A 57,671-nucleotide genomic window follows, 5' to 3' on the forward strand; every position below is an offset into this window, starting at 1 on the left:
GAGCGCGGGCGGGACCTGTTCATCGCGGCGGTGGCGGCGTTCTACACCATCTTCATGATCTACGCGGGCGGGCTCAAGTTCATCCTGCTGGCCGCGATCCTGTATGCCCCCGGCACCGTCCTGTACATCTGGGCGCGGCGCGAGCGGGGCAAGCAGGTTTTCTCGTCGATCGACTGGGTCATCCTCATCGCCGTCATCATCGGCGCGGTCGTCGGCATCTACAGCCTGGCAACGGGCGCCATCACCATCTGACAGGAGACACGAACCCGGCATGAGCGCACCCAAGAACCAGCAACTGTCGCTCGGCGCCCTCATCGCGCTGGTTGTCGGTTCGATGATCGGCTCCGGCATCTTCGCGGTGCCGTCCGCGTTCGCGCGCTCGACGGGTGCGGCGGGCGCGTTCATCGCGTGGGCGATCGCGGGTTTCGGGATGCTGATGCTGGCCTTCGTGTTCCAGACGCTGTCGCGCCGGCGGCCCGATCTCGACACCGGCATCTACGCTTACGCGCGCGCGGGCTTCGGGAGCTACCTCGGCTTCGCGTCGGCGGTGGGCTACTGGATCGGCTGCTGCCTCGCGGATGTCGCCTGCCTGGTGCTGATCAAGGCCACGCTGGGCCAGTTCTTCCCGGTCTTCGGCGACGGCACCACGGTGGTCGCGATCGTGTCCGCATCCATCCTGCTGTGGGGCGTGCACCTGCTCGTGCTGCGCGGCGTGAAGGAGGCGGCAGCGCTCAACACCATCGCCACCATTGCGAAGATCGTGCCGATCTTCGTCTTCATCGTGGTCGCGGTCGTGGGCTTCAAGGCGGATATCTTCGCGCTCAATTTCTGGGGCGGCGAGGAGGCCAGCTTTTCGAGCGTCGCAAGCCAGGTCCGCAGCACGATGCTGGTCACGGTGTTCGTGTTCGTCGGCATCGAAGGCGCGAGCGTCTATTCGCGCTATGCCAAGCGGCGCGAGGACGTCGGCATTGCCACCGTGCTCGGCTTCCTCGGCGTGCTGTGCCTGCTGGTGCTCGTCACCATCCTGTCGTATGGCGTGCTGCTGCGGCCGGAGCTCGCCGCGCTGCCGACACCGGCGATGGCCGGCGTGATGGCGGCGCTGGTCGGCCCGTGGGGGGTGGTCTTCATCAGCATCGGCCTGCTGATCTCCATCCTGGGCAACTATCTCTCGTGGTCGCTGCTCGCGGCGGAGGTGCTGCATTCGGCCGCCAAGAACCAGACCATGCCCGCCTTCCTCGCGCGCGAGAACGCCAACGGCGCGCCGGCCGCCGCGCTCTGGCTGACCAACATCGTCATCCAGGTGTTCCTGCTGGTGACCTGGTTCGCGGAGTACGCATTCACGCTCGCGCTGAAGATGACGAGCGCGATGACGCTCGTGCCCTACCTGCTGGTGGCGGCCTACGGCTTCAAGCTCGCGTGGACCGGCCGGACCTACGAAGCCGATCCGCGAGTTGCGCGGAACCTCGACCTGGTGCGCGGCGCCATCGCGACGGTGTATGCCGTGGGCATGCTTTATGCGGGCGGCGTGAAGTTCCTGCTGTTGTCGGCGGTGCTCTACGCGCCCGGCACCGTGCTTTACTTTCTCGTGCGGCGGGAGCAAAAGGCGCGGATATTCACGCCTGCGGAAATGGCCGTCTTCGCGGCGCTGGTGATGGCCGCGATCGCGGCCCTCTTCGCACTCGCCTCGGGTGCCATCACCGTGTAAGGCGGGCGCGCTGGACTGGCAGACCTTTTTGATTTCTCATGGAGCACCCGTATGACGCGCTATCTCTACATCGCCCTGATCGTGATCCTTGCAGGCATCGTCCTGACGTTCAAGGTCCAGAACATGGCGTCGGTGACTGTGTCGCTCTTCTCGATGAGCGTGACGCTGCCGACCTCGGTGCTGGTGCTGCTGGTGTACGTGCTGGGCATGTTCACCGGCGGCTTCGTGCTCGGGCTGCTGCGCACGTGGACGAACAAGGCCACCGCGCGCTGAACCGCTTTCCAACTTCACCACTACGAAAAAAGGAAATCCAATGAGCAACTTCTGGGACCTGATTCAACTGCTGCTGTCGACCTTCGTCCTCATCGTCTACCTGCTCATCCTGTTCCAGATCATCGGCGACCTCTTTCGCGATTCGGAACTGGGCGGCGGCTACAAGGTGCTGTGGATCATCGGCCTCATCATCCTGCCGGGCCTGACGGCGATCATCTACATCATCGCGCGCGGCCGCGGCATGGCGGAGCGCCAACGTGCGAGCCTCGCGCGCGCCAAGTCCGACACCGATGCGTACATCCGCCAGGTTGCCGGCAAGTCGCCGGGCGAGCAGATCGCCGATGCCAAGGCACTTCTCGATGCGGGCACCATCACGCAGGAAGAGTTCCAGCGGCTCAAGGCCAAGGCGCTGTCCTGATCAGAGGTAGTCCTCGGGCACCAGCGGCTGCAGCAACAGCCGCTGCAACGTATTGAGCGGCGAGATGCCCGGCTCGCCGCCTTGCACCGGGTCGTCGTCGTCTGCATCGGGCGACACCCACGCGAGCGTGCCGGCAGCTCCGTCGGGTGCGGGGCGGACGCGGTAGGCCTCCGACTTCATGGCCTCGACGATGCGCAGCGCCTGCTCCGCAAGCGCGGGGCTTTCGACGGCCACGCCCACTTCGGTGTTCTTGCGTGCCGAACGGGGATCGAGATTGAGCGACCCCAGGAGCACCACCTCCTTGTCGATGACCACCAGCTTCGCGTGCAGCCGGCCCTTGGATGATCCGCCGAAGATCGTCTTGTTCTCGCGCGGCGCGACCGCACTCAATTCATAGAGATCCACGCCGGCCTTCAGGATCGCCGGCCGGTAGCGCGCGTAGCCAAAGTAGACGAGCGTCGAATCGCTGGCCGGCAGCGAGTTGGTGACGAGCGTCACCTGCACGCCCTTCTGCTGCAGGCTGCGCAGGACCGCGATGCCGCGCTTGCCCGGCACGAGATACGGCGAAGCGACCACCAGCTCGTTGCGCGCGCCGAGCATCTGGGAGACGGCGCCGGTCATGAGACTGCTGTTCTCGATCTCCTCGCGGTCTTCGAGCCGCTTGGAGGGCTGGTCCGCCACGGCATAGGCGAGGCCGGGCACGAGCGTGAGGCGCCCGTTGTCGAGCTCCTTGCCCACCGGCACCTGGTCGAGGATGTCCTTCTCGGGAAGGTCGATGGCGATCTGCGTGGCATCGGCCGGCAGAAGCTGCCGCAGCGTCGCTTCGCGCGAAGCGGGCGAGACGGGCGGCGAGAAATAGCTGGCGGGAAACGACTCCTCGCTGTTCCAGTAGCGATCGAAGATGACGCCCAGCTGCGGCACCACCCGCCCGGCCGCGACCGCGTCGAGATCGACGAAGTTGGCGATCGCACTTCGCGTGAAGTAGTCGTCCGCGATGTTGCGTCCCCCGACGATCGCCAGCGCGCCATCGGCGATCAGCAGCTTGTTGTGCATGCGATGGTCGAGTCGCGGCAGGTCGCCGAGCGAGGTCACGACCCGGCCCGCGAGGCTCGAGCGTGCGCAGCAGAAAGGATTGAACAGGCGGATCTCCAGATTGGGAACGCCCGAGAGCGCCTCGATCAAGGGCTCCGCGCCGGTGCTGTTGATGTCGTCGAGCAGAAGGCGCACGCGCACGCCCCGGCCGGCCGCTTCCTCCAGCGCCCTGAAGACCGCGCGCCCGGAGGCGTCGTTCTCCATGATGTAGTACTGCACGTCGAGCGTGCGTGTTGCCTTGCGGATCAGGGTCAGCCGCGCTTCGAGTGCGTACCCGCCCAGCGGCAGCAGCCGGAAGCCGGATTGGGCGCCGGGTGGAAGCTGTGCTGCGGCAGTCCTCGCGAGCGGACTGTCGTCGGGCGATGCCTGAAGACTGCGGGACGGCGGCCGCTGCACGCCGGTGGGAAGCGAGCCGCATGCGCTCAAGGCCAGGACGAGAAGAACCATCCACCAACTGGAAAATCGCAGTGCCATCTTTTTCCGAAGCTCATTGTTGTGGGCCGAATATCCCTTCGCGACAGAAGCCGGCCGATCCGGGTGAAGATAACGGAATGGTCCCGTTCTCGATTCTCGATCTTTCCCCCATCGTTGAAGGCGGCGATGCCGCGCAGTCGTTCCGCAACTCGCTGAGTCTCGCGCAGCATGGCGAGAAGCTCGGCTTCCGCCGCTACTGGCTGGCCGAGCATCATGGGATGCCCGGCATCGCGAGCGCTGCGACCGCGGTGTTGCTGGCATTCGTCGGCGCAGGCACCTCGACCATCCGCATCGGTGCTGGCGGCGTGATGCTGCCCAACCACTCGCCGCTGGTGATCGCGGAGCAGTTCGGCACGCTGGAATCGCTCTATCCGGGCCGCATCGACCTCGGCCTTGGCCGTGCGCCGGGCTCCGACCAGCGCACCGCGCAGGCCTTGCGGCGCGATCTCCAAACCGACTCGGACCGCTTTCCGCAGGATGTGATCGAGCTGATGGACTTCATGTCCAAGGAGCCGCGCCAGCCGGTGCGTGCCGTGCCCGGCATGGGGCTGGAGGTCCCGGTATGGATCCTCGGCTCGAGCACCTTCGGCGCGCAGCTGGCGGCGCACCTCGGGTTGCCGTACGCGTTCGCTTCTCACTTCGCGCCGCAGCAGCTCATGCAGGCGATCCGCATCTACCGTGAGACCTTCAAGCCCTCGGCGCAACTCGCCAAGCCATACGTGATGCTGGGCTTCAACGTGTTTGCCGCCGACACCGACGAGGAGGCCCAGTTTCGCGCGACCTCGTGGCAGCAGGCGTTCGTCAACCTGCGCAGCGGACGCCCCGGCCGCCTGCCTCCGCCGGTGGCCGGCTATCGCGAGCGCGTCGGCCCGGCCGAGAACGCGCTGCTCGATTCGGTGCTGTCATGCTCCGCGGTGGGTTCGCGCGACACGGTGCGCGCCCGCCTCCAGGCCTTCATCGACCAGACCGGCGCCGACGAGCTGATGATCACCTCGCAGGTTTTCGACCACGAGGCGCGGCTCAAGTCCTACGAGATCGTCGCGGGCGTGCGCAGCGAGATCACGGCCAGGCTCTGAGCGATTTCCCCGACGCGGGCACCGGCTTGGCCGGGCTGAGACAATCCCAGCCCTATGAAAAAGCAGCGCATCGTGGTGGGCCTGAGCGGCGGAGTGGATTCCGCGGTCACGGCGCACCTGCTGAAAGAGCAGGGCCACGAGGTGGTCGGCATCTTCATGAAGAACTGGGAAGACGATGACGACAGCGAATACTGCTCGTCGAACATCGACTTCGTCGACGCCGCCAGCGTGGCCGACGTGCTGGGCATCGAGATCGAGCACGTCAACTTCGCGTCCGACTACAAGGACCGCGTCTTCGCCGAGTTCCTGCGCGAGTACCAGGCCGGGCGCACGCCGAATCCCGACGTGCTGTGCAACGCCGAGATCAAGTTCAAGGCCTTCCTCGACCACGCGATTCGTCTGGGCGCCGAGAAGATCGCGACCGGACACTACGCGCGCGTGCGCTTCAATGAGGCGAGCGGCCGGCATGAGTTGCTCAAGGGGCTCGACCCGGCCAAGGACCAGAGCTACTTCCTCCATCGGCTGAACCAGCAGCAGCTGTCGAAGACGATGTTCCCGGTCGGCGAGCTGCGCAAGACCGAGGTGCGACGCATCGCGGACGAGATCGGCCTGCCCAACGCGAAGAAGAAGGATTCGACCGGCATCTGCTTCATTGGCGAGCGGCCGTTCCGCGAGTTCCTCAACCGCTACATCTCGAAGGAGCCGGGCCCGATCCGCGACGAGCGCGGCCGCAAGATCGGCGAGCACCAGGGCCTGAGCTTCTACACGCTGGGGCAGCGCCAGGGCCTGGGCATCGGCGGCATCAAGGAAAAGGGCGCGCAGCGCGGCGGCGGCGAGCATGCGCCGTGGTTCGTGGCGCGCAAGGACGCCCGGAACAACACGCTGTGGGTGGTGCAAGGGCACGACCATCCGTGGCTGCTGTCGAATGCGCTGGAGGCCGATGACGCGAGCTGGGTCGCGGGCGAGGCACCTGCGCAGGGCGCGTATGCGGCCAAGTCGCGCTACCGGCAGGCGGATTCGGGCTGCGATCTGGCCGAAGGCGCGAACGGCGTGTTCCGGCTGGATTTCGCGGAACCGCAGTGGGCTGTCACGCCAGGGCAGTCGGCGGTGCTGTACGACGGCGAGGTCTGCCTTGGCGGCGGCGTCATTGCCCGCGCGGCCTGAAGGAGCTCGCTAGCCCGCGCCCGGATCGTTGACCGATCCGTCGAGGTGAATGATGTCCAGCGGGTGGCGCTTGCCCGCGAGGAAGTCTTCCACGCACTGCAGCAGCAGCGGGCTGCGATGTCGCACGGTGCTGGCGCGAATCTCCTCGGCAGTCATCCACAGCGTTCGCACGATGCCTTTGTCGAGCGGGCGATTCGCCTCGAAGGCGCCCAGCGTGCCGGTGAAGGCGAAGCGCATGTAAGTGATGTCTTCCGCGCGCCGCGTGCGGGCCATGTAGACGCCCAGCAGCGCGGTCGGCGTGAAGTGATGCGCGGTCTCTTCGAGCGTCTCGCGGATGCACCCCTCGGCGGGCGATTCACCGGGGTCGAGATGGCCGGCGGGTGTGTTGAGCATGAGGCCGTCGGTCGTCTCCTCCTCGACGAGCAGGAAGCGGCCGTCTCTCTCGATCACCGCCGCCACCGTGACGTTGGGCTTCCATCGCTTTGCCATGTGCTTGCTACTCCTGGAGTGATGCCAGTGCTTCGAGCTCGGCAGCGGTGGGCTTCGGCAGCACCAGCGTGACGGTGCAGCCTTCTCCCTCGGCGCTGTCGATCTCGACCGTTCCGCCGTGCCGCTGCACCACGGTGCGCACCAGCAGCAGTCCGAGGCCGACGCCGTGGACTTCGGGATGCGCCTTGTGATGCAGGCGGTGGAAGGGCTGGAAAAGCTGGGACTGTAGCTCGACCGGGATGCCGGGCCCGTGGTCTCGGAACGCGATGCGCCAGTGCCGGTCTTCCCCGCGCACGCTGCATTCGAGATCGGCGCCCTGCGGCGAGTACTTGAGCGCGTTGCCGAGCACGTTGGTCAGCGCGCGCATCAGCAACGTGCGGTCGGCGATGCCGAGCGCCTCGCCGGGTGCGGTCGCCAGCATGACGCGCACTTGCGCTTTTTGCGCCTGGGCCCATCCATCGTCGATCGCCTGCTGCACCAGCGTCACGAGGTCGAGCACTTCGGGACGGAAGCGTTCGGCCTCCGCGCGGGCGAGGTTCACGAAGCCATCGGCCAGCTCGAGGCCGGTTTGCGCCTTGCGTTCGATTGCGGTGAGCAGGGCATCGAGGCTCATCGAACCGGGCCGCTGGCGCGCGAGTTCGAGCATGGTGAGGATCGATGCGCTGGGCTCCCGCGCGTCGTGCGAGATGAATCGCAGCGCCTCGTCGCGTTGGCACTGCGCGCGGCGCATCTCGGTGATGTCGACCAGCGCGATCATCCAGCCGGCGTGCGCGTTGTCAGCGTCGAAGAAGGGCACGCAGCGCAGCAGCAGCGCGCGTCCCTGCGCATCGGTGCCTTCCCCGGTGATCGGATGGAGATCGGCGAGCAGCGCGCCGGGCGGCATCATCGGCGCGCCGGTGGTACGGCGGCGAAGGTCGGCCAGGAGCGCGTGCGCATCGGCGCCGATCATGGCCGGGACATCGCGCGCCCAGTAGGCGAGCGCCGCAGCGTTGGCGAGCACGATGCGGCCGCGGGTGTCCAGGGTGATCGTTGCGTCCGGGAGGTGGTCGATCCCGTCGCGGACAAAGCGGTGCAGGTCGCGCATGCTGTCGACGGCGGCGCGCGTGGCGTCCATTTGCCGGTCGAGGAAGTCGCCGGCGAACCGCTTCGGCGGCGGCGCCGGGCGGCGGCCCGCGTCGCGGAGGATCTCCGCGGTGCCTCGGCGCAGATACCGTACTGCGGCCGAGAGACGCATCAGGCTCCAGATCGGGTAGAGCAGCAGCAGTCCGGTGACGCCCGCCGCCGGCGCGAAGAGCACGCCGATCGACGGGCGCCCAAGGTGGATGCCGAGCTGCAGCGCGAGCATGGTGCCGATCAGCGCGATCACGCCCAGCGGTCGCAGCCAGAGCACCCCGAGAAGCGCAACCGCCAGGGGCGCGAGATTGAACACCAGGTCCTGCCACGGCTTCGCGACGACGACGGGCCGCTCGTCAATCAATGCCTGCAGCACGTTCGCGAAGATCTCGACGCCGGACATCAGGCCCGGCACGTCGGGCGAGGTGTTGGCATGCACGTCCCCGAGGCTCGGCGCCGTGGCGCCCACCAGCACGTAGCGATTGCGGAAGGCGTCGGCCGGTACCTTGCCTTGCAGCACATCGATGTACGACAGCGTGCTGAAGCGCCCCGGGCCGCGCGTGAACAGCAACACCTGCTGGTCGCTTCGTAGCCAGGGCCCGGGCATCGCGGCGGGTCGTTGCTGCTGCCGCGGTGTCTCCGCGTGGCCCAGCGCCGCGTCGCGCAGCGCGAGCGCGAAATGCGGGCGCATGCGCCCCTCGAAGCCTTCGTGCAGGTAGACACTGCGCGCGACGCCGTCCTCGTCGAGCGCGAGATTCGTATAGCCGATGCCGGCCGCGGCTTGAGCGAATACGGGATCGGGAACCCGCTCCAGCAGGCGGCGAGGCTGCAGCGCGCTGACTGACGCCGGCAGTACGACGCAGCCGCCATCGCGCATCGCCTGTGCCAGTGCGGCGTCGTCGTCGGGATGTTCGGTGTCCGGCTGGATCAGCCTCAGGTTCAATCCGATGCATCTGGGCGATTGCGCAGCGATGCGGCGCAGCAGCTCGGCGTGGGTGGCGCGCCGCCAGGGCCAGCGGCCGATGGCAGCGAGGCTTCTTTCGTCGATCGCGACGATCACGATGTCGTCGGAAGGCGGCGGCGCCAGTGCCGCGCGGGCGCTGTCCTGGAGCAGCCGGTCGACGCGGGGAAGCGGCTGGGTCAGGCTGAGGAAAGTGACGAGCGCGAGCAGGCCGATCGCCAGCAGCATCCACGGTCCTCGGCGCCGGAGCCAGGGACTTTGCCGGGGATCGGTGCCGCCCTGCCGGTGGGCGGCGCCATTCACTTCGACGTGCCGCCCGCCGAGGGGCCCTGCGCCGGGTTGAATGGGTCGGTCGGATCGCCGCTGGTGCACTCCAGCCGATAGCCGAGGCCGTAGACCGCCGACAGCAGGAAACCATTGGAAGGCACCAGCTCGAGCTTGCCGCGAAGTCGCGAGATGTGGGTGTCGAGCGTGCGGGAGGCCCGCTCGTTGATCTCGCCCCAGACGGCCTCGCGCAGGTGTTCGCGCGAGAGCAGCCGACCGATGTTCTGGAACAGCAGGAACGCGAGGTCGTATTCGCGATGGCTGAGCTCCACGGCCTGACCCTTGATACGCAGCGTGTGCGTCGCGGCGCTGAACTGGTAGTCGCCGAAATTCAGGTCGGTGCCATGCAGGGCCGAGTAGGAGCGGCGCAGCAGCGCACGGACGCGCGCCTCCAGCTCCCGGACGCGGATCGGCTTGACCATGAAGTCGTCGGCTCCTGCGGCGAGGCCCTCCACCATGTCCTGCTCTTCGCGGCGGTTCGTCACGAACAGGATGGGGATGCGGCTGTTGAGATCCTCGCGGATCCATCGGACCACGCGCGGGCCCTGCACGTCGGGCAGGCTCCAGTCGAGGATTAGCAAGTCGTAGCTTTGATGCCGGAGGTCTCGCAACAGGACCTTGCCTTCGGTGAAGCCATGGCATTCATGGCCAATGTCTTCCATCGTGTGCCGGATGAGTTCGAGCTGGCACGGCTCGTCGTCGAGCGCTGCAATTCGCATTCCATTCCCTGTATCTCGTTTTTTTTGAGCGCTGCCACGGCACGTCGTCCGTCGCGCGCGGGAGTCAGTGTACCCATTGATGAGGTGAACTCAATGAAACCGGTTCACGATCTGGCGACCTGCTGCGCATGCTGAAAATGCTATCAATCTAGTAGCATCAATGCCAATGTGGGTGCGGGTTGTGGCGTTTGTCTGTGCGGGGACAGATGGTGCGACTTCGGGGCATCGTCTTCATGTAAGCTCGGCGCCAATTCCAACGCTTCCCGAGGAGATCTCCCATGCTCATAGGCGTGCCGGCCGAAACTGCGCCAGGCGAAACCAGAGTGGCCGTCACGGCGGAAACAGCGAAGAAACTGGTCGCGCAGGGCCATACCGTGCGAGTGCAATCGGGAGCGGGCACGATCGCCAGCGTCACCGACGAGGCCTATCAGGCAGCGGGTGCGGAGATCACCGATGCCGCAGGCGCCTTCGGTTGCGAGATCGTGCTGAAGGTGCGCTCGCCCGACGAGCGCGAAATTTCCCTCATGAAGCCCGCGACCGCTCTGGTCGGCATGCTCAACCCCTTCGATGCCGCAGGCCTGCAGCGCCTGGCGAGCGCCGGCCTCACGTCCTTTGCGCTGGAAGCGGCCCCCCGCACCACGCGCGCGCAGAGCATGGACGTGCTCTCCTCGCAGGCCAACATCGCCGGCTACAAGGCCGTGATGATGGCCGCCGACAAGTACCAGCGCTTCTTCCCGATGCTGATGACCGCCGCGGGCACCGTGAAGGCGGCTCGTGTCGTGATCCTCGGCGTCGGCGTGGCCGGCCTGCAGGCGATCGCCACCGCCAAGCGCCTGGGCGCGGTCATCGAAGCCTCGGACGTGCGCCCCTCGGTCAAGGAACAGGTCGAGTCGCTCGGCGCCAAGTTCATCGACGTGCCCTACGAAACCGCTGAGGAGAAGGAAGCGGCCGAAGGCGTCGGCGGCTACGCGCGTCCGATGCCGCAGAGCTGGCTCGATCGCCAGAAGGTGGAGGTGGCCAAGCGCGTGGCGTTGGCCGACGTGGTCATCAGCACCGCCCTGATCCCGGGCCGTGCCGCCCCGACCCTCATCACCGAGGACATGGTCAAGGCCATGAAACCCGGTTCGGTCATCGTCGACATCGCCGCCGGCAAGGGCCCTGACGGCATCGGCGGCAACTGCCCGCTGTCGGAAGCCGACAAGACGGTCATCAAGCACGGCGTGACCCTCATCGGGGAGACCAACCTGCCCGCGCTGGTGGCTGCCGACGCGTCCTCGCTCTACGCGCGCAACGTGCTCGACTTCCTCAAGCTCGTGCTGCCCAAGGAAGGCGGCATCAAGATCGACCTCGAGGACGACATCGTCGCCGCCTGCCGCATGACGCAGGACGGCCAGGTCACGAAGAAGTAAACGACGAACGACGAGAACCCCCGAGGAGAAGAACCCATGGATCCCGTATCCCATACCGTCATCAACCTCATCATCTTCGTGCTGGCCATCTACGTGGGCTACCACGTGGTGTGGACCGTCACGCCGGCGTTGCACACGCCGCTGATGGCCGTGACCAACGCCATTTCCGCGATCGTCATCGTCGGCGCGATGCTGGCGGCGGCGCTCACCGAATCGGCCCTGGGCAAGACCATGGGCGTGCTCGCGGTCGCACTTGCGGCAGTGAACGTCTTCGGCGGCTTCCTGGTCACCCGGCGCATGCTGGAGATGTTCAAGAAGAAGGACAAGAAGGCGCCCGCGGCCGCTGCCAAGGCGGAGGGCCACTGACATGTCGATGAACGTCGTCACGCTGCTGTACCTCATCGCCAGTGTCTGCTTCATCCAGGCCCTGAAGGGCCTGTCCCATCCCACCACTTCCATCCGCGGCAACATCTTCGGCATGGTCGGCATGGCGATCGCCATCCTGACCACCGCGGCGCTGATCGTGCAGCTCTCGGGCGGCAAGGCCATCGGCATGGCCTGGGTGCTGCTGGGCCTCGTCGTCGGCGGCGGCTACGGTGCCTACCGCGCCAAGACCGTCGAGATGACGCAGATGCCCGAGCTGGTGGCCTTCTTCCACAGCATGATCGGTCTGGCGGCCGTCTTCATCGCGGTGGCGGCCGTGGTCGAGCCCTGGGCCTTCGGCATCACGCCGCTGCCGGTGGCGGCGACCGGCACGGTCAACACGCCCGAAGGCGCGATGATCGTGGACGGGTTCCTCCGCTATGCGATCCCTGCGGGTAACCGGCTGGAGCTGTTCCTGGGCGCGGCCATCGGCGCGATCACCTTCAGCGGCTCGGTGATCGCCTTCGGCAAGCTCTCGGGCAAGTACAAGTTCCGCCTGTTCCAGGGCGCACCGGTGCAGTTCAAGGGCCAGCACATGCTGAACCTCGTGCTGGGCCTGGTGACCATCGGCCTGGGCCTGGTGTACATGGCCACCGAGAGCTGGCTCGCCTTCCTCCTGATGGTGGTCCTGGCCTTCGTGATGGGCGTCTTGATCATCATCCCGATCGGCGGGGCGGACATGCCGGTGGTGGTGTCGATGCTCAACAGCTACTCGGGCTGGGCAGCGGCGGGCATCGGCTTCAGTCTGAACAACGCGATGCTGATCGTGGCTGGCTCGCTGGTGGGTTCCTCCGGTGCGATCCTCTCCTACATCATGTGCAAGGCGATGAACCGCTCGTTCTTCAGCGTGATCCTGGGCGGCTTCGGCGGCGAGGCGACCAGTGCCGCCACCGGCGCCAAGGAGCAGCGCCCGGTCAAGAGCGGCAGCGCCGACGACGCGGCCTTCATGCTGTCCAACGCGGACACCGTGATCATCGTCCCGGGCTACGGCCTGGCGGTGGCCCGTGCGCAGCATGCGGTCAACGAACTGGCCGAGAAGCTCACGCACAAGGGCGTGACGGTGAAGTACGCGATCCATCCGGTGGCTGGCCGCATGCCGGGCCACATGAACGTGCTGCTCGCGGAAGCCGAAGTGCCCTACGACCAGGTCTTCGAGATGGAAGACATCAACAGCGAGTTCGGCCAGGCCGACGTGGCGATCATCCTGGGCGCCAACGACGTGGTGAACCCGGCCGCGCTGCAGAAGGGCACGCCGATCTACGGCATGCCGATCCTGGAGGCCTACAAGGCCAAGACGGTGATCGTGAACAAGCGGAGCATGGCCGCGGGCTATGCGGGGCTGGACAACGAGCTGTTCTACATGGACAAGACCATGATGGTGTTCGGCGACGCCAAGAAGGTGGTCGAGGACATGGCGAAGGCCATTGAGTAGGGCTCACCCCCAGCCTCGCCCACTTCGTGTGGCTCTGACACCCCCTTCCAGGGGGCAATCCCGGCGGCCCGGCCAAGCCGGTTCCGCGGGATTCCTGGGCTTGGTCGCGCGGGTTTGTTGACACGGGTCGCACGCATGGCGCGGCCCGTGCCGCTTGGGTACGCCAAGTTACGATAGCGGCAATTTTCGTATCGAGATTCTGGAGACTTCAACGTGACCGATCGCCCCTGGCTTTCAAGCTATCCGCAAGGCGTGCCTGCCGACATCGATGCTTCGCACTATTCGTCGCTCGTCGGGCTGATGGAGGAAAGCTTCACCAAGTACGCCGACCGTACGGCCTACAGCTTCATGGGCAAGGACGTGAGCTACGCCGATGTCGACCGCCAGAGCCGCGCCTTTGCGGCGTATCTGCAGGGCATCGGCCTCGCCAAGGGCGACCGCGTCGCGGTGATGATGCCCAACTGCCCGCAGTACCCGATCTCGGTCGCGGGCCTGCTGCGTGCGGGGCTCATCCTGGTCAACGTCAATCCGCTCTACACGCCGCGCGAACTGGAGCACCAGCTCAGGGACTCGGGCGCCAAGGCCATCGTGCTGATGGAGAACTTCGGCACCACGCTGCAGCAGTGCCTCGCGCATACGCCGGTCAAGCACATCGTGCTGGCCTCGATGGGTGATCGGCTCGGCCTGCTCAAGGGCGCGATCGTCAACTACGTTGTGCGCAACGTGAAGAAGATGGTGCCCGCCTACAGCCTGCCGGGCGCGGTGCGCTTCAACGATGCCCTCGAGAAGGGCGCGACGCGCAAGCTCCAGGCGCCGGCGATCGGCCCCGACGACGTCGCGGTGCTGCAGTACACCGGCGGGACCACGGGCGTCTCGAAGGGCGCGGTGCTGCTGCATCGCAACGTGATTGCGAACGTGCTGCAGTCCGAGGCGTGGAACGATCCGGTCATGCAGAAGGTGCCGGCGGGCGAGCAGCCGACCAGCGTCTGCGCGCTGCCGCTCTATCACATCTTCGCGTTCACGGTCGGCATGATGCTGAGCATGCGCACCGGCGGGAAGCTGATCCTCATTCCCAACCCGCGCGACATCGCGGCGACGCTCAAGGAGCTGTCGAAGCACACCTTCCACAGCTTCCCGGCAGTCAACACGCTGTTCAATGGCCTGGCGAACCATCCCGACTTCAACACCGTCAACTGGAAGAACCTGAAGGTCTCCGTGGGCGGCGGCATGGCGGTGCAGGGCGCGGTGGCCAAGCTCTGGCTCGAGAAGACCGGCTGCCCGATCTGCGAAGGCTATGGACTTTCCGAAACATCGCCGTCGGTGACCTGCAATCCGACCACCAGCATCGCCTACACCGGCACGATCGGCGTTCCGCTGCCGAGCACCTACGTGAAGCTGGTCGACGACGATGGCCATGAAGTCGCGCCCGGCCAGTCCGGCGAGCTGGCCGTGATGGGTCCGCAGGTGATGGCGGGCTACTGGCAGCGGCCCGACGAGACCGCCAAGGTCATGACCGCCGACGGCTACTTCAAGACCGGCGATATCGCGGTCGTCGACGAGCGGGGCTACTTCAAGATCGTCGATCGCAAGAAAGACATGATCCTGGTGTCGGGCTTCAATGTGTATCCGAACGAGATCGAGGACGTGGTCGCGCAGATTCCGGGCGTGCTCGAATGCGCGGCGGTTGGCATCCTGGACGAGAAGACCGGCGAGGCGGTGAAGCTCGTGATCGTCAAGAAGAACCCCGACCTCACCGAAGCCGAGGTGCGCGCGTTCTGCCATGACAACCTCACCGGCTACAAGCGGCCGCGCGTCATCGAGTTCCGCACCGACCTGCCCAAGACGCCCGTCGGAAAGATCCTCCGCCGCGAACTGCGCGACGTCAAGAAATAAGGGTTCAGCCGGGGACGAGACCCGGCATCGCTCTTGCATATTGGTGATGAATGTTCCGCTTCATCGTCACGCGTGCGAGCCTGCTCGTGCCGACCTTCATCGGCATGACCCTGCTCGCCTTTTTCCTGATCCGGCTGGTCCCCGGCGACCCCATTGAAACGCTCGCGGGCGAGCGCGGCATCGACCCCGCGCGCCACGCCGTCCTGCTGAAGGAATACGGGCTCGACAAGCCGCTCTTCACGCAATACGGCATCTACATCGAGCGCGTGCTGCACGGCGACCTGGGCAAGTCGGTGATCACGCAGGAGCCGGTGATGAGCGAGTTCCTCGCGCTGTTTCCGGCGACGGTCGAACTCGCGATCTGCGCAGTGCTCTTCGCGCTGCTGCTGGGCATCCCGGCGGGCATCATCGCGGCGGTCAAGCGCAACTCACTGTTCGACCACGGCGTGATGGCGACGTCGCTCACCGGTTACTCGATGCCGATCTTCTGGTGGGGCCTGCTGCTGATCCTGTTCTTCTCGGTGCACCTCGGCTGGACGCCGGTGTCGGGGCGCATCGCGGTGCAGTACTACATCGAGCCGGTCACCGGCTTCCTGCTGATCGACTCGCTGCTGTCGGACGACAAGGGCGCCTTTTTCTCGGCGGTGCAGCACCTGATCCTGCCGGCCATCGTGCTGGGCACCAACACGCTCGCGGTGATCGCGCGCATGACGCGATCGGCCATGCTCGAAGTGCTTGGCGAGGACTACATCCGCACTGCGCGCGCCAAGGGCCTCGGGCCGTTGCGCGTGGTCGGCGTGCATGCGCTGCGCAACGCGTTGATCCCGGTGGTGACGGTGATCGGGTTGCAGGTCGGTGTGCTCTTCACCGGCGCGATCCTCACCGAGACCATCTTTTCGTGGCCGGGCGTGGGCAAATGGCTCATCGAGGCCATCGCCCGCCGCGACTACCCGGTGCTGCAGGGCGGCATGCTGCTGCTCGGCGTGATCGTGATGCTGGTCAACGTGATCGTCGACCTGGCGTACGGTCTCATCAATCCGCGAATCAGGCAGGCAAGATGAGCGCAGTGGTTGTCCCTTCGAGAAAGAGCGCGCCGCCCGGACCGTGGCGCGAATTCTGGAGCTCGTTCTCCGCCAATCTCGGCGCGGTGATCGGGCTCGCGGTCATCGTGCTCCTGCTGCTAGTGGCGCTCCTCGCGCCGTGGATCGCACCACATGCGCCCAACCAGACCGACAGCAGCGCCTTCCTGCTGCCGCCGGCCTGGCAGGCGGGCGGCTCCGTGACGCATCTGCTCGGCACCGACGCGATCGGGCGCGACATCCTCTCGCGGCTGATGTACGGCGCGCGGCTGTCGTTGTCGATCGGTGTGGCAGTGGTCGCGATCTCGGTCGCTGTCGGCATTGCGCTCGGCATGGTCGCGGGCTTCTTCCGCGGCGTGCTGGAGATCGCGATCATGCGGCTGATGGACGTGGTCCTCACGCTGCCAAGCCTGCTGCTCGCGATCGTGATCGTCGCCATCCTCGGGCCGGGGCTCATCAACGCGATGCTCGCGGTCGCGATCGTGGTGTTGCCGCACTACGTGCGCATCACGCGCGCGGCCGTCATCTCCGAAGTCTCGCGCGACTACGTGACCGCGGCGCGCGTGAGCGGCGCGGGCACGCTGCGCCTGATGTTCCGCGAAGTGCTGCCCAATTGCGCCGCGCCGCTGATCGTGCAGGCATCGCTCGGCGTCTCGACCGCGATCCTCGATGCGGCCGCGCTGGGTTTTCTCGGCCTCGGTGCCCAACCGCCGTCACCCGAGTGGGGAACCATGCTCGCCGATGCGCGCGAGTTCGTGCTCCGCGCATGGTGGGTCGTCACCTTCCCGGGGCTCGCGATCCTTGCGGCCGTGCTCGCGTTCAACCTGCTGGGCGACGGCTTGCGCGACGCGCTCGACCCCAAACTCAAGCGATGAAGCTCACCCCCAGCCTCGCCCACTTCGTGTGGCTCGGACACCCCCTCTCCGGGGGCAACTCCGGCGGCCCGGCAAAGCCGGTTCCGCGGGGTTCCTGGCCTCGTCTGTGTCAGTTTCATGTGTCGCGGACGACGGTCTGCGTCCTGGGGGACTGAGATGCCATTGCTTGATATCCGCGAACTCCATGTGGAGTTTCCATCGCAAGGCGGCACGCTGCATGCGGTCGACGGCGTCAGCCTGCGGCTCGAAGAAGGCGAGGTGCTCGGCATCGTTGGCGAATCCGGTTCCGGCAAGAGCGTCACGATGATGGCGCTGATGGGCCTCATCGGGTGGCCCGGCCAGGTGCGCGCGGAGCATCTGCAATTCGCGGGGCATGACCTGCTTGGAATTTCGGACAAGGCGCGGCGCGGACTCGTCGGGAAGGACATCGCGATGATCTTCCAGGAGCCGACGACCAGCCTCAACCCCTGCTTCACCATCGGCTGGCAGCTCATGGAAACACTCCGGCTGCACCTGCGCCTGGACAAGCGCGAAGCGAAGAAGCGCGCGACCGAGCTGCTCGAACAGGTGGGCATCCCGGCGGCGTCGTCGCGGTTGAACAGCTACCCGCATCAACTCTCGGGGGGCATGAACCAGCGCGTGATGATCGCGATGGCGATCGCCTGCAACCCGCGCCTCCTGATCGCCGACGAGCCGACCACCGCGCTCGACGTCACGATCCAGGCGCAGATCCTCGACCTGCTGCGCAACTTGCAGAAGGAACGCGGCATGGGCCTCGTGCTGATCACGCACAACATGGGCGTGGTCAGCGAGATGGCGCAGCGCGTGGCCGTGATGTATGCCGGCCAGTTGATGGAGGAGCGCAGCGTGGACGAACTCTTCGCGATGCCGCAGCACCCCTACACCGCCGCGCTGCTCGCCGCGCTGCCCGAGCGCGCGACCGGCGAACAGCGCCTGGCGACCATCGCCGGCGTGGTGCCGGGTGTGCATGACCGGCCCGCCGGCTGCCTTTTCGCGCCGCGCTGTGCCTATGCCACGCCGCATTCGCATGCCGTGCGGCCCGAATTGCGCGAATGGCTCGGCGGGCAGGTGCGCTGCCACTATCCGCTCGGAGACCGCGAGCGCGATGCACATCGCCTGCGCGATGGCGGCCAGGTCGTGGAGTTCGTCCGATGAGCGCCGCCCGGCCGCCCGAAGGCGCTTGCGCCGCAGCGCGAAGCGCGGAGGCTTCCTTATGAGCGAAGTGGTTGTTGAGGCGAAGGACCTGCAGCGGGTTTACACCGTGCGGCGCGGGCTGTTTCGCGCGCCGGCGCATCTGCAGGCCGTCGGCAGCATCTCCTTCAAGCTGGAGAAGGGCCGCACGCTCGCGGTGGTCGGTGAATCGGGTTGCGGCAAGTCGACGCTCGCGCGCATGGTCTCGCTGATCGAGAAGCCCACGGCCGGTTCGCTGACATTGGTGGGCACCGATGCGGTCCATCCGCCCGCGGACCGCAGGCGCGAGCTTCGGCGTGCGGTGCAGCTCGTGTTCCAGAATCCCTACGGATCCCTCAATCCGCGCAAGAGGATCGCGACGGTGCTCGAGGATCCGCTCGCGATCAACACCACGCTCGGCAAGGCGGAGCGTGCCGCGAAGGCGCGCGAGATGCTCGCCCGCGTCGGCCTGCGGCCCGAATACGCGAACCGCTACCCGCACATGTTCTCGGGCGGCCAGCGGCAGCGCATCGCGATCGCGCGTGCGCTCATGCTCGGGCCGCGGCTGCTGGTGGCCGACGAGCCGGTGTCGGCGCTCGACGTCTCGATCCAGGCGCAGGTGCTGAACCTGCTCGCTGACCTGCAGGCGGAGCTCGGACTGTCGTATCTCTTCATCTCGCACGACCTCGGCGTGGTGCGGCACATCGCGCACGACGTGCTGGTGATGTACCTCGGCCATGCGGTCGAGCAGGGCCCCAAGGCGCGCATCTTTGCGCGGCCGCTCCATCCCTACACGCAGGCCCTGCTGGCCTCCACGCCGGGACTGGCCACGCAGCGCATCGTGCTCAAGGGCGAGCTGCCCTCGCCGCTTGCGCCGCCGCCGGGCTGCGTGTTCAACACACGCTGCGCGCATGCCACCGAGCGTTGCCGCGCCGAGCGCCCGCTGCCGCGCCTGCTGGACGAGCGCATGGTGGCCTGCCATCACGCCGAAAAGTTTCTGGATGGCGCGGACGAGCATCGCGTCGACCATTCCCCGCCCGCCGTCGCGCGGACTCAACCCTGAAGGAGCCGAGTTTCATGTCCCACACCTCCAAACTCTCGCGCTGTCTGCGCGCCGCCTCGCTGCTGGCGCCGACCGCGCTGGCGCTGGCCTGCGGCGCCGCGTCGGCGAAGACGCTGGTTTTTTGCTCCGAGGGCAGTCCCGAGAACTTCTACGCGGCGGTGAACACGACGGGCACCTCGTTCGACGTCACGACGCAGGTCTACAACAACCTCGTCGAGTTCGAGCGCGGCGGCACCAAGGTCGTCCCGGGCCTGGCCGAAAGCTGGACCATCTCGCCCGACGGCACCGAATACACCTTCAAGCTGCGCAAGGGCGTGAAGTGGCACAACACCTCCAAGAACTTCAAGCCGACGCGCGACTTCAACGCCGACGACGTGATGTTCATGATGGAGCGGCAGTGGAAGGAGAGCGACCCCTACTACAAGGTCACGAGCCCGAACCACTCCTACTTCAACGACATGGGCATGCCCAAGCTGCTGAAGTCGGTCGACCGCATCGACGACTACACGGTAAAGATCGTGCTGAACAAGCCCGAGGCGCCTTTCCTCGCGAACCTCGCGATGCCCTATGCGGGCATCCAGTCGAAGGAATACGCGATCGCGATGCTCAAGGCCGGCACGCCCGAGAAGATCGACCAGGACCCGATCGGCACCGGCCCGTTCTACCTGGTGCAGTACCAGAAGGATGCGATCGTGCGTTTCAAGGCCTTCCCGCAGTACTGGGGTGGCAAGGCGAAGATCGATGACCTCGTCTTCGCGATCACGCCCGATGCTTCGGTGCGCTGGGCCAAGCTGCAGAAGGGCGAGTGCCATGTGATGCCGTATCCGAACCCGGCGGACCTCGATGCGATCCGCAAGGATCCGAACGTGCAGGTGCTCGAGCAGCCCGGCCTGAACGTGGGCTACCTCGCCTACAACACGACGAAGAAGCCGTTCGACGACGTGCGCGTGCGCAAGGCAGTCAACATGGCGATCAACAAGAAGGCGATCATCGACGGCGTCTACTTGAGCACGGGCGTCGCGGCGAAGAACCCGATCCCGCCGACGATGTGGTCGTACAACGACGCGGTCAAGGACGATGCATACGACCCCGAAGCCGCGAAGAAGCTGCTGGCGCAGGCCGGCTACCCGGACGGCTTCACCACCGACCTGTGGGCGATGCCGGTCCAGCGCCCGTACAACCCGAATGCGAAGCGCATCGCCGAGCTGATGCAGGCGGATCTCGCCAAGGTCGGCGTCAAGGCCGAGATCAAGTCCTTCGAATGGGGCGAGTACCGCAAGCGCATGCAGGCGGGCGAGCACCAGATGGGCATGCTCGGCTGGACCGGCGACAACGGCGATCCGGACAACTTCCTCTACACGCTGCTCGGTTGCGCGTCGGCGCAGTCGAACGGCAGCAACGTGGCGAAGTTCTGCTACCAGCCGTACGAGGACCTGGTCGTGAAGGCCAAGAACGTGCCCAAGCAGGCGGACCGCGATGCGCTCTACAAGAAGGCACAGGTGATCTTCAAGGAGCAGGCGCCGTGGTTCACCATCGCGCATGCGGTGCAATTGAAGCCGGTGCGCAAGGAAGTGGTCGATTTCAAGCTGAGCCCGTTCGGGCGACACACCTTTTATGGAGTCGACATCAAAGACATCAAGTAATCCCCCAACCCTGCGGCCCGGCTGAGCCGGTTCCGCGGGGTTTCTGGCCTCGGGTGCTGGGGCGCTAAGCTTGCGTCCCATGAACGACACCACGAACCCTCCGATCGCGATCGTGTCCGCGATGCACGAGGAGCTGGGGGCGCTGCTCGCGCAGATGCCGGACGAGCAACGCATCCCGGTCGGCGGGCGCGATTTCTGGGTGGGGCACTTGCAGGGCCAGCTCATCGTCGCAGTGCTGTCGCGCATCGGCAAGGTGGCGGCGGCGACGACCGCGACGGTGCTGCTGGAGCGCTTCGGCGCGCGGGCCATCGTCTTCACGGGCGTTGCCGGCGGGCTGGCGCCGGATGTGCGTGTCGGTGATGTGGTCGTGGCGACCAAGCTGCTTCAGCACGACCTCGATGCATCGCCCATCTTCCCCAAGTACGAGGTCCCGCTGACGGGCCACGCGCGCTTCGCTGCCGATACCGAGATCAGCGATGCGCTCGCCGCCGTGGCTGCCGACGTCCTGTCCGATCCGGTGACGCTTCTCGGCGAGAAGGTGGCCGATGACTTTGCATTGGACGCGCCCAGGGTTCATCGCGGCCTGCTGATCAGCGGCGATCGCTTCGTGTCGACCGCCGCCGAGAGCGAAGCGCTGCGCCATGCACTACCCGACGCGCTTGCAGTGGAGATGGAAGGCGCCGCGGTCGCGCAGGTGTGCCACGACTTCGGCGTGCCCTTCGCGGCGGTGCGGACCATCTCGGACCGCGCCGACGATGCCGCGCACGGCGACTTCACGCGTTTCGTCTCGTCGGTCGCGAGCCGCTACAGCCTGGCCCTCGTCAGCGCCTGGCTCGCGACGCTCTCGCAGCAATAAAAGCGCCCGACAGGTATGTTCAGGGCACCCGCGGAACCGGCTCCGCCGGTCCGCCGGGTGCGCCCCCTTGAGGGGGGAGGCGGCTACACGAAGTGAGCAAGCAACGGGGGTGGGCTACTTCAACCAGCCGCGCCGCCGGAAATACCACATCGGCACCAGCGCGCTCGCGGCCATCAGCACGATCGCATAGGCGTAGCCGTAAGTCAGGTCGAGCTCCGGCATGAACTTGAAGTTCATCCCGTAGACGCTGGCGATCAGCGTCGGCGGCAAGAGCGCCACGCTCGCGACCGAGAAGATCTTGATCGTCTTGTTCTGGTTGATGTTGATGAAACCGACGGTCGCATCCATCAGGAAGTTGATCTTGTCGAAGAGGAAGGCGGTGTGGTTGTCGAGCGATTCGATGTCGCGCAGGATCTGCCGCGCCTCCTCGAACTGTTCGGCATTGAGCATGCGGCTGCGCATCATGAAGCTGACCGCGCGGCGGGTGTCCATCACGTTGCGGCGGATGCGCCCGTTCAGGTCTTCCTGCCGCGCAATGAGGCCGAGCACCTCGCCGGCCAGTTCGTCGCTGACATTGCCCGAGAGCACCTTCTTTCCGGCGTTCTCCAGCTCGTCGTAGATGTTCTCCAGCGTATCGGCCGAGTACTCGGCATCGGCGTCGAAGAGCTTCAGCAGCACTTCCTTGGCGTCCTCGATCAGACCCGGCGCGCGGCGCGCTCGCATGCGCAGAAGCCGGAACACCGGCACGTCCTCGTCGTGGATCGAGAACAGCACGCCGCGGCTGCGCAACTCGGTGTTGTGCTGGTTGAGGATGAAGGCGACGCGCACCGACCGCGGGTTCTCGTCGTCGTCGATCAGGAAGTCGCTGCGGATGTGGAGCTCGCCGTTGTCTTCCTCATAGAAGCGCGCGGATTCCTCGATGTCCTCGTCCATCGCGTCTTCGGGAATGGACAGGCCGTAGTACTGCTTGATCCAGCGCTTTTCCTCGAGGGTCGGCGATTCGAGGTCGACCCAGATCGGCTGGAACTTGGACAGCTCCTCCAGGGCCTCGATCTCTTCCTGGACGAGGCGGCCATTGGCGAGCGTGAAGATGTTGAGCATGGCTCACTCCCTTTGAAAGTCTGGCGGTGCGGCGAGTGATTGGGGCGCTTTCAATCCCCCTCGCCGGCAGTGGCGTCAGAAGGGGAGTGAAAGCTGCCGAGACGGGATGATTTCCATCGAAGAACTCCGGTTTTGCAGCGAGGCGCGATTATGTCATCGGTGGTTGCCGGCGCCCCGTGGCTTCTGGATAAACATCCAGTACAGTTGCGCTCGATGCCGAGCGTTGCGACCCCCCTCCTCAACAGCCCTGAAGAGCGGCTTGCCGAGGCGCTCGCGCAGCTCAACGAGGCGCAGCGCGCGGCGGTTCAGCACGGGCTCGATGCCGCTGTCGGCCATGCCGCGCGCGACGATCGCCCGCTGCTCGTGATCGCCGGCGCCGGTTCGGGCAAGACCAGCACCCTGGCGCACCGGGTGGCCAACCTGATTGCCCAGGGCGCCGATCCGCAGCGGATCCTTCTCTTGACCTTCTCCCGTCGCGCGGCACAGGAAATGGAGCGCCGCGCCGGCCAGGTGCTGGTGCGCGTCCTGGGCCTGCCCTCGCGATCGCCGCCGGCGCTGCCGTGGGCCGGCACCTTCCATGGTGTGGGCGCGCGGCTTCTGCGCGAGTACGCCGCGCAGATCGGTCTGGACGAGAACTTCACCATCCACGACCGGGGTGACGCCGAGGACCTGATGGGGCTGGTTCGCAACGACCTGGGCCTGTCAACTTCGACCCGGCGATTCCCTCTGAAGGGGACCTGCGTCTCGATCTATTCGCGCACCGTGAACACGCGCGCGCCGCTGGGTGACGTGCTCAAGCAGGCGTTCCCATGGTGCGCCGAATGGGAGGCCGAGCTGAAACGGCTTTTCGGCGCGTATGTGGAGGCCAAGCAGCAGCAGCACGTGCTCGACTACGACGACCTGCTGCTGTACTGGGCCGAAATGATGGCCGAGCCGACCCTCGCGCGGCAGGTCGGCGAGCGCTTCGACCACGTGCTGGTCGACGAATACCAGGACACCAACCTGTTGCAGGCGGCCATCCTGCGTTCGCTCAAGCCCGACGGTCGCGGTGTCACGGTGGTGGGCGACGATGCGCAGTCGATCTATTCGTTCCGCGGTGCGACGGTGCGGAACATCCTCGACTTTCCGGCGCACTTCAGCCAGCCGGCGCGCATCGTCACGCTCGATCGCAACTACCGTTCGACGCAGCCGATCCTCGATGTGTCGAATGCAGTCATCGCTGCGGCGGCGGAGCGGCACGCCAAGACGCTCTGGACCGACAAGCCGTCGGCAGGCCAACCCCAGCTCGTGCTGGTGGCGGACGAGGCGGCGCAGGCGACGTGGGTCGCCGATCGCGTATTGGCGCACCGCGAGGGCGGCTTGGCGCTGAAGTCGCAGGCGGTGCTGTTCCGCACATCGACCCACAGCGCGGCGCTCGAACTCGAGCTCGCGCGGCGCAACATCCCGTTCGTCAAGTACGGGGGCCTCAAGTTCCTCGAGGCGGCGCATGTGAAGGACATGCTCGCGGTGCTGCGGTTCGCGCAGAACCCGCGGGGTCGCATGGCCGGGTTCCGGGTCACCCAGTTGATTCCAGGTGTCGGCCCCGTCACGTCCGCGCGGCTGCTCGACGCGATGGACACCGCGGCCGATCCGGGCGAGGTCGTGCGCTCCTTCGTGCCGCCTTCGCAGGCGCAGGCCGAATGGGCGCGGTTCGCCGACGCCTACGCTGCATTGCGCCAGCCCTCGCTTTCGTGGCCGGCCGACATGGACATCGTGCTGTCGTGGTACCTGCCGCACCTGGAGCGGCTCTACGACGATTCGGGCGTCCGGCGCGGCGATGTGGAGCAACTCGCCCGCCTGGCAGCCGGGTACGGGTCGCGCGAGCGTTTCCTGACCGAGCTGACGCTCGATCCGCCCGAAGCCACCAGCGACCGGCCCGGGCCGCCGTTGCTCGACGAGGACTACCTGATCCTTTCCACCATCCATTCCGCCAAGGGGCAGGAGTGGACCTCGGTGCACGTGCTGAATGTGGTCGACGGATGCATACCGGCCGACGTGGCGCAGGGCGCGCAAGAGCTCGAAGAAGAGCGGCGGCTCCTGTACGTCGCCATGACGCGGGCGCGCGACCACCTGCACCTGCTGGTGCCGCAGCGCTTTTACGTCACGCAACAGGCCGTACGCGGCGATCGGCATCTGTACGCCGGGCGCACGCGCTTCATCCCGGCGGCCGATGCGCAGCGCTTCGACCAGCAGACCTGGCCGCCACCGCCGCCGCGCGCGCCCCACGTTCCCCCGCCCGCCGCCACGATCGATCTCCTGAGCCGCATGCGTGCCGCCTGGCGTTGACGCCGGGCGGCCCTTGGGTCGGCGTGGTCGTATTTCCCCGGTCTTGACACCTTGGCGGGCCTTCCGGATGAGTTGTAGTTGCCTGTGCCGCCGGGATCTGTTGCTATCGATTTCATAGCGATTTCATGCCGTGAATTCGATCTGGATCAAGCCTGTGTGGCAAAGGCATTGCAATTCGATGACAGCCTGTGCATAGTGAACCGACCTTCCCCGCATTTGCTTGTCTTCCCTCTCTTCTCTCCCTGAACTCCCCTTGATTTCTCCCGGTCGCGTCTCCCAACTGGAGGCACGGCTTTTTTCCCAACCGTCAATTTCCAGGAGGTCATTCATGAATTTGACGATCAGCGGTCATCACCTCGACGTCACCCCCGCGCTGGACAACTACGTTAGGAGCAAGCTGAGCCGGATCAACCGCCATTTCGATCAAGTCGTCGATGTGAAGGTGATCCTTACGGTGGAAAAGCAAAAGGAAAAGGAACGCCGGCAACGTGCCGAATGCAACATTCACGTCAAGGGCAATGACATGTTCGCGGAAGCGAGCCACGCTGATCTCTATGCTGCAGTCGACGAACTCGTCGACAAGCTCGACAGGCAGGTCGTCCGCCACAAGGATCGCCTGCAGGATCACCACCACGCCGCACCCAAGCGCGTGATGTAGTGCAGTCTTCGGGCAAATACTCTTGCGGGCCGCTTTCGAGCGGCCCTTTGCTTTTTGCGGGGTGGGTGCATAATCGCCCCCGCCCCGCATCAACATGAACCGACTCGCGTCCATCCTGCCGCCCGCTCAAGTGCTTGTGAGCGTTGACGCCACCAGCAAGAAGCGTGCTTTTGAAGAAGCCGGCCTGCTGTTTGAAAACCTGCATGGCCTCGGCCGCGCCCTCATCACCGACAGCCTCTTCGCGCGCGAGCGCCTGGGCTCCACCGGTCTGGGCCACGGCGTCGCCATCCCGCACGGCCGCATCAAAGGTCTCAAGTCGCCGATGGCGGCCGTGTTCCAGCTCGCCAACCCGATCGGGTTCGACGCGCCGGACGAGCAACCCGTCGTCCTGCTCATCTTTCTGCTGGTGCCGGAAGCGGCCACGCAGAAACATCTTGAAATACTCTCCGAGATTGCCGAGCTGCTCAGCGACGCGAACCTGCGCGAGCAGATCAAGTCGAGCACCGACGCGGCGGCGCTGCATGCGCTGATCGCCGGCTGGCAATCCGCCCAGGTCGCCTGAAGCAGTGCTGCCGACCGGCTCGCCGCTTCGTCCTCCTCGCTCCACCGGCAACCGCCGCCCCTGCGGGCAAGCCCGGATGTTCCGCCGCTCGCCCATGCGGGCCAGTGGCCCATACTCTGCGCCATCATGAAGCCCACCGTCATCAGCGCCGACGCCATGTTCGAGGAGTTCCGCGGTTCGCTGCGCTGGGAATGGCTGGCGGGCCTGGGGGCTTCGGAGCGCCAGTTCGATCCCGACGTGATCAGCCGGGCCCAGTCCGCGGCGGATCTGGTCGGTTATCTCAACTACATCCATCCCTATCGGGTGCAGATCCTCGGTGCCCGCGAGGTGGCCTATCTCACGCGTGGCACGCACGAGGACTGCGTGCGGCGCATCGCCCGCATCGTCACGCTCGAACCGCCGATGCTGGTCCTGGCGGACGGCCAGCCGGCGCCTGACGAACTGCTCTCGATCTGCGAGCGCGCCCAGTTGCCGCTCTTCGCGACGCGCGAATCGTCGGCCTTCGTGATCGACCTGCTGCGCGCCTATCTCTCGAAACACTTCGCCGAGCGCACTTCGATGCACGGGGTGTTCATGGACATCCTGGGCCTCGGTGTGATGATCACGGGCGAATCGGGCCTCGGAAAGAGCGAACTCGGCCTGGAACTGATCTCACGCGGCAATGGCCTCGTCGCGGACGACGCGGTCGACCTCTACCGCATCAACCAGACCACGCTGGAAGGCCGCTGCCCCGAACTGCTGCAGAACCTGCTGGAGGTGCGAGGCATCGGTCTGCTGGACATCCGCGCGATCTTCGGCGAGACGGCGGTGCGCCGGAAGATGCGGCTCAAGCTCATCGTGCACCTGGTGCGCCGGGACAGCTTCGAGCGCGACTACGAGCGCATGCCGTCGGCGCCGCTCACGCAGGACGTGCTGGGCATCCCGGTGCGCAAGGTGATCATTCAGGTGGTGGCCGGCCGAAACATCGCCGTGCTGGTCGAGGCGGCCGTGCGCAACTCGATCCTGCAGTTGCGGGGCATCGACACCTATGCCGACTTCGTCGCCCGCCACCACAAGGCGATGGAAGCCGCGCGCGACGACGACTAAATCGGGCTCAGCGCTTGCTGACGCAATCTGCGCACAGGCCGTACAGCGACATCGCGTGGTCCTGGAGGATCCAGCCCTTGTCTTTCGCGATCATCTGCTGGCGACGCTCGATCTCGGCGTCGTAGAACTCCTCGACCTTGCCGCAGGACGTGCAGATCAGGTGGTCGTGGTGCTTGCCCTCGTTCAGTTCGTAGACGGCCTTGCCGCTCTCGAAATGGCTGCGCTCCAGGATTCCGGCCTGTTCGAATTGCGTGAGGACGCGATAGACCGTGGCCAGACCGATGTCCGAGTGGTCGTTGAGCAGCACGCGGAACACGTCTTCGGCCGTCATGTGCCGTTGACCGCCGTTCTGGAAGATCTCGAGGATCTTGAGGCGCGGCAGCGTGGCCTTGAGGCCGGTGTTCTTGAGTTCGTCGATGTTGCTCATGAGTCTTCCGTGCGGCCGGCCCGGAAAAGGGCTCCAGAGGGCCAACCGCTACAATGATTTGATCATATCGTCCAAGCCCATTCCAATGCCTGCCATTCCCCAACGCCGTCACTGGCTGCTTGCTGCAGCCGTTGCGGCAAGCCTGGGCCTCGGCGCTTGCAGCAGTGTCAACAACAGCGCTCGCAATGCCCTTTACGCGGTGACTCCCTACAAGATCGAAGTGGTCCAGGGCAACTTCGTGTCCAAGGAGCAGGTCGAGGCGCTCAAGCCCGGCATGACGCGCCAGCAGGTGCGCGAGATCCTCGGCACCTCGCTGCTGACCGATGTCTTCCATTCCAGCCGCTGGGACTACGTTTTCACGATCCGCCGCCAGGGCGTCGAGCCGCAGCAGCGCCGACTGACGCTGTACTTCAACGGCGACGTCCTCGACCGCTTCGAGGGCGATCCGATGCCGAGCGAAGAAGAGTTCGTTGCCACGCTCGACACCCGCCGCCGCAGCGGCAAGGTGCCCCAGCTCGAAGCGTCGGAAGATCAGCTCAAGAAATTCGAGCCCAAGGACAGCGACAAGGCAAAGGACAAACCGTCCGACAGCGAGCCCGCTGCGCAGACCGCGCCGCTGCCGGCTGCATATCCTCCGCTCGAATCGCGCTGATGAGCGCACGCCGGTCCAGCGACCGGCGTGATTCCTTCCCGAATCTGCATTTCCGAGGGCGAGACTCGTGACTGCCAATCCCACTTCCTCTTTCTCCCTCCGCCGTGTCGCCGTTGCCGGCGCATCCGGGCGCATGGGTCACATGCTCATCGAAGCCGTGCGGCAATCCTCAGATTGCCAGCTGGCCGGCGCGCTCGACGTGGCCGGCAGCAGCGCGGTCGGCACGGATGCCAGCGCATTCCTGGGTGCCCCGAGCGGGGTTCCGATCGTTTCCGACCTGCGCGAGGGCCTCAAGAACGCGCAGGTCCTGATCGACTTCACCCGTCCCGAAGGGACGATGGCGCACCTCGCCGTCTGCCGCGAACTGGGCGTGCAGCTCGTGATCGGCACGACCGGCTTCAGCGACGCGCAAAAGGCCGAGATCGCCGCCGCCGCCAAGGACATCGCGATCCTGTTCGCGCCCAACATGAGCGTCGGCGTCAACGTGACGCTGAAGCTGCTCGAAATGGCCGCCAAGGCGATGTCGACCGGCTATGACATCGAGATCATCGAAGCGCATCACCGCCACAAGGTCGACGCGCCTTCGGGCACCGCGCTGAAGATGGGCGAGGTGATCGCCGACGCGCTCGGCCGCGACCTCAAGCAATGCGCGGTGTATGGCCGCGAAGGCGTGACCGGCGAGCGCGATCCCTCGACCATCGGCTTCGCGACGATCCGCGGCGGCGACATCGTGGGCGACCACACCGTGCTGTTCGCCGGTACCGGCGAGCGCATCGAGATCTCGCACAAGTCGTCCAGCCGCGCCGGCTATGCGCAGGGCAGCCTGCGCGCGGTGCGCTTCCTGGCTGACAAGCGTGCAGGTCTCTTCGACATGTTCGACGTCCTGAACTTGAAATGAACACCCCCCAAGCCGCTTCGCGGCTCCCCCCTCTCTCGCCTTCGGCGGGAGGGGGGCGCACCTGGCGGCCCGGCGAAGCCGGTTCCGCGGGAGCCTTGGGCTTGGGCGCGGCGGTCTCGAGCGGTCTTGGCGGCTGGCGAGGGTCTTGATGAGTGTTTTCGAACTGCTCGCGCACGGCGACGGCGTCAGCCGTTCGGTGGCGGTCCTTCTGCTGCTCATGTCGGTGTCGAGCTGGGTCGTGATCCTCTGGAAGGCCTGGCTGCTTCGCGGCGGCACGCGCGACGTGGTGCGCAGCATCGCGGCGTTCTGGCAGTCGCCGTCGCTCGGTGAAGCGGAATCCAGTCTCAAGTCCTTCGATCGCGCGGAGCTGGTGCTGCCGGCGGTGAGCGCTGTGCGTCACCTCGCGGTGCAAGCCGACGGCGGCACGCTCGGTGGCGCGGTGAATCGCACGCAGCGCGTGACCCGCGTCCTGCGCGACGCGCTGCATGCGGCGCTGCGCCGACTGCAATCCGGCCAGATCCTGCTCGCGACCGTGGGCGCCACGGCCCCGTTCGTCGGCCTTCTGGGGACTGTCTGGGGCATCTACCGGGCGCTGGTGGGCATTGCCGGCGAAACCGGCGGCTTCACTATCGACAAGGTCGCCGGCCCGGTCGGCGAGGCGCTGATCATGACCGCCTTCGGCCTCGCGGTCGCGATTCCCGCCGTGCTGGCCTACAACGTGTTCGGCCGCGTCGTTGGCCGCATCGAAGCCGAGCTCGAAGGCTTCGCGCACGACCTGCTCGGCATGCTGGGCGAGCCGGCACCCCGCGAAACGCCGCTGCCTCCGGCGCGGCCGATGCCCGTCTGAGGCATGGCCTTCGGTCGCACCTCGCTCGGCAGCACGCCCACCGGCGGGCGCTCGATCGGTGCGGGCGGGCAGCGACCGCTGTCGGACATCAACGTCACGCCGCTGGTGGACGTGATGCTGGTGCTGCTGGTGATATTCATCATCACGGCGCCGCTGATGGCCAGCTCGATCAAGCTCGACCTGCCGCGCACCGACGCCGGCAAGCCCAACGAGACGCCCAAGTTCGTGAGCCTCGTCGTCGATTCATCGGGCAAGGTGTTCCTCAACGAGCAGCCGGTCACGAACGATGAACTCGCGGACGGCCTCGCGAAGGCGGCAGCCGACAGCCGCGACACGGAAGTCCAGCTCCGCGCCGACCAGACCGTGCCTTACGGCAAGGTGGTCGAACTGATGGGCATCGCGAACAAGGCGGGGCTGAGCCGCATCGGCTTCGTCACCGAAGCGCCATCGCTCCCACCGCCCAAGTAGCCGCCGGCGAAGCCGGGCGCGTTCGGGAAACACCGCGGAACCGGCTTCGCCGGGCCGCTGGTGTTGCCCCCTGGAAGGGGGTGGAGAACGACACGAAGTGCGCGAGCCTGGGGGTCAGCTCAAGGCCACCGGCCTTGTCCTCCAAATCTGGTGGGCGTACTCTGCGATGGTTCGGTCCGATGAAAACGCGCCCATCCCCGCCACGTTCAGGATCGCCATGCGCGTCCATGCCTCCGGATCGCGATACAGCGCATCGACCTTGCCCTGCGCCTCGATGTAGCTCGCATAGTCGGCCAGCAGCAGGTAGTGATCGCCCCAGCTCACCAGCGCGTCGAAGATCTCGTGATAGCGCGCCGGCTCAGTGGGCGAGAACATGCCGTCGCGGATGCTGTCGAGCGCGCGCTGCAGTTCCGGATTGGCTTCGTAGTAGTCGCGCGGCTGGTAGCCGCTGGCACGGATCGCGGCCACCTGCGGCGTGGTGTTGCCGAAGATGAAGAAGTTGTCCGCGCCGACGTTCTCACGCATCTCGACGTTCGCGCCGTCGAGCGTGCCGATGGTCAGTGCGCCATTGAGCGCGAACTTCATGTTGCCGGTGCCCGACGCTTCGGTGCCGGCGGTGGAGATCTGCTCCGACAGATCGGCGGCGGGCATGATCATCTCGGCCAGGCTCACGCTGTAGTTGGGGATGAACACCACCTTCAGCAGCCGGCCGACGCGCTCGTCGTTGTTGATCGTGTGGGCCACGTCGTTGATGAGCCGGATCACCAGCTTGGCCATGTGATACGCCGACGCCGCCTTGCCCGCGAATACCACCACGCGCGGAACGTGGTTGGCTTCGGGCGCTTCGAGGATGCGGTGATACCGCGTGATGACGTGCAGCACATTGAGCAACTGCCGCTTGTACTCGTGGATGCGCTTGACCTGCACGTCGAACATCGCGTCGGTGTCGATGTCGATGCGCAGGTGCTCGTCGATCCAGTTGGCGAGCCGCAGCTTGTTCTCGCGCTTGGCGTGCCGGAAGGCGCGCACGAAGGCCGGCTGCTGCGCCATCGGTCGCAGTGCTTCGAGCTGCGTCAGGTCGCGCCGCCAGCCGCGGCTGATGCGCGTATCGAGCAGCGCCGCGAGCGGCGGATTGGCCTGCGCCAGCCAGCGGCGAGGCGTGACGCCGTTGGTCTTGTTGTTGAAGCGGTCCGGAAACAGCTTCGCGAAGTCCGCGAAGATCGACTGCTTCATCAGCTCGGAATGCAGCCCCGAGACGCCGTTGACCGAATGGCTCGCGAGCACCGCCACGTAGGCCATGCGCACGCGCCGTTCGCCGGACTCGTCGATGAGCGACAACCGGCGCATCAGCTCGACGTCATGGCCGTGCGTCTGCGTCACGCTCGCGAGGAAACGCGCGTTGATGTCGAACAGGATCTGCAGGTGGCGCGGCAGCACGCGGCCGAACATCTCCACCGGCCAGGTCTCCAGCGCCTCGTGCATGAGCGTGTGGTTGGTGTAGCTGAACACCTTCTGTGTGTGACCCCAGGCCACGTCCCATGGCAGGTCGTGCTCGTCGATCAGCAGGCGCATCAGCTCCGGCACCGCCAGCACCGGGTGCGTGTCGTTGAGGTGGATGCTGACCTGGTCCGGCAGGTCGTCGAAGGTGGTGTGGTTGCGCAGGTAGCGGCGCAGCAGGTCCTGCACGCTGGCGCTGACGAAGAAGTACTCCTGGTGCAGCCGCAGCTCGCGGCCCGACGGCGTGGAGTCGTCGGGGTAGAGCACGCGCGAGACGTTCTCCGAATGGTTCTTGCTTTCCACCGCTTCAAAGTAGTTGCCGCGGTTGAAGGCCGAGAGATCGATCTCCTCCGTCGCGCGCGCCGACCACAGCCGCAGCGTGTTGGTGGCCTGTGTGCCGTAGCCGGGAATGATGGTGTCGTAGGCCACGGCCAGCACGTCGTGCGTGTCGACCCATCGCGCCGCGCCGCCTTCGCCCCGTTGCACATGGCCGCCGAAGCGCACGCGATAGGTCACTTCGGGCCGCTGGAATTCCCACGGATTGCCGCGCGTGAGCCAGTAGTCGGGCGTCTCGATCTGCTGGCCGTCGACGATGCGCTGGCGGAACATGCCGTATTCGTAGCGGATGCCATAGCCGATGCCGGGCACGCCGAGCGTGGCCATCGAGTCGAGAAAGCACGCGGCGAGCCGTCCGAGGCCGCCATTGCCGAGCGCCGCGTCGGGCTCGCGTTCAGCGATGGCCTGGATGTCGACGCCGAAATCGGCGAGGGCCTGCTTGACGGTGCCCTGCAGTTCCAGCGCCAGCAGCGCATTGGTGAAGGTGCGGCCGATCAGGAACTCCATCGACAGGTAATAGACGCGCTTGAGGCGCTGGGCATAGATCTGGCGCGTCGTGGTCATCCAGCGCTCGACGATCTGGTCGCGCACCGCGAGTGCGGTGGCATGCAGCCAGTCGTCCTGACTCGCGGCGACCGGGTCCTTGCCGACCGCATAGATGAGCTTGTTCGCGACCGCGCGCTTGAAGGCGGCGACATCGCGATCGGGGTGGTCGTATTTGAAGTCTTCGATGGTCATGGTGGGGCAGGTGATTTCGCCGTCGGGGCTCAGCCCACGGCCTCGGCGTAGACATCGAGATAGCGGGCGGCGGCGGTGCCCCAGTCGGCGGGGCGGCGCATCGCATTGGCGCGAACGGCCCGCCAGTCGGTGGGGCGCCGGTAGAGCGCGAAGGCACGGCGGACCGCGCGGGCGTAGCCGGCCGCATCGAAACCATCGAAGCAAAAGCCTGTGGCGTCGCCGCTGGCCATGTCTTCGAGCGTGGCATCGACCACCGTATCCGCCAGGCCGCCGACGCGATGCACCAGCGGCAGGCTGCCGTACTTGAGGCCGTACATCTGCGTGAGACCGCAGGGCTCGAACAGCGACGGCACCAGCGTCACGTCGCCGGCGCCGAACAGACGATGCGCGAGCGGCTCGCTGTAGCCCAGCGTGACGCTGACCGAGCGCGGCGCATCGGTGGCGCGCTGGCGGAACGCGGTTTCGAGGTCGGCATCGCCACTGCCCAGCAGCGCGAGCTGTCCGCCCTGGGCGATCAGCGCGTCGAGCCCTTCGAGCACGAGGCGCAGGCCCTTTTGCTCGGTCAGGCGGCTCACCACCACGAAGAGCGGCGCGTCGGGCTGCGGCGCGAGGCCCAGTTCCTCCTGCAGCGCCGCCTTGCAGCGTGCCTTGCCGGTCATGCGCCGGCTGTCGTAGCGCTGTGCGATCAGTGCATCGGTCGCCGGATTCCAGACCTGGTCGTCGACGGCATTGAGGATGCCGCTGAGCACATGCGACCGGCTGCGCAGCAGGCCGTCGAGCCCGAAGCCCTGCTCGGGCGTCTGGATCTCGTGCGAGTACGTCGGGCTGACCGTCGTGATGCGGTCGGCGAAGCAGAGGCCGCCTTTCATGAACGACAACTGGCCGTGGAATTCGAGGCCGTTGACGCTGAAGGCGGCCGGCGGCAGTCCCAATTCGGAGAAATGCCACGGTGCGAACAGGCCCTGGTAGGCCAGGTTGTGCACCGTGAACACGCTGCCCACGCGCGGTCGGCCATCGGGTTGCGCGAAGGCCAGGTATGCGGGCGCGAGCCCGGCATGCCAGTCGTGCGCATGGACGATTTCGGGCCGCCAGTGCGGGTCGAGGTCGCGCGCCAACTGCGCGGCAGCCCAGCCCAGCAGGGCGAAGCGCCGGTGGTTGTCGCCATAGGGCTGGCGGCTCGGGTCCTCGTAGGGATTGCCGGGCCGGTCGTACAGCCACGGCGCGTCGATCACATAGGCCGGAACGGCCGGCGCACCGTCGATCGGAATGCGGCCGAAGCGCAGGCGGATTCGCTCGCCCCACGGCGCGGCGAATTCGGCGAGCGGCTCGGAATCGACGACCCCCGCGACGATCGCCGGAAAGCCCGGAAGCAAGACACGTACGTCCTGCCCGGCCGCCAGCAGCGCAAGCGGCAGCGCGCCCGCGACGTCGGCCAGCCCTCCGGTCTTCAGCAAGGGAAAGAGTTCGGCGCTGACCTGGAGAATCCGCATGTGTCGTTACTGGGGAAAGCCGAGACGCTTGAGCATCTCGCGCGTGATGAGCACCACGCCGCCCTCGGTGCGCTCGAAGCGCGCGGCGTCGGCCTCGGCGTCTTCGCCGACCACGGTGTTGTCGGGCAGGATGCAGGCGCGGTCGATGACCACCTTGTTGAGCCGGCAGCCCTGGCCGATCTGCACGTCCGGCAGCAGCACCGCCTCGTTGATGGTGCAGAACGAATGCACGCGCACGCCCGAAAACAGCACCGAGCTGCTCACCTGCGAGCCCGAGACGATGCAGCCGCCGGAGATGATGGTGTTGACGGTCATGCCGTGCTTGCCCTCGCGGTCGAGCACGAACTTGGCCGGCGGAAGCTGCCGCTGGTAAGTCCAGATGGGCCAGTCGGTGTCATAGATGTCCAGCTCGGGGGTGATCGAGGCCAGGTCCAGGTTGGCTGCCCAGAATGCATCAATCGTGCCCACGTCTCGCCAGTAGGCCTTGGCGTCGCCGCCGCGCCGGGCGCGGGTCACGCACGACATGCCGAAAGGATGCGCCACCGCGCGGCCTTCCGCCACGGCGCGTGGAATGATGTCCTTGCCGAAATCGTGGTCCGAGTCGGGGTTGACGCTGTCTTCTTCGAGCAGCTTGTACAGGTACTCGGAATCGAAGATGTAGATGCCCATGCTCGCCAGCGCCACATCCGGCTTGCCGGGCATCGGGGGAGGATCGGCCGGCTTCTCGAGAAATTCGATGATGTTGCGGCCCTCGTCCACCGCCATCACGCCGAAGGCCACGGCCTCCATGCGCGGCACCTCGATGCAGCCGACCGTGCAGCCGCGGCCGTGCGCCGCGTGGTCGATGAGCATGATGGAGTAGTCCATCTTGTAGACGTGGTCGCCCGCGAGCACGACCACGTAGTCGTGCGGCGTCGAGCGCGTCTGGATGATGTCGAGGTTCTGGTAGACCGCATCGGCGGTGCCGCGGTACCAGTGTTCGTCGCCCACGCGCTGCTGGGCGGGCAGCACGTCGACCATCTCGTTGAGCTCCGCCCGCAGGAAGCTCCAGCCGCGCTGCAGATGGCGCATCAGCGAGTGCGACTTGTACTGCGTGACCACCGCCATGCGCCGGATGCCCGAGTTGAGGCAGTTCGACAACGCGAAATCGATGATGCGGAACTTGCCGCCGAAGTACACCGCCGGCTTGGCCCGTCGGTCGGTGAGTTGCTTGAGCCGGGATCCCCGGCCGCCAGCCAGCACCAGCGCGATGGTGCGGCGAACGAGTTGATGGGCCTGCAAGGTCGGTTGCTCGATGTCGTTCATCAGTTGCCTCCGTTTGTTTTTCCCGGTGATCCCAGCCTAGCATTCCCGCGAACACTTGGCTTCTATGTTTTTGCGACCCAGAGGCTGCCGGGCCCGAGGGTGACGGTCGGGCCGAGTGGCAAGGCCTCGGCGTTGTCCTCGTCGCTTGCGAGGCGGCGGACCCAGCGGCCGCCATCCAGGTGGAAGGCGACTTCCGCAGCCTCCGCGTTCACGAGCACCAGCCAGCTCGATGCGGGCGCGGGAGCGTCGAACAGGATCGCGAGCGCGTGGCGGTCGCGGCGCTCCCAGTCGGCGGCGGTCATCGCCCGGCCTTCGGGCGTGCGCCAATGCAGCGTCGTGGTTCCGGGCATGGTGTAGGCCGGCCACCACTGCGTGCTTCGCAGGGGCGCGGCCTCGCGGCGCAGTGCCAGCAGGCGCGAGACGTAGTCGACAAGGCGGGCTTCGGCCCGGTCCCAGTTCAGCCAGGTGGTCTCGTTGTCCTGGCAATAGGCGTTGTTGTTGCCTCGCTGCGTGTGGCCGAGTTCGTCGCCCGCCAGCATCATCGGCGTGCCTTGCGAAAGGAGCAGCACCGCCAGCAGTACACGGCAAAGGCGCGTGCGCTCGGCAAGCACCAGTGGGTCGTCCGTCTCGCCCTCCACGCCGCAGTTGCGGCTCAGGTTGTGCGCATGGCCGTCGCGGTTGTTTTCGCCGTTGGCGAGGTTGTGGCGATCGTTGTAGCTCAGCAGGTCGCGCAGGGTGAAGCCGTCGTGCGCGGTGATGAAATTGACGCTCGCGGTGGGCGCCCGGCCGTCGTGCCTGAAGGCATCGCTCGACGCGGTGAAACGCTGCGCGAATTCGCCGAGGCCGACGCTGCGATGCAGCCAGAAGCCGCGCTGCGTGTCGCGGAAGCGGTCGTTCCATTCGAGCCAGCCCGGGGGGAACTGGCCGAGGCAATAGCCGCCCGGCCCGATGTCCCACGGTTCGGCAATCAGCAGCGTGCGGGCCAGTATCGGGTCCTGTGCGGCAGCGGCCAGGAAAGGTGCGCGCGGATCGAAATCGCCATCCTCGCGGCGCTCCAGGATTGGCGCGAGATCGAAGCGGAATCCGTCGACGCCGAGTTGCGTGACCCAATGGCGCAGCGCGTCCATCACCAGCTGCACCACGCGCGGCTCCGAGAGATGGAGGCAATTGCCGCAGCCGGTCCAGTTCTGGTAGAGCGCCCGGTCGTCCGGCCGCAGGTGGTAGTAGAGCGGGTTGTCGATGCCGCGCAGGCTCAGCGTGGGGCCCAGCTCGTCGGTCTCGGCGCTGTGGTTGAAGACCACGTCGACCACGACTTCCATGCCGCGCGCGTGAATCGCATCGGTCATTGTGCGAAATTCGCTTGAGGGCGACGTGCCGGGGCGGCCGCTCCAGTAGCGTGCTTCGGGCGCGAACCAGCCGATGGGGCTGTAGCCCCAGTAGTTGCTGAGGCCGAGCTTGAGCAGCCGCTCCTCGTCGGCACGGAACTGCACCGGCATCAGGTTCAGCGTGGTGACGCCCAGGTGCTGCAGGTGGTCGAGCACCGCCGGCTCCGCGAGGCCGGCATAGGTGCCGCGAAGTTCGGGCGCAACGGCGGGATGCAACCGCGTCTGGCCGCGAACGTGGAGCTCGTAGATCACGCGGTCGCCGTCGGCGATCTGCGGTGCGTGGGAAGCAGGCGGCAGCGGATCGACAACGCGCGCCTTGAGCGCAATCGATGCGTTGTCGCGGGCATCGCGCCGGTTCGGATCCGCGGGATGGTGACCCAGAAAGAGATCCTCGCCGCCGTAGCGACCCACCACCTCGCGCGCATGGGGATCGAGCAGCACCTTGGCCGGATTGAAGCGCAGGCCCTCGTGCGGCGCCCACGGCCCGTGAACGCGCCAGCCATAGACCAGCCCCGTGCGCGCGTGCGGCAGGGCAGCGTGCCAGACGCCGTTGGTTTGGGTGGTGACTTTCAGGCGCTGTTGCTCGTGACGGCCGGTCGTGTCGAAGAGGCAAAGCTCCACCATCGTCGCGCGCGGCGCGGCGAGCGCGAAGTTGACGCCGTGCGGTCCCGGCGTTGCGCCGAGCGGATAGGGAGTGCCCGGGTGCAGTCCGGTCACGCTAGCACCCACATCAAGGTGCACAGCGCGGGCAGGGTCAGCGTCATGGACTGCGGCCTTCCATGCCAGGGCATCGCCTGCGTGTCGATGACGCCGTTGCCAAGTCCGCTTCCACCGTAGATCTGGTTGTCCGTGTTGATGATCTCGCGGTACTTGCCAGCAAGCGGCATGCCCAGCCGATAGTCATGCCGGACCACCGGCGTGAAGTTGCACACCGCGACGACGAAGCTGCCGTCCCCGGCGCGCCGCACGAAGGCGAACACCGACTGGTCCGCATCGTCATGGCAGAGCCACTCGAAGCCTTGGGGTTCGCAGTCCAGCTCGTGAAGCGCGGAGAAATGGCGATAGACGTTGTTCAGGTCGCGCACCAGCCGGCGGATGCCCTGGTGCGACGGCTGTTCCAGCAAGTGCCAGTCGAGGCTGCGGTCCTCGCTCCATTCGGCCCACTGAGCGAACTCGCCGCCCATGAAGAGCAGCTTCTTTCCGGGGTAGGCCCAGAGGTAGCCGTAGAGGTTGCGCAAGCCTGCGAACTGCTGCCAGTGGTCGCCCGGCATGCGGCCGATCATCGAGCCCTTGCCGTGCACCACCTCGTCGTGCGAGAGCGGCAGCACGAAGTTCTCGCTGTGTGCGTACATCAGCCCGAAGGTGATCTGCCGGTGATGGTGCTTGCGGTGGACCGGGTCAGTGCCGGCATAGCCCAGCGTGTCGTTCATCCAGCCCATGTTCCACTTGAAGTGAAAGCCCAGGCCCCCCTGTTCCGGCGGGCGCGTCACGCCGGGGAAGCTTGTCGACTCCTCGGCGATCGTGACGGCACCGGGCCGCTCGACGCCGACGACGTGGTTCATGCGGCGCAGGAAGTCGATCGCTTCGAGGTTCTCGCGGCCGCCCTGCGCGTTGGGAATCCATTCGCCGGGCTGGCGGCTGTAGTCGCGGTAGAGCATCGAGGCCACGGCGTCCACACGCAGGCCGTCCACACCGTAGCGCTCCAGCCAGTACAGCGCATTGCCGACGAGGTAGTTGCGCACCTCGGTGCGGGCGTAGTTGAAGATCAGCGTCTGCCAGTCGTTGTGGAAGCCCTCGCGCGGATCGGCGTACTCGTAGAGCGCGGTGCCGTCGAAGTTCGCGAGGCCGTGGGCGTCGGTCGGGAAATGAGCGGGCACCCAGTCGAGGATCACGCCGAGCCCGGCCGCGTGTGCCGCTTCGACGAAGGCGCGGAAGTCGCCCGGCGTGCCGAAGCGCGAGGTCGGCGCGTAGAGGCCGATCGGCTGGTAGCCCCACGATCCGTCGAAGGGGTGCTCGCTGATCGGAAGGAGCTCGATGTGCGTGAAGCCCATGTCGCGCGCGTAGGGCACGAGCGTGTCGGCGAGCTCGCGGTAGTCGAGCCACTCGTGGCCGTTCTTGCGCCGCCAGGACCCCAGGTGCACTTCGTAGATGCTGATGGGCGCGTCGCGCGCGTTGGCCTGCGCGCGGCCGGGTGGCATCCTGACCGGGGGCGGCAGGGGCTGGACGACGCAGGCGGTGTCCGGCCGCAGCCGCGCCGAGAAGCCGAAGGGGTCCGCCTTGCGCATCACATGGCCCTGCGGCGAGAGGATCTCGAATTCGTAGCTGTCGCCCGACGCGACGTGCGGCGCGAAGATCTCCCACACGCCGCACTCGCGGCGCAGCCGCATCATGTGACGGCGGCCGTCCCACTGGTTGAAGTCGCCGACCACCGAGACGCGGCGTGCGTTCGGCGCCCACACCGCGAAGGCGCAGCCGCGCACGCCGTCGATCTCGCGCAGGTGCGCGCCCAGTTGCTCGAAGGGTCGCAGGTGCGTGCCTTCGGCCAGCAGCCAGACGTCGGTGGCGCCCAGCACGAGCGGAAAGCGGTACGGGTCGTCGAGCAACGAGGTGTGCGTGCCCCAATCGACATGAAAGTGGTAGCCGAGCCGGGCTTCCGATGCAGGAACGAGGCCGGCGAAGAGGTCGCTGTCGCCCTGGCGGTCGAGTTCGGCCAGCGGCCAGCCCGAGCCCGATTGCATGACCGTCACCGATTTCGCGCCCGGCAGCAGCGCACGCACCCGAAGGCCTTCGTCCGTCTCGTGCGGGCCGAGCACGGCGAAGGGATCGCCATGTTCTGCGCGCATCAGGTCACGGACTTCAGCCTCAGGCAGCATCGAGCGGTACTCCGAAGAAGACGCCATACGGCGGCAGCGCGATCCTGCCGTCTTCGATGCCAGTGTCGTCGAAAGGCGCGCCTTCTGCCGGCGCGAGCGCGCGGGGCAGGTCGAGCGACACCGGCTCGCCTGCCAGATTGAAGACGCCGTGCAGCGAGCCCTCGCCGTCATGGCGCTCGAACCAGAGCACCGTGTCCGGCACGCCGGGCGCATCGATGAAGCGCATCTCGCCGCTGCGAAGCAGCGGTTGGCGGCGCCGCCAGCGCAGCAGCGCGCGGCTGAAAGTGAGCATCGAGGCCGGGTCGTCCGTCTGCCGGTCGATGGCCAGCGGCAGGTGCATCTCCGACACCGGCAGCCACGGCGTTCCACTGGTGAAGCCCGCGTGGTGCGCATCCGTGACCCACGGAATCGGCGTGCGGGCGCCGTCGCGGCCCTTGAATTCGGGCCAGAAGGCGCGGCCGTAGGGGTCCTGCAGCAGCTCGAACGGTACTTCCGCTTCGGGCAGCCCGAGTTCCTCGCCCTGGTAGACGCTCGCACTTCCACGCAGCGAGAGCAGCAGCGCAAGCCACAACCTGTCGCGGCGGGTGTCCTCGGTGCCATTGGCGTTCCAGCGGGAAGCGACCCGTGGCACGTCGTGGTTCGACACTGCCCAGCAACCCCAGCCGCCGGTCTTCGCGAGTTCGCTGTCGAGCGCCTCGACCTGCGTGCGCAGGTGCGCCGCGCTGTGCTCGCTGGTCAGCAGGCTGAAGCTGTAGGCCAGGTGCAGGCGCTTGCCGCGCTCGGTGTACTGGGCCATGACGGGCGGCGCGTTCTCGTCGCCGACTTCGCCGAGGCCCACGGCGCCGTAGTCGTCCAGCAGGGCGCGCAGCCGTTCGAGGAAGCGCAGGTTTTCCGGCTGGCTCTTGTCGTGGAGGTGCTTCTGCATCGCGTAGGGGTTGTCGGCCCGCACCGTGCTGACCATGCCGCCGTTGGCCGGCGGGTTGTCGCGAAGCTGTGCATCGTGGAACTGGTGGTTGCAGGCGTCGAAGCGGAAGCCGTCCACGCCGCGCTCGCACCAGAAGCGGACTTCGGCCAGCAATGCGTCCTGCACGGCCGGGCAATGGAAGTTGAGATCCGGCTGCTCGACCAGGAAGCTGTGCAGGTAGTACTGGCGCCGGCGCGAGTCCCATTGCCAGGCCGGGCCGCCGAAGACCGACAGCCAGTTGTTGGGCGGCGTGCCGTCCGGCCGCGGATCGGCCCAGACATACCAGTCGGCCTGCGGGCTGTCGCGGCTGGCGCGGCTGGCGGAAAACCAGGCGTGCTGGTCCGAGGTGTGGGAGAGCACCTGGTCGATGATGACCTTGACGCCCAGCGCGTGGGCGCGGGCCAGCATCGCGTCGAAGTCTTCCAGCGTGCCGAACATCGGATCGACTGCCCGATAGTCGGCCACGTCGTAGCCGAAATCCTTCATGGGCGAGCGGAAGAAGGGCGACACCCAGATCGCGTCCACCCCCAGCGCCGCGACGTGATCGAGCCGGGCGGTGATGCCCGGCAGGTCGCCGATGCCGTCGCCGTTGCTGTCCATGAAGCTGCGCGGGTAGATCTGGTAGATCACCGCCCCACGCCACCAGTCCTTGTCCATGCGGTCCTCCGGGGTCAAAAACCATTTTCAAGCAAAAAGCTGGCCCTCCCGGGTGCGTGCACCACTTGGGTGCCTCGAATGGCATACCTCCTCGAGAAAGGCGCCCGAGCGGTACGAAGGGGAGGGGGCGCAGGGTGATAATCACGATCCCCCGGCCGCCTGGCGCCGGGGCCGTTGCCGAAGCCGAGCCCGAATGAACCCCAGCTACAAACCCGCCGACGTCGAGTCCGCAGCCCAGGCCTATTGGACGGCCGCCGACGCCTACCGCGTGACCGAGGACACGCGCAAGAAGAAGTACTACGCCTGCTCGATGCTGCCGTACCCCAGCGGCAAGCTGCACATGGGCCATGTGCGCAACTACACGATCAACGACATGCTCACGCGCTACCTGCGCATGAGCGGCTACAACGTCCTGATGCCCATGGGCTGGGATGCCTTCGGGCTGCCGGCCGAGAACGCGGCCCTCAAGAACGGCGTGCCGCCGGCCGCCTGGACCTACGACAACATCAGCTACATGAAGGGCCAGCTGCAGGCGATGGGCCTGGCCATCGACTGGAGCCGGGAGATCGCGACCTGCGATCCGAGCTACTACAAGTGGAACCAGTGGCTGTTCCTCAAGATGCTCGAGAAGGGCATCGCCTACCGCAAGACGCAGGTGGTCAACTGGGACCCGGTCGACCAGACCGTGCTGGCCAACGAGCAGGTGATCGACGGCAAGGGCTGGCGCACCGGCGCGCCGGTGGAGCGCCGCGAGATCCCGGGCTATTACCTGAAGATCAGCGACTACGCCGAGGAACTCCTCGACCATACCCAGCACAAGCTGCCCGGCTGGCCCGAGCGCGTGAAGCTGATGCAGGAGAACTGGATCGGCAAGAGTGAAGGCGTTCGCTTCGCCTTCACGCATGGCATCAAGGACGAGAAGGGCAAGCTGATCCAGGGCGGCCGCATGTACGTCTTCACGACGCGCGCCGACACCATCATGGGCGTGACCTTCTGCGCCGTGGCGCCGGAGCACCCGCTCGCGCTGCATGCCGCGAAATCCGACCCGAAGGTCGCCGCCTTCATCGAGGAATGCAAGAGCGGCGGCACCACCGAAGCCGAGCTCGCCACGCAGGAAAAGAAGGGCGTTCGCACCAGCCTGACGGTGAAGCACCCGATCACCGAGGAGCAGGTCCCGGTCTGGGTCGGCAACTACGTGCTCATGAGCTACGGCGACGGCGCCGTGATGGGCGTGCCCGCGCACGACGAGCGCGATTTCGCCTTTGCGAACAAGTACGGCATCGAAATCATCCAGGTGGTGCTGGTCGACGACGAACCGCATTTCAACTACCACCGCTGGCAGGACTGGTACGCCGACAAGGAGCGCGGCGTCACCATCAATTCCGACAACTTCAGCGGCATGTCGTACGCCGAGGCGGTCAAGGCCGTGGCCCATGCGCTCGAGGTCAAGGGCCTCGGCGAGATGAAGACCACCTGGCGCCTGCGCGACTGGGGCGTCAGCCGCCAGCGCTACTGGGGCACGCCGATTCCGATCATCCACTGCGAAGAGCACGGCGCGGTGCCGGTGCCCGAGAAGGATCTGCCGGTGGTGCTGCCCACCGATTGCGTGCCCGATGGGCACGGCAACCCGCTGATCAAGCACGAAGGCTTCCATGCCGGCGTTGTCTGCCCGGTGTGTGGCAAGGCCGCGCGCCGCGAGACCGACACGATGGACACCTTCGTGGACAGCTCGTGGTACTTCATGCGCTACTGCGACCCGAAGAACGACGAGGCGATGGTCGCCGGCGGCGCGGACTACTGGATGCCGATGGACCAGTACATCGGCGGCATCGAGCACGCGATCCTGCACCTGCTCTACGCGCGCTTCTGGACCAAGGTGATGCGCGACCTCGGCCTCGTGAAGTGCGACGAGCCCTTCAGCAAGCTGCTCACGCAGGGCATGGTGCTCAACCACATCTTCTATACGCGCAACGAGAAGGGCGGCAAGGACTACCACCCGCCGTCGGAAGTCACGCAGGTGCTCGATGCGCAGGGCCGCATCACCGGCGGCACGCTGGCCGACGGCACGCAGGTCGAATACGGCGGCGTGGGCAAGATGGGCAAGAGCGAGCGCAACGGCGTCGACCCGCAGGACCTGATCGAGAAGTACGGCGCGGACACCGCCCGGCTCTACACCATGTTCACCGCGCCGCCCGAAGCCACGCTCGAGTGGAACGACGCCGCGGTCGAGGGCAGCTATCGCTTCCTGCGCCGGGTCTGGAATTTCGGGGTCGCGCTCGATGGCGCGGGGGCCAACAAGCCGATCGAGGGCAAGCCGGCCTTCGGCAAGCAGGCCAAGGCCTTGCGCCACGAAGTGCACACCGTGCTGCGTCAGGTCGACTACGACTATCAGCGCATGCAATACAACACCGTGGTGTCGGGCGCGATGAAGCTGCTCAACGCGCTGGAAGGCTTCAAGCCCGCCGAGCCGGACGCCGGCGACCGCGCGGCGGTGCGCGAGGCGATGAGCATCCTGCTGCGCTGCCTCTATCCGGCAACGCCGCATATCGCGCACCAGCTCTGGCACCAGCTCGGCTACGACAAGGAGATCGGCGAGCTGCTCGACGCGCCCTGGCCGGTGGTCGACGTCGGCGCGCTGGAGCAGGACGAGATCGAGCTGATGCTGCAGATCAACGGCAAGCTGCGCGGCTCGCTGCAGGTGCCGGCGACTGCCTCCAAGCAGGAAATCGAGAAGATCGCGCTCGCCAGCGAGGCCTTCGTCAAGCACGCCGAAGGCGCCGCGGCCAAGCGCGTCATCGTGGTGCCCGGGCGTCTGGTCAACGTGGTCGTGTGACGGGCATGGCGGCGATACAGCTTCGGTCGCGGCGCGGCCTTCTCATCGGTTTGTCCGGGGCGCTCGTGCTGGCGGGCTGCGGCTTCCAGTTGCGCAAGGCGCCGGAGTTCCAGTTCCAGAGCATCGCGGTCCCGGCCACGTCGTCGTTCGCGAACCAGGTCAAGCGCAATCTGCGCGCCACCGGAACGGTCGAGGTGGTGCCGACGGAACGGGTGGCGGACGCCCAGGCGGTGCTCGAGATCCTCGCCGAGAATCGCGAAGCGGTGGTGATCTCGACCAATGCCGCCGGACAGGTGCGAGAGCTTCAGCTGCGGCTGACGGTGCGCTTCCGGGTCCGCAGCAAGGACGGCAGGGAATTGCTGGCGCCGACCGAGATCAGCCAGTCGCGCGACATCACCTACAACGAAACGGCCGCACTCGCGAAGGAAGGCGAAACCGCGCTGCTGTACCGCGACATGGAGTCCGACATCGCGCAGCAGATCCTCCGTCGCCTGGCCGCGGCGAGACCGGCGTGACATGCTGACCCCCAGCCTCGCCCACTTCGTGTGGCTCTGCACCCCCTTGCAGGGGGCGCACCTGGCGGCCCGGCGAAGCCGGTTCCGCGGGTGCCCGCGAACTTGATCAGCAGGGCGGTGAAACACTGATGCAACTGGCGTCCGCACAACTGGCCGCGCACCTTGCCAAGCGGGTGGCGCCGCTCTACGTCATCCACGGCGACGAAGCGCTGCTCGCGCAGGAGGCGGCCGATGCGATCCGCGGCGCGGCGCGTGCACAGGGCTACACCGAGCGCAGCGCCTACACCGTTTCCGGCGCGCACTTCGACTGGAGCGCGGTGCTCGCGGCGGGCGGATCGCTGAGCCTCTTCGCCGACCGCCAGATTGTGGAAATCCGCATCCCCTCGGGCAAGCCGGGCAAGGACGGTAGCGCAGCGCTCCAGCAGATCGCCGAGGCCGCCCAGGGCAACGACAGCACGCTCACGATGGTGATGCTGCCGCGCCTGGACAAGGCGACCCGCACGGGCGCGTGGTTCGGGGCGCTCGAAGGCAACGGCGTGAGCATCCAGGTCGACACGGTCGAGCGCTCCGCCTTGCCGCAATGGATCGCGCAGCGGCTCGCGCAGCAGGGCCAGCGCGTGAAGGCCGGCGAGGAGGGCCAGCGCACGTTGCAGTTCTTCGCCGACCGGGTCGAGGGCAACCTGCTCGCGGCGCATCAGGAGATCCAGAAGCTCGCGCTGCTGCACCCCGAGGGCGAACTGAGCTGGGAGCAGGTCGAGGCCGCGGTGAACAACGTCGCGCGGTACGACGTCTTCAAGCTGTCCGAGGCAGTGCTGGCGGGCAATCCGCAGCGGGTCGCGCGCATGCTCGACGGCCTGCAGGCGGAAGGCGAAGCCGAGGTGCTCGTGCACTACACGATCGCCGAGGACATCCGCGCCCTGAAGCGGGTCAAGGATGCAATGGCCGCCGGCCGGCCGCTGCCGATGGCGCTGCGCGAGAACCGGATCTGGGGCCCTCGCGAACGGGCTTTCGAACGGGTACTGCCCCGGCTCGACGACCGGGCGCTGGCCCGCATGCTGCGCGCGGCGCATGTGGTCGACGGCATCGTCAAGGGCCTGAAGCAGCCCGACTGGCCGGCCGACGGCTGGCAGGCGCTGCAGCGGTTGGCGCTGATGCTCTGCAGAAGTTGTAGATAACCCCCCAACCTCGGCCTCACCCCCAGCCTCGCCCACTTCGTGTGGCTCTGCACCCCCTTCCAGGGGCAATCCCAGCGGCCCGGCCAAGCCGGTTCCGCGGGATTTCTGGGCTTTGGCTGTGCCAGATTGGGAGGGGGGCGACAATCGGGGGGTTATGAACATGTTCAACGTCTCCGAATACATGCAGACGCTCGGTCTGCAGGCCAAGACGGCGTCGGCCCAGATGGCGCGGGCGGATGCGGCCACCAAGAACAAGGCGCTGAAGGCGCTCGCACGCCGCCTGCGCGAGGCCGGCAGCGCCCTGGCTGACGCCAACGCACAGGATCTGGCCCGCGCCACCGCCGCCGGACTGTCGGCGCCGATGGTCGACCGGCTCAAGCTCACCCCCAAGGTCATCGAAACCGTGGCCCAGGGCTGCGAGCAGCTCGCGGCCATGCCGGACGTCATCGGCGAAGTCATCGGCATGAAGCAGCAGCCCAGCGGCATCCGGGTCGGCCAGATGCGGGTGCCGATCGGCGTGTTCGGCATGATCTACGAGAGCCGGCCCAACGTGACGATCGAGGCGGCCAGCCTCGCGATCAAGAGCGGCAATGCAGCCATCCTGCGCGGCGGCTCGGAAGCCATCGAATCGAACAAGGCGCTCGCCCAGCTCGTGGCGGATTCACTTTCCGAAGCCGGGCTGCCGGCCGCGGCGGTCCAGCTCGTCCAGACGACCGACCGCGAGGCCGTGGGCCAGCTCATCGCGATGCCTGCCTTCGTGGACGTCATCATTCCGCGCGGCGGCAAGGGGCTGATCGAACGCATCAGCCGCGAAGCCAAGGTGCCGGTCATCAAGCACCTCGACGGCAACTGCCACGTCTATGTGGACGATACGGCCGAGCTGGACATGGCGCTGCGCATCGTCGACAACGCCAAGACGCAGAAGTACAGCCCCTGCAACGCCGCCGAAGGCCTGCTGGTGGCCGCATCGATCGCCGAGACCTTCCTGCCCGAGATCGGTGCGATCTTCGCGGCCAAGGGCGTGGAGATGCGCTGCGATCCGGCGGCCGGAAGCATCCTGCGCGAAGCGCTGCACGGGACCGGCAAGGTGGTGGATGCCGTCGAGTCGGACTGGTCGGAGGAATACCTCGCCGCGGTCATCAGCATCAAGGTGGTCGAGGGCGTGGACGAGGCCATTGCGCACATCAACCACTACTCGAGCCATCACACCGATGCGATCGTCACGCGCGACCACATGAACGCCCAGCGCTTCCTGCGCGAGGTGGATTCGGCGAGCGTGATGGTCAACGCGAGCACCCGTTTCGCGGACGGGTTCGAGTTCGGGCTCGGCGCTGAAATCGGCATCAGTACGGACAAGTTCCACGCGCGTGGGCCGGTCGGCATCGAAGGCCTGACCTCGTTGAAGTACGTCGTCCTCGGTCAGGGCGAGACGAGAAGCTGACCCCCAGCCTCGCCCACTGCGTGTGGCTCGGACACCCCCTTGCAGGGGGCAACACCGGTGGCCCGGCGGAGCCGGTTCCACGGTGTTTCCGAAATAAGAACAATGCGGGGCGGGGCGGCCGCTTGTCATCGGGGCGTTCGACCCCAAAATCTACAATCCGCCTCAGCCCTCGCTACAAATCCAACAAGGCCGCCGCATGGTCCCGCATCTCGTCACCGCCCTCACCGGCCCGATCAATGAGCTCGAGCAGCGAGTGCTCGACTCCACGCCGGCCATCGAGCGCTGGTTCCGCCTCGAATGGATGGAGCACACCCCGCCGTTCTACAGCTCGGCGGACATTCGCAATGCGGGCTTCAAGCTGGCGCCGGTCGACACCAATCTCTATCCGCGCGGCTGGAATCACCTGACGCACGAGATGCTGCCGCTGGCGGTGCAGGCCGCCCAGGCCGCGATCGAGAAGATCTGCCCCGAGGCGCGCAACCTGCTGGTGATCCCCGAGAACCATTCGCGCAACACCTTCTACCTGGCCAACGTGGCGCAACTGGTGCGCATCTTCCACATGGCCGGGCTGAACGTGCGGGTGGGGTCGATCGACCCGGCGATCAAGTCGCCCAAGAAGATCGAACTGCCCAACGGCGACACGGTGTGCCTGGAGCCTGTGGTGCGCAGCAAGCGCCGCCTGGGGCTCAAGCATTTCGACCCGTGCACCATCCTGCTCAACACCGACCTCTCGGCCGGCGTGCCGGGCATTCTTGAAGAGTTGCACGAGCAGTACCTGCTGCCGCCGCTGCACGCGGGCTGGCCGATGCGGCGCAAGAGCAACCACCTGCACAGCTATGAAGAAGTCTCCAAGCGCTTCGGCAAGCTGCTGGGCATCGATCCGTGGCTGATCAATCCCATGTACGCCAAGGTGGGCGAGGTCAACTTCGCCAACGGCGACGGCGTCGACGTGCTGACCAGCCACGCCGATGCGCTGCTGACCAAGATCCGCCGCAAGTACAAGGAATACGGCATCAACGAGAAGCCGTTCGTGGTCGTCAAGTCCGACAACGGCCGCAGCGAGATGGGCGTCGTGACCGTGCGCGACGCCAAGGAAATCGAGGCGCTGGCCCGCAAGCTCAAGCCGCGCGCCGGTACCGCCAGGAGCCCTGCCGAGCGGTGCGAGCTCATCGTGCAGGAAGGCGTGCTCACCAAGGAGCGGGTGCACGACGGCGTCGCCGAGCCGGTGGTCTACATGATGGACCGCTACGTGGTGGGCGGCTTCTACCGGGTGCATGCCGACCGGAACCCGGACGAGGACCTCAAGATCCCTGGCGCCAGCTTCGTTCCGCTGGCTTTTTCCGAGAGTGCGCACTTGCCCCAGCCGGGCGCCAAGCCGGGCGCGAGCGCCCCGAACCGGTTCTACATGTACGGCGTGATCGGCCGGCTTGCCATGGTCGCCGCCAGCTACGAGCTCGAGGCGACCAACCCGGACGCCGAAATCTACGAATGATTGGCTCCGCCATCTTGCGGGCCGTGCCGGCGGCGGCAAAATAGCGACCCCATACCAACGCAAACCAACCAGGGCGGAGGCGATGCGGCGGCTGCGAGGCCGGCGACGCGCCGGATCGTGCCGCACGTTCCAGGGCCCTGTGCATCGTCCCCGTGTCCGCCCCTAAATCCCTCTCCCCTGCGTTGATCCTCGCGGCGATCGGCGTCGTCTATGGCGACATCGGCACCAGCGTCCTGTATGCGGTCAAGGAAGTGTTCGGGCATGGGCACGTGCCTTTCACGATCGAGAACGTCTACGGCATCCTGTCGATGTTCTTCTGGACGCTCACGATCATCGTCTCGATCAAGTACGTCGTGCTGGTGCTCCGGGCCGACAACGAAGGCGAAGGCGGGCTGGTGGCCATGCTCGCGCTGGCTTCGCAGGCGGTGGTCGACAAGCCGCGGCTGCGCCATGTGCTGCTGGTGGTCGGCGTCTTCGGCACCTCGCTTTTCTATGGCGACGGCGTGATCACACCGGCGATCTCGGTGCTTTCTGCGGTCGAAGGCCTGGAGGTGGTTTCGCCCCAATTCGTGCATTACGTCATTCCGATCACGCTGGTCGTCCTGTTCTGCCTGTTCGCGCTCCAGAAGCACGGCACCGCCGGCATCGGCCGCTTCTTCGGCCCGATCACGCTGACGTGGTTCCTGGTCATCTCGCTGCTCGGCGTCTCGCAGATCCTGACGCATCCCGAGATCCTGAAGGCGGTCAGCCCGCATTACGCGCTGCGATTCATCTGGCTCAACCCGGGCACCAGCTTCATCATTCTTGGCGCCACCGTGTTGTGCGTGACCGGCGCCGAGGCGCTTTACGCCGACCTCGGGCATTTCGGCAAGAGACCGATCCGGGTCGCATGGTTCTCGGTCGTGATGCCGGCGCTGACGCTCAACTACTTCGGGCAGGGCGCGCTGCTGCTGGAGAACCCCGAGGCGGTGAAGAACCCGTTCTTCATGATGGCGCCTGATTGGGCACTGCTGCCGCTGGTGTTCCTCGCGACGGCCGCGACGGTGATTGCCTCGCAGGCCCTGATCACCGGCGCGTTCAGCGTGACGCGGCAGGTGATCCAGCTCGGCTACCTGCCGCGCCTGAACATCGAGCACACCAGCGTGCGCACCGCCGGCCAGATCTACATACCTTTCGTGAACTGGGGCCTGTTCGTCGCGATCGTGCTTGCGGTGGTGATGTTCCGGTCGTCGAGCAACCTGGCCGCGGCCTACGGCATTGCGGTGACCACCGACATGCTGATCACCACGGTGCTGACCTTCTTCGTGATCCGCTACGCCTGGAAGTACCCGCTCGCCCTGTGCGTCGCGGCGACCGGTGCGTTCTTCGTGGTCGACTTCATGTTCTTCGCCTCGAACCTGCTGAAGCTCTTCGAGGGCGGCTGGTTCCCGCTGCTGATCGGCGGCTCGGTCTTCCTGCTCATGCTGACCTGGAAAGAAGGACGGCGCCTCATGGGCGAGGCGCAACTGGCCGAGGCCATCGACCTGCGCAGCTTCCTGGACTCCGTCTTCGTCAGCCCGCCGGCCCGCGTCGACGGCACCGCGGTCTTCATGACGGCGGAGCCGGGCGTGGTGCCGAACGCGCTGCTGCACAACCTCAAGCACAACAAGGTGATGCACGACCAGAACCTGTTCGTCACCGTGCGCAATCACGAGGTGCCCTGGATCCCCATGGACAAGCGCATCGAGATGGAGCCGCTGGGCCACCACTGCTGGCAGGTCGTGGTGCACTACGGCTTCAAGAACGATGTCGACATCCCACGTGCGCTCGAGAATGCACGCCTGCGCGGCTGCCAGCTCGAGACTATGACGACCAGCTACTTCCTGTCGCGCGACGTCGTCATCCCGACGCTCGGCAGCGGCATGGCGCCCTGGCGCGAGAAGCTCTTCGCTCAGATGCACCACAGCGCGAGCGGCGCGGCGGACTTCCTGGGGCTGCCTAACAACGCGGTGGTGGAACTCGGCTCAAAAATCGAAATTTAGCTCGCCCCCCAGCCTCGCCCACTTCGTGTGGCTCGGGCAGCCCCCCTACCGGGGGGGCAACACCAGAGGCCCGGCGGAGCCGGTTCCTCGGTGTTCCTGGCAGGGGTCCGACACGCCGGCACAATCCGGGGATGCGATTTTTCAAGGATTTGAGTCTGTCGGCGTTCACCGCCGGTTTTGTGGCGGTGCTCGTGGGCTTCACGAGTTCGGTGGCGATCGTGTTCCAGGCGGCGCAGGCTTTCGGGGCCACGCCGGAGCTGATTTCTTCGTGGATGTGGGCGCTGGGTCTCGGCATGGGGCTCGCATCGGCGCTGCCTTCCCTGTGGTGGCGCAAGCCTGTGATGATCGCGTGGAGCACACCGGGCGCGGCGGTGCTCGCGGTTGCGGGCGCGGGCTATTCGATGCACGAGGCGGTGGGCGCCTTCATCGTCTGCGCGCTGCTGATGACGGTCGCGGGCGCCACCGGCTGGTTCGCGCGCGTGATGAACCGGATTCCGATGGCGCTGGCTTCGGCGCTGCTGGCCGGCGTGCTGGCGCGCTTCGGCCTGCAGGCTTTCATCGCGGCCCAGACGGCGCTGCCGCTGGTGCTGTTGATGCTCGGCACCTATCTGGTCGGCAAGCGTGCCCTGCCGCGCTACGCGGTGCCGCTGACCTTGCTGGTGGCGATCGTCTTTGTGGCGGCACGCGGCCAACTCGCCTGGAGTGCGGTGCATTTCAGCGTCGCGATGCCGGTGTTCACGATGCCTGTGTTCAGCTGGCAGGCGGTGGTGAGCCTCGCATTGCCGCTCTTCGTGGTGACCATGGCGTCGCAGAATCTCCCCGGCGTCGCGGCCATCCGCGCGGCGGGCTACGAGCTGCCGGTGTCGAAGCTCATCACGATCAGCGGGCTGGCCACGCTGGTGCTCGCGCCTTTCGGCGCGTTCGCGCTCAACCTCAGCGCGATCACGGCCGCGATCTGCATGGGCCGCGAGGCCCACGAAGATCCGGCGCGCCGCTACACCGCGGCAGTGAGCTGCGGCGCGATCTACGTGGTGATCGGCCTGTTCGGCGCGGCGGTCACGGGGCTGCTGACGGCGTTCCCCAAGGAACTGGTCGCCGCGATCGCGGGGCTGGCGCTGCTCGGCACCATCGGCAGCGGGCTGGCTGCGGCGGTGCGTGACGAATCGCATCGCGAGGCCGCGCTCATCACCTTCCTGATCACGCTCTCGGGCGTGACGCTGCTGGGCATCGGCTCCGCCTTCTGGGGCGTGGTGGCGGGCGCTGCCGCGCTGGGCATCCAGCGGATCGGGCGCAAACCCTTCACCGGCAAGGACATCGCGACTGCCTGCAAGATCCTCAAATGAAGCTCACCCCCAGCCTCGCCCACTTCGTGTGGCTCGGACACCCCCTTCCAGGGGGCAACCCCAGCGGCCCGGCCGAGCCGGTTCCACGGGGTTCTTGGTTCTACATGTGCCCGTTTCATGCGCCGCTGGCGGCGTGCAACCCTATAGACAACTGACATGCACTTCCTCTTCGTCGCCGATCCGATCGAGCATTTCAAGATCTACAAGGACACCACCTTCTCGATGATGCGGGAGGCCCAGCGCAGAGGCCATGCAGTCTCGGTGTGCGAGCCGCGCCACATGAGCTGGCAGCGCGGCCGGCCTGTCACGGCCAAGGTGCGGAAGATCACGCTGACCGGTTCGGCGGACGCGTGGTTCCGCGACGAGGCTGCCGAAGAGCTTGCGCTGCATTCGTTCGACGCGGTGCTGATGCGCAAGGACCCGCCCTTCGACGCCGAATACATCTACGCCACGCACCTGCTCGAGCAGGCCGAGCGCGAAGGTGCCCGCGTGATCAACAAGCCGAGCGCGTTGCGCGACCATCCCGAGAAGCTCGCGATCATGGAGTTCTCGGAGTTCACCACGCCCACGCTGGTCACGCGTGATCCGGCCGCGGTGCGCGCCTTTCATGCCGAGCACCAGGACATCATCCTCAAGCCGCTGGACGGCATGGGCGGCATGGGCATCTTCCGCGTCAAGGCCGACGGGCTGAACCTCGGCTCGATCACCGAGACGCTCAACAAGGACGGCGCGGAAACGATCATGGTGCAGCGCTTCGTGCCCGAGATCGTGCAGGGCGACAAACGGGTGCTGGTGATCGGCGGCAAGCCGGTGCCCTACAGCCTGGCGCGCATTCCGCAGGGTTCGGAGGTGCGCGGCAATCTCGCCGCCGGCGGCAAGGGCGTGGCGCAGCCGCTGACCGAGGACGACCGCCGCATTGCCGAGGCGATCGGTCCGGTGCTCGCCGAGCGCGGGCTGCTGCTGATCGGGCTCGACGTGATCGGCGGCTCGCTGACCGAGATCAACGTCACCAGCCCGACCTGCTTCCAGGAGATCACCGAGCAGACCGGCTTCGACGTGCCGTCGATGTTCATCGACGCGCTGGAAGCGGCGGTAAAAAGAGCCTGACCGCGATCGCCGTAGCTCGCCTCATGCCAAGGCGCCTGCGGAACCGGCTCGGCTGCGGCGTTGTTTTTTTGATCAGTCGGTGGTGCGGGTCAGCCGCTGCGGCGGCCATCCACGAACACCATCAGCTCCTGCGGCGCGAAGGCCGTCCAGGTCTCGTTCGTGGTCAGCGGCGAGGTCACGACGACCGCGACCCGGTCGGCCGGTGTCGTGTGGTGGGCAAAATCGATGCTCAGGTCTTCGTCGGCCAGCTGCGCGGTGAGGAAGGGATGCTTGCGCTCGATGTACCAGAGGTTCGTCGAGGCGTGCGCCCACAGTGCCTGCCCGTTCGACAGCATGAAGTTGAAGGTGCCGTGTGCAGCCAGTCTGGGCGCCAGCTCGCGCAGCGTCAGCGTGAGTTCCTCGACGCTCGGGACGTCGGCATGCGACTTGGCCAGCTCCTGCATGATCCAGCAGAAGGCGTGTTCGCTGTCGGTGTTGCCGACCGGGTGGAAGTTGCCGTGCAGACGCGGGCGGAAATCCTTCAGGTCGCCGTTGTGGGCGAACACCCAGTAGCGCCCCCACAGCTCACGCACGAAGGGATGGCAGTTCTGCAGGTTCACCGCGCCCTGCGTGGCCTTGCGGATGTGGGCGATGACGTTGCGGCTTTGAATGGGATAGCGGCGGATCAGCTCGGCCACCGGCGATTCGCAGGCGGGCTGGTGGTCCACGAAATGCCTGAGCCCCCGGTCCTCGAAGAACGCGATGCCCCAGCCGTCCGCGTGATGGTCGGTGCGTCCGCCGCGCTGCGCGAACCCCGTGAAGCTGAAGGTCACGTCGGTCGGCGTGTTGCAGTTCATTCCCAGTAGCTGACACATCCTTGAAGCTTACCCCCAGCCTCGCCCACTGCGTGTGGCTCGGGCACCCCCTTTCAGGGGGCGCTCCCGGCGGCCCGGCGAAGCCGGTTCCGCGGGAGCCCTGGAGCGCGGCGCGCGCTGCGCGCAGCCGTCGGGTCAGCTGGCGGCTTGCTCGTCGAGCTTCTGCGGGGACTTCTCGCGCAACTGCCATGCGGCGCAGATCGCGAGCGCGCAGACGGCGGCGAGCATGACGAAGACCTCGTCGAAGGCGGCGAGGCGCGCCGGGCTGCTGGCGGCGTTGGCCAGCGAATCGCCGTGCGCGGCCAGGCGCCATTCGAGGATGACCGCACACAGGCTGACGCCTGCCGCGCCGCCGAGCATGCGCAGGAAATTGATGGAACTGGCACCCTGCGGAATCATGGGCTTGGGAAGCGGCCGCATCGCGCCAAGATTGAGCGATGGCAGGATGAAGCCGAGTCCGATGCGGCCGACGACCGCAAAGGCGACCAGCAGCCAGAGCCCGCTGTCCAGGTGGAGCACGATCATCAGCGCAAAGGACGCGGCGAGCAGCAGCAGGCCGGTGCATACCAGCAGATAGGTCGGGTGCCTGTCCGCGAGCCGCCCGACGCCCGCGATGGTGAAGGCCAGGACAATCCCCGCCGGCAGCAGGATGGTGCCCACGTGCGACGCCGAAAGCTGGAGCCCGACTTGCATGTACACCGGCAGCAGGTAGGTCGAGCCGAACAGCGCGGTGCCGTAGATGAAGGCGACGATGCTGCCCATCGCGAACTGCCGGTGATGGAAGAGCGCGAGGTTCATCAGCGGCTCGCCGCCCGCCGCCGCGAACCGTCGCTCCCAGGCGAGGAAGGCACCGAAGGCCACGCCCGCCGCGGCGAGCAGGGCGGTGGACTGCGTCGCCGAATCGCCACGCAGTTCGACCAGCCCGTTCAGCAGGCACAGCGTGCCGATGGTGCCGAGCGTGAGGCCGCGCCAGTCGAGCCCGCTGCTGCGCGATGCCGCGACACCGCCCGGCGCGGTGGTCGGCACGAACTTGTAGGCCAGCCAGATCGAGCTGACGCAGAACGGCACCACCATGAAGAAGATCGAGCGCCAGCCGAACAGGTCGACCAGCACGCCGCCGATGCTCGGCCCTACCGCCGGCGCGAGCACCACGCCCATGCCGAAGATGCCGCTCGCGCGGCCCTGCTCGTGCGGCTCGAAGGCGCGCAGGATGATGATCGCCGGGATCGGTTGCACCACCCCGGCCGCCAGCCCCTCGGCCACGCGCGCGAGCAGCACCAACGAGAAGTTCGTCGCCAGCCCGCCGGTCAGGCCGCCGGCCAGCAGCAGCACCATCGTGCCCACATAGGTGCGCCGGTAGCCATACCGGGCGAGCAGCCACGGCGTGGTGAGCATCGACACCGTCATGGCCACCATGAAGCCCGAACTGACCCATTGCGCACGCTCCTGGCCGAGCGAGAAATGGTGGCTCATGCCCGGTATGGCCACGTTGACGATGGTGGAGGACATGATCGAAGCCATCACCCCCACCATGACGGAAACCAGCAGAAGCCAGCGGTAGCGCTTGCCGTAGCGGGCACTCAGGGATTGCACAGGAGGATTGTTCATGGGGCGAGGCCGGGTCGGGCCGTCCTACAAGCATATCGGCGTTTGGGACGCGGTCCGCGTCGGCTGGCGCCCCACAATGGGCCCGCGCCGATCGCGACGAAAGACCACGCCATGGAATCCCGGAACGACGACAACATCGAAAGCAAGGAAGAAGCCGCGCAGTCGCTCGCCGCCGAATTCAAGGCGCCAACCGTCACACGCGCCTACCAGTGCCAGTGCGGACGGCCGGTTTTCCTCGCCAACAGTCGCTGCCTCGCCTGCCAGACGCCGCTTGGCTATGTCGTCGAGCAACTCGGCGTCGTGCCGCTCGCGCCGGCGACGCATGATGGCGCGGATCCCGACACCTTCACCGTGTTCGGCGACACGGGCGGCAGGGCCTACCGACACTGCGCGAACCTGATGACGCCTTCGGCCTGCAACTGGATGGTGCCGGCCCCGCGCGAAGGCGACGACCCTTCCTTCAACACCGACGGGCTGACCCCCGGCATGTGCCTCGCGTGCAGCGTGACGCGCACCATTCCGGACCTGGCCGTCGAAGGCAATGGCGACCGATGGCGCAGCCTGGAGCTGGCGAAGCGGCGACTGCTCTCGCAGCTTCTTGCGCTGAGGCTGCCGGTGGTCACGCGGCTGAGCGACCCGGCGCACGGCCTGGCCTTCGACTTCCTGAGCAGCATGCCCGGCGAGCCGCATGTGCTCACCGGCCACGACATGGGCGTCATCACCCTCAACGCCGAGGAGGCGCAGGACGATGTGCGCGAACGCATCCGCGCCGAGATGCGCGAGCCGTATCGCACCCTGCTCGGCCACTTCCGCCACGAAGTCGGGCACTACTACTGGGATCTGCTGGTGCACCCGACGCCGTGGATCGATGGCTTCCGCACGCTCTTCGGCGATGAACGCGAGGACTATGCCGCCGCGCTGCGCAAGCACTACGACAACGGCGCGCCGGCGGACTGGGCCGATCGCTTCGTCACCAGCTATGCGAGCGCGCATCCATGGGAGGACTGGGCCGAAACCTGGGCGCACTACCTGCACATGGCGGACACGGCGGACACGGCGCTGAGCTTTGGCGTCGACGCGCGCAACGTCGAGCTCGCGAGCGATCTCTTCGAGCCGGCGGATCTCTGGCAGCCGGACCATCCGCAGGCGGGGCAGTTCCTCGACTTCCTCAACGGCTGGGTGCGCCTCACGAACGTGCTCAACGAGCTGTCGCGCAGCATGGGGCAGCCCGACTACTACCCCTTCGTGCTGCCGCGCGTGGCCGTGGGCAAGCTGCAGTTCATCCATCAGGTGATCGCGCAGGAGCGCGACCCCCAGCCCCAGTCCGAACCTCAGGCCTGA

Annotated in this window: 47 protein-coding genes and 1 pseudogene (1 of these 48 running past the window's edge); 33 read left to right on the forward strand and 15 right to left on the reverse strand. The window is 66.8% G+C overall.

All coding sequences use genetic code 11. From position 1 onward, the window contains the following. From BLW05_RS36090 to BLW05_RS26015, 4 genes and pseudogenes are all read left to right on the forward strand, one after another. Window positions 1-252: pseudogene (locus BLW05_RS36090) on the forward strand (arginine-ornithine antiporter); the annotation flags it as partial. 19 nt (window positions 253-271) lie between these two features. Beyond that, window positions 272-1,705, forward strand: coding sequence for a basic amino acid/polyamine antiporter (locus BLW05_RS26005; protein WP_093166474.1), 1,434 nt, complete (start codon window positions 272-274; stop codon window positions 1,703-1,705). A 51-nt stretch (window positions 1,706-1,756) separates the two neighbouring features. Beyond that, window positions 1,757-1,978: a LapA family protein gene (locus tag BLW05_RS26010; RefSeq protein WP_093166475.1), complete on the forward strand. Its 222-nt coding sequence runs from the start codon at window positions 1,757-1,759 to the stop codon at window positions 1,976-1,978. 40 nt (window positions 1,979-2,018) lie between these two features. Continuing rightward, on the forward strand, window positions 2,019-2,396 hold the full coding sequence (locus BLW05_RS26015) for an SHOCT domain-containing protein (RefSeq protein ID WP_093166476.1): 378 nt from the start codon (window positions 2,019-2,021) through the stop codon (window positions 2,394-2,396). On the opposite strand, the gene BLW05_RS26020 is transcribed toward BLW05_RS26015, so the two are convergent. Next, the gene (locus tag BLW05_RS26020; RefSeq protein ID WP_093166477.1) at window positions 2,397-3,962 is read right to left on the reverse strand and encodes a phospholipase D-like domain-containing protein; all 1,566 of its coding nucleotides are present in this window, start codon (window positions 3,960-3,962) and stop codon (window positions 2,397-2,399) included. It lies immediately after the preceding gene. Between the two features lie 77 nt (window positions 3,963-4,039). On the opposite strand from BLW05_RS26020, the gene BLW05_RS26025 reads away from it, so the two are divergent. Continuing rightward, the gene (locus BLW05_RS26025) at window positions 4,040-5,038 is read left to right on the forward strand and encodes an LLM class flavin-dependent oxidoreductase (RefSeq protein WP_093166478.1); all 999 of its coding nucleotides are present in this window, start codon (window positions 4,040-4,042) and stop codon (window positions 5,036-5,038) included. 54 nt (window positions 5,039-5,092) lie between these two features. Further along, window positions 5,093-6,202 carry a tRNA 2-thiouridine(34) synthase MnmA gene (gene mnmA / locus BLW05_RS26030; RefSeq protein ID WP_093166479.1) on the forward strand — a complete coding sequence of 370 codons (1,110 nt, stop codon included), beginning with the start codon at window positions 5,093-5,095 and terminating at the stop codon, window positions 6,200-6,202. Between the two features lie 9 nt (window positions 6,203-6,211). On the opposite strand, the gene BLW05_RS26035 is transcribed toward mnmA, so the two are convergent. From BLW05_RS26035 to BLW05_RS26045, 3 genes are all read right to left on the reverse strand, one after another. Next, window positions 6,212-6,691: an NUDIX hydrolase gene (locus tag BLW05_RS26035; protein ID WP_093166480.1), complete on the reverse strand. Its 480-nt coding sequence runs from the start codon at window positions 6,689-6,691 to the stop codon at window positions 6,212-6,214. A 7-nt stretch (window positions 6,692-6,698) separates the two neighbouring features. Continuing rightward, entirely contained in the window at window positions 6,699-8,993 is a 2,295-nt protein-coding gene (locus tag BLW05_RS26040) for a CHASE2 domain-containing protein (protein ID WP_093166481.1), read from the reverse strand. 71 nt (window positions 8,994-9,064) lie between these two features. Next, window positions 9,065-9,808: a response regulator transcription factor gene (locus BLW05_RS26045; RefSeq protein ID WP_093166482.1), complete on the reverse strand. Its 744-nt coding sequence runs from the start codon at window positions 9,806-9,808 to the stop codon at window positions 9,065-9,067. A 278-nt stretch (window positions 9,809-10,086) separates the two neighbouring features. Between BLW05_RS26045 and BLW05_RS26050 the strand changes: the two genes are divergently transcribed. The 10 genes from BLW05_RS26050 to BLW05_RS26095 all read left to right on the forward strand — a co-directional run bounded on the left by BLW05_RS26050 (window position 10,087) and on the right by BLW05_RS26095 (window position 21,672). Then, window positions 10,087-11,217: a Re/Si-specific NAD(P)(+) transhydrogenase subunit alpha gene (locus BLW05_RS26050; protein WP_093166483.1), complete on the forward strand. Its 1,131-nt coding sequence runs from the start codon at window positions 10,087-10,089 to the stop codon at window positions 11,215-11,217. Window positions 11,218-11,253: 36 nt separating this feature from the next. After that, window positions 11,254-11,583: an NAD(P) transhydrogenase subunit alpha part 2 gene (locus BLW05_RS26055; protein ID WP_093166484.1), complete on the forward strand. Its 330-nt coding sequence runs from the start codon at window positions 11,254-11,256 to the stop codon at window positions 11,581-11,583. Between the two features lies 1 nt (window position 11,584). Next, window positions 11,585-13,072 (forward strand): NAD(P)(+) transhydrogenase (Re/Si-specific) subunit beta, encoded by a 1,488-nt coding sequence (locus BLW05_RS26060; RefSeq protein ID WP_093166485.1) that lies wholly within the window; start codon window positions 11,585-11,587, stop codon window positions 13,070-13,072. Window positions 13,073-13,285: 213 nt separating this feature from the next. Further along, window positions 13,286-14,965: a long-chain-fatty-acid--CoA ligase gene (locus BLW05_RS26065; RefSeq protein ID WP_093166486.1), complete on the forward strand. Its 1,680-nt coding sequence runs from the start codon at window positions 13,286-13,288 to the stop codon at window positions 14,963-14,965. A gap of 50 nt (window positions 14,966-15,015) precedes the next feature. Continuing rightward, complete coding sequence (locus BLW05_RS26070) at window positions 15,016-16,026, forward strand: ABC transporter permease subunit (RefSeq protein ID WP_093166487.1); 1,011 nt, start codon at window positions 15,016-15,018, stop codon at window positions 16,024-16,026. Further along, window positions 16,023-16,919 (forward strand): ABC transporter permease subunit, encoded by an 897-nt coding sequence (locus tag BLW05_RS26075; protein ID WP_093166488.1) that lies wholly within the window; start codon window positions 16,023-16,025, stop codon window positions 16,917-16,919. The genes BLW05_RS26070 and BLW05_RS26075 overlap by 4 nt, the downstream gene beginning before the upstream one ends. A 156-nt stretch (window positions 16,920-17,075) precedes the next feature. Next, window positions 17,076-18,095 carry an ABC transporter ATP-binding protein gene (locus BLW05_RS26080; protein WP_093166489.1) on the forward strand — a complete coding sequence of 340 codons (1,020 nt, stop codon included), beginning with the start codon at window positions 17,076-17,078 and terminating at the stop codon, window positions 18,093-18,095. A gap of 58 nt (window positions 18,096-18,153) precedes the next feature. Then, window positions 18,154-19,173 carry a dipeptide ABC transporter ATP-binding protein gene (locus BLW05_RS26085; protein ID WP_093166490.1) on the forward strand — a complete coding sequence of 340 codons (1,020 nt, stop codon included), beginning with the start codon at window positions 18,154-18,156 and terminating at the stop codon, window positions 19,171-19,173. Between the two features lie 14 nt (window positions 19,174-19,187). Next, window positions 19,188-20,816: an ABC transporter substrate-binding protein gene (locus tag BLW05_RS26090; protein WP_093166491.1), complete on the forward strand. Its 1,629-nt coding sequence runs from the start codon at window positions 19,188-19,190 to the stop codon at window positions 20,814-20,816. 79 nt (window positions 20,817-20,895) lie between these two features. Beyond that, a complete protein-coding gene (locus BLW05_RS26095) occupies window positions 20,896-21,672 on the forward strand; it encodes a 5'-methylthioadenosine/adenosylhomocysteine nucleosidase (RefSeq protein WP_093166492.1) in 777 nt (258 codons plus the stop codon). Between the two features lie 114 nt (window positions 21,673-21,786). Here BLW05_RS26095 and corA read toward each other — a convergent pair whose 3' ends face one another. Continuing rightward, a complete protein-coding gene (gene corA, locus BLW05_RS26100; RefSeq protein ID WP_093166493.1) occupies window positions 21,787-22,773 on the reverse strand; it encodes a magnesium/cobalt transporter CorA in 987 nt (328 codons plus the stop codon). Window positions 22,774-22,986: 213 nt separating this feature from the next. On the opposite strand from corA, the gene BLW05_RS26105 reads away from it, so the two are divergent. The 4 genes from BLW05_RS26105 to hprK all read left to right on the forward strand — a co-directional run bounded on the left by BLW05_RS26105 (window position 22,987) and on the right by hprK (window position 27,404). Beyond that, window positions 22,987-25,098: an ATP-dependent helicase gene (locus BLW05_RS26105; protein WP_093166494.1), complete on the forward strand. Its 2,112-nt coding sequence runs from the start codon at window positions 22,987-22,989 to the stop codon at window positions 25,096-25,098. A gap of 328 nt (window positions 25,099-25,426) precedes the next feature. After that, a complete protein-coding gene (gene hpf, locus BLW05_RS26110; RefSeq protein ID WP_088958293.1) occupies window positions 25,427-25,756 on the forward strand; it encodes a ribosome hibernation-promoting factor, HPF/YfiA family in 330 nt (109 codons plus the stop codon). A gap of 94 nt (window positions 25,757-25,850) precedes the next feature. Next, complete coding sequence (locus tag BLW05_RS26115) at window positions 25,851-26,318, forward strand: PTS sugar transporter subunit IIA (RefSeq protein WP_088958292.1); 468 nt, start codon at window positions 25,851-25,853, stop codon at window positions 26,316-26,318. A 126-nt stretch (window positions 26,319-26,444) separates the two neighbouring features. Further along, window positions 26,445-27,404, forward strand: a complete 960-nt coding sequence (gene hprK, locus BLW05_RS26120) for an HPr(Ser) kinase/phosphatase (RefSeq protein WP_093166495.1) — start codon at window positions 26,445-26,447, stop codon at window positions 27,402-27,404. Between the two features lie 7 nt (window positions 27,405-27,411). On the opposite strand, the gene fur is transcribed toward hprK, so the two are convergent. Further along, on the reverse strand, window positions 27,412-27,831 hold the full coding sequence (gene fur / locus BLW05_RS26125) for a ferric iron uptake transcriptional regulator (RefSeq protein WP_093166496.1): 420 nt from the start codon (window positions 27,829-27,831) through the stop codon (window positions 27,412-27,414). Window positions 27,832-27,916: 85 nt separating this feature from the next. Here fur and BLW05_RS26130 point away from each other — a divergent pair, with 85 nt between their 5' ends. From BLW05_RS26130 to BLW05_RS26145, 4 genes are all read left to right on the forward strand, one after another. Further along, window positions 27,917-28,483, forward strand: a complete 567-nt coding sequence (locus BLW05_RS26130; protein ID WP_093166497.1) for an outer membrane protein assembly factor BamE — start codon at window positions 27,917-27,919, stop codon at window positions 28,481-28,483. A gap of 67 nt (window positions 28,484-28,550) precedes the next feature. Next, complete coding sequence (gene dapB, locus BLW05_RS26135; RefSeq protein ID WP_093166498.1) at window positions 28,551-29,381, forward strand: 4-hydroxy-tetrahydrodipicolinate reductase; 831 nt, start codon at window positions 28,551-28,553, stop codon at window positions 29,379-29,381. 148 nt (window positions 29,382-29,529) lie between these two features. Next, on the forward strand, window positions 29,530-30,228 hold the full coding sequence (locus tag BLW05_RS26140) for a MotA/TolQ/ExbB proton channel family protein (RefSeq protein WP_093166499.1): 699 nt from the start codon (window positions 29,530-29,532) through the stop codon (window positions 30,226-30,228). 3 nt (window positions 30,229-30,231) lie between these two features. Then, entirely contained in the window at window positions 30,232-30,696 is a 465-nt protein-coding gene (locus tag BLW05_RS26145) for an ExbD/TolR family protein (protein WP_093166500.1), read from the forward strand. Window positions 30,697-30,810: 114 nt separating this feature from the next. Here the strand turns inward: BLW05_RS26145 and BLW05_RS26150 are convergent, their stop codons facing one another. The 6 genes from BLW05_RS26150 to BLW05_RS26175 all read right to left on the reverse strand — a co-directional run bounded on the left by BLW05_RS26150 (window position 30,811) and on the right by BLW05_RS26175 (window position 41,941). Further along, window positions 30,811-33,267 carry a glycogen/starch/alpha-glucan phosphorylase gene (locus BLW05_RS26150; RefSeq protein ID WP_093166501.1) on the reverse strand — a complete coding sequence of 819 codons (2,457 nt, stop codon included), beginning with the start codon at window positions 33,265-33,267 and terminating at the stop codon, window positions 30,811-30,813. 29 nt (window positions 33,268-33,296) lie between these two features. Continuing rightward, window positions 33,297-34,757: a glycogen synthase GlgA gene (gene glgA, locus BLW05_RS26155; RefSeq protein WP_093166502.1), complete on the reverse strand. Its 1,461-nt coding sequence runs from the start codon at window positions 34,755-34,757 to the stop codon at window positions 33,297-33,299. 6 nt (window positions 34,758-34,763) lie between these two features. Further along, window positions 34,764-36,062, reverse strand: coding sequence for a glucose-1-phosphate adenylyltransferase (glgC, locus tag BLW05_RS26160; protein ID WP_093166503.1), 1,299 nt, complete (start codon window positions 36,060-36,062; stop codon window positions 34,764-34,766). 62 nt (window positions 36,063-36,124) lie between these two features. After that, on the reverse strand, window positions 36,125-38,164 hold the full coding sequence (glgX, locus tag BLW05_RS26165; protein ID WP_256330499.1) for a glycogen debranching protein GlgX: 2,040 nt from the start codon (window positions 38,162-38,164) through the stop codon (window positions 36,125-36,127). Continuing rightward, the gene (glgB, locus tag BLW05_RS26170) at window positions 38,161-40,320 is read right to left on the reverse strand and encodes a 1,4-alpha-glucan branching protein GlgB (protein ID WP_093166504.1); all 2,160 of its coding nucleotides are present in this window, start codon (window positions 40,318-40,320) and stop codon (window positions 38,161-38,163) included. Before glgB ends, glgX begins: the two co-directional genes overlap by 4 nt. Beyond that, on the reverse strand, window positions 40,310-41,941 hold the full coding sequence (locus BLW05_RS26175) for an alpha-glucosidase (RefSeq protein ID WP_093166505.1): 1,632 nt from the start codon (window positions 41,939-41,941) through the stop codon (window positions 40,310-40,312). The genes glgB and BLW05_RS26175 overlap by 11 nt, the downstream gene beginning before the upstream one ends. 193 nt (window positions 41,942-42,134) lie before the next feature. Here BLW05_RS26175 and leuS point away from each other — a divergent pair, with 193 nt between their 5' ends. From leuS to gshB, 8 genes are all read left to right on the forward strand, one after another. After that, window positions 42,135-44,774: a leucine--tRNA ligase gene (leuS, locus tag BLW05_RS26180; RefSeq protein ID WP_093166506.1), complete on the forward strand. Its 2,640-nt coding sequence runs from the start codon at window positions 42,135-42,137 to the stop codon at window positions 44,772-44,774. A 5-nt stretch (window positions 44,775-44,779) separates the two neighbouring features. After that, on the forward strand, window positions 44,780-45,289 hold the full coding sequence (gene lptE / locus BLW05_RS26185) for an LPS-assembly lipoprotein LptE (protein ID WP_093166507.1): 510 nt from the start codon (window positions 44,780-44,782) through the stop codon (window positions 45,287-45,289). A gap of 128 nt (window positions 45,290-45,417) precedes the next feature. Continuing rightward, window positions 45,418-46,464 (forward strand): DNA polymerase III subunit delta, encoded by a 1,047-nt coding sequence (gene holA, locus BLW05_RS26190; protein ID WP_093166508.1) that lies wholly within the window; start codon window positions 45,418-45,420, stop codon window positions 46,462-46,464. A gap of 154 nt (window positions 46,465-46,618) precedes the next feature. After that, window positions 46,619-47,905, forward strand: coding sequence for a glutamate-5-semialdehyde dehydrogenase (locus tag BLW05_RS26195; RefSeq protein WP_093166509.1), 1,287 nt, complete (start codon window positions 46,619-46,621; stop codon window positions 47,903-47,905). Window positions 47,906-48,101: 196 nt separating this feature from the next. Further along, entirely contained in the window at window positions 48,102-49,397 is a 1,296-nt protein-coding gene (gene gshA / locus BLW05_RS26200) for a glutamate--cysteine ligase (protein WP_093166510.1), read from the forward strand. 152 nt (window positions 49,398-49,549) lie between these two features. Beyond that, on the forward strand, window positions 49,550-51,418 hold the full coding sequence (locus tag BLW05_RS26205) for a potassium transporter Kup (protein ID WP_093166511.1): 1,869 nt from the start codon (window positions 49,550-49,552) through the stop codon (window positions 51,416-51,418). Between the two features lie 131 nt (window positions 51,419-51,549). Beyond that, a complete protein-coding gene (locus tag BLW05_RS26210) occupies window positions 51,550-52,761 on the forward strand; it encodes a benzoate/H(+) symporter BenE family transporter (protein ID WP_093166512.1) in 1,212 nt (403 codons plus the stop codon). 156 nt (window positions 52,762-52,917) lie between these two features. Further along, window positions 52,918-53,868 (forward strand): glutathione synthase, encoded by a 951-nt coding sequence (gene gshB / locus BLW05_RS26215; RefSeq protein WP_093166513.1) that lies wholly within the window; start codon window positions 52,918-52,920, stop codon window positions 53,866-53,868. An 89-nt stretch (window positions 53,869-53,957) separates the two neighbouring features. On the opposite strand, the gene BLW05_RS26220 is transcribed toward gshB, so the two are convergent. Both BLW05_RS26220 and BLW05_RS26225 read right to left on the reverse strand, forming a co-directional pair. Beyond that, window positions 53,958-54,722: a class II glutamine amidotransferase gene (locus BLW05_RS26220; protein WP_093166514.1), complete on the reverse strand. Its 765-nt coding sequence runs from the start codon at window positions 54,720-54,722 to the stop codon at window positions 53,958-53,960. 135 nt (window positions 54,723-54,857) lie between these two features. Beyond that, window positions 54,858-56,330: a DHA2 family efflux MFS transporter permease subunit gene (locus BLW05_RS26225; RefSeq protein WP_093166515.1), complete on the reverse strand. Its 1,473-nt coding sequence runs from the start codon at window positions 56,328-56,330 to the stop codon at window positions 54,858-54,860. 111 nt (window positions 56,331-56,441) lie between these two features. On the opposite strand from BLW05_RS26225, the gene BLW05_RS26230 reads away from it, so the two are divergent. Further along, window positions 56,442-57,671, forward strand: coding sequence for a zinc-binding metallopeptidase family protein (locus tag BLW05_RS26230; RefSeq protein ID WP_093166516.1), 1,230 nt, complete (start codon window positions 56,442-56,444; stop codon window positions 57,669-57,671). Next, window positions 57,662-57,671: the end of a cysteine-rich CWC family protein gene (locus tag BLW05_RS26235; protein WP_093166517.1), read on the reverse strand. The gene runs 218 nt beyond the window's last position; only the last 10 of its 228 coding nucleotides appear in the window; its start codon lies off the right edge, out of view; its stop codon occupies window positions 57,662-57,664. The two genes, BLW05_RS26230 and BLW05_RS26235, sit on opposite strands and share 10 nt — an antisense overlap.

Origin of the sequence: Variovorax sp. YR216, from assembly GCF_900107745.1 — a bacterium.
Taxonomy (GTDB): domain Bacteria; phylum Pseudomonadota; class Gammaproteobacteria; order Burkholderiales; family Burkholderiaceae_C; genus Variovorax.

Coding starts and splice junctions, on each gene's coding strand:
- BLW05_RS26005 (WP_093166474.1), top strand. CDS start 272: ATGAGCGCACCCAAGAACCAGCAACTGTCGCTCGGCGCCCTCATCGCG.
- BLW05_RS26010 (WP_093166475.1), top strand. CDS start 1,757: ATGACGCGCTATCTCTACATCGCCCTGATCGTGATCCTTGCAGGCATC.
- BLW05_RS26015 (WP_093166476.1), top strand. CDS start 2,019: ATGAGCAACTTCTGGGACCTGATTCAACTGCTGCTGTCGACCTTCGTC.
- BLW05_RS26020 (WP_093166477.1), bottom strand. CDS start 3,962: ATGGCACTGCGATTTTCCAGTTGGTGGATGGTTCTTCTCGTCCTGGCC.
- BLW05_RS26025 (WP_093166478.1), top strand. CDS start 4,040: ATGGTCCCGTTCTCGATTCTCGATCTTTCCCCCATCGTTGAAGGCGGC.
- mnmA (WP_093166479.1), top strand. CDS start 5,093: ATGAAAAAGCAGCGCATCGTGGTGGGCCTGAGCGGCGGAGTGGATTCC.
- BLW05_RS26035 (WP_093166480.1), bottom strand. CDS start 6,691: ATGGCAAAGCGATGGAAGCCCAACGTCACGGTGGCGGCGGTGATCGAG.
- BLW05_RS26040 (WP_093166481.1), bottom strand. CDS start 8,993: ATGCTGCTGGCGATCGGCCTGCTCGCGCTCGTCACTTTCCTCAGCCTG.
- BLW05_RS26045 (WP_093166482.1), bottom strand. CDS start 9,808: ATGCGAATTGCAGCGCTCGACGACGAGCCGTGCCAGCTCGAACTCATC.
- BLW05_RS26050 (WP_093166483.1), top strand. CDS start 10,087: ATGCTCATAGGCGTGCCGGCCGAAACTGCGCCAGGCGAAACCAGAGTG.
- BLW05_RS26055 (WP_093166484.1), top strand. CDS start 11,254: ATGGATCCCGTATCCCATACCGTCATCAACCTCATCATCTTCGTGCTG.
- BLW05_RS26060 (WP_093166485.1), top strand. CDS start 11,585: ATGTCGATGAACGTCGTCACGCTGCTGTACCTCATCGCCAGTGTCTGC.
- BLW05_RS26070 (WP_093166487.1), top strand. CDS start 15,016: ATGTTCCGCTTCATCGTCACGCGTGCGAGCCTGCTCGTGCCGACCTTC.
- BLW05_RS26075 (WP_093166488.1), top strand. CDS start 16,023: ATGAGCGCAGTGGTTGTCCCTTCGAGAAAGAGCGCGCCGCCCGGACCG.
- BLW05_RS26080 (WP_093166489.1), top strand. CDS start 17,076: ATGCCATTGCTTGATATCCGCGAACTCCATGTGGAGTTTCCATCGCAA.
- BLW05_RS26085 (WP_093166490.1), top strand. CDS start 18,154: ATGAGCGAAGTGGTTGTTGAGGCGAAGGACCTGCAGCGGGTTTACACC.
- BLW05_RS26090 (WP_093166491.1), top strand. CDS start 19,188: ATGTCCCACACCTCCAAACTCTCGCGCTGTCTGCGCGCCGCCTCGCTG.
- BLW05_RS26095 (WP_093166492.1), top strand. CDS start 20,896: ATGAACGACACCACGAACCCTCCGATCGCGATCGTGTCCGCGATGCAC.
- corA (WP_093166493.1), bottom strand. CDS start 22,773: ATGCTCAACATCTTCACGCTCGCCAATGGCCGCCTCGTCCAGGAAGAG.
- BLW05_RS26105 (WP_093166494.1), top strand. CDS start 22,987: ATGCCGAGCGTTGCGACCCCCCTCCTCAACAGCCCTGAAGAGCGGCTT.
- hpf (WP_088958293.1), top strand. CDS start 25,427: ATGAATTTGACGATCAGCGGTCATCACCTCGACGTCACCCCCGCGCTG.
- BLW05_RS26115 (WP_088958292.1), top strand. CDS start 25,851: ATGAACCGACTCGCGTCCATCCTGCCGCCCGCTCAAGTGCTTGTGAGC.
- hprK (WP_093166495.1), top strand. CDS start 26,445: ATGAAGCCCACCGTCATCAGCGCCGACGCCATGTTCGAGGAGTTCCGC.
- fur (WP_093166496.1), bottom strand. CDS start 27,831: ATGAGCAACATCGACGAACTCAAGAACACCGGCCTCAAGGCCACGCTG.
- BLW05_RS26130 (WP_093166497.1), top strand. CDS start 27,917: ATGCCTGCCATTCCCCAACGCCGTCACTGGCTGCTTGCTGCAGCCGTT.
- BLW05_RS26140 (WP_093166499.1), top strand. CDS start 29,530: ATGAGTGTTTTCGAACTGCTCGCGCACGGCGACGGCGTCAGCCGTTCG.
- BLW05_RS26145 (WP_093166500.1), top strand. CDS start 30,232: ATGGCCTTCGGTCGCACCTCGCTCGGCAGCACGCCCACCGGCGGGCGC.
- BLW05_RS26150 (WP_093166501.1), bottom strand. CDS start 33,267: ATGACCATCGAAGACTTCAAATACGACCACCCCGATCGCGATGTCGCC.
- glgA (WP_093166502.1), bottom strand. CDS start 34,757: ATGCGGATTCTCCAGGTCAGCGCCGAACTCTTTCCCTTGCTGAAGACC.
- glgC (WP_093166503.1), bottom strand. CDS start 36,062: ATGAACGACATCGAGCAACCGACCTTGCAGGCCCATCAACTCGTTCGC.
- glgB (WP_093166504.1), bottom strand. CDS start 40,320: ATGCTGCCTGAGGCTGAAGTCCGTGACCTGATGCGCGCAGAACATGGC.
- BLW05_RS26175 (WP_093166505.1), bottom strand. CDS start 41,941: ATGGACAAGGACTGGTGGCGTGGGGCGGTGATCTACCAGATCTACCCG.
- leuS (WP_093166506.1), top strand. CDS start 42,135: ATGAACCCCAGCTACAAACCCGCCGACGTCGAGTCCGCAGCCCAGGCC.
- lptE (WP_093166507.1), top strand. CDS start 44,780: ATGGCGGCGATACAGCTTCGGTCGCGGCGCGGCCTTCTCATCGGTTTG.
- holA (WP_093166508.1), top strand. CDS start 45,418: ATGCAACTGGCGTCCGCACAACTGGCCGCGCACCTTGCCAAGCGGGTG.
- BLW05_RS26195 (WP_093166509.1), top strand. CDS start 46,619: ATGAACATGTTCAACGTCTCCGAATACATGCAGACGCTCGGTCTGCAG.
- gshA (WP_093166510.1), top strand. CDS start 48,102: ATGGTCCCGCATCTCGTCACCGCCCTCACCGGCCCGATCAATGAGCTC.
- BLW05_RS26210 (WP_093166512.1), top strand. CDS start 51,550: ATGCGATTTTTCAAGGATTTGAGTCTGTCGGCGTTCACCGCCGGTTTT.
- gshB (WP_093166513.1), top strand. CDS start 52,918: ATGCACTTCCTCTTCGTCGCCGATCCGATCGAGCATTTCAAGATCTAC.
- BLW05_RS26220 (WP_093166514.1), bottom strand. CDS start 54,722: ATGTGTCAGCTACTGGGAATGAACTGCAACACGCCGACCGACGTGACC.
- BLW05_RS26225 (WP_093166515.1), bottom strand. CDS start 56,330: ATGAACAATCCTCCTGTGCAATCCCTGAGTGCCCGCTACGGCAAGCGC.
- BLW05_RS26230 (WP_093166516.1), top strand. CDS start 56,442: ATGGAATCCCGGAACGACGACAACATCGAAAGCAAGGAAGAAGCCGCG.